The following is a 55279-nucleotide window of genomic DNA, read 5'->3' on the forward strand; positions in this document are numbered from 1 at the left end:
CACACGGGGGTGCATGACAGTACCGGCATAATTCAACCAATTGATAAAACAATCGGTATCAACAAACTTGGCACACTATTGAGTTCTCAAACAACAGACACTAACCGGCACCACCCACGCCCACCAAAGGGTCCAGGATCGCTCCGGAGCAACTTTTCAAACTTACCCGAACCAGCCGCACAAAGCAAACCAACCCAGGGCCTCCCCCACCACATCCGAAGCGCACAAAGCACTACCGAAACCGGTAATTTGAAGGGAGTCTGTCACCACTTTTTCCGCATCAGCGGCGGCGACTCAGATAACTTTACACGCGCCCAACCCCCGAACCAAATCCACCCCAACACCACCCAAAAACCCCGCAAACACCCGGAAAACACCCCCACCACTACCCAAAGAACCACCAAAACACCCCAAACCAACACCAGTGAAGCCCATCACACCAACCCGCAACCACCACCACTGACGCAGAACCACAACGCCACCCACCGCCGTCGAACACCAAGAACCTGAAAAAGCATCCGGCCCAAACCGCCGGGACCTGAGCGAGCATCCGCTTCAAACCGGCGGGACCTGAGCGAGCGTCCGCTTCAAACCGGCGGGACCTGAGCGAGCGTCGGAAGACGGGGGCGGTTATCCGGCAGCGCGCGTCCAAGGGAGGAACGACCGAGCGCGCCGAGGATCACCGCCTCCGTCGTCCCGGCACCAGCACCAGCACCAGCACCAGCACCAGCAAGCACGCTTAAACACAAAAAGGGCCGGCAACCATAACGGTTGCCGGCCCTTTCAGAGCTGGATTACTAAGCGGATCTAGGCCGGGACGTGAGAGAGCGTCGGCCTGAAGGGGCCGGGACGTGAGGGAGGGTCAGTGGCCCCCGTGGCCGGCGGCGCCTTCGGTCTTGCGCATCATGGCGCCGAGGACTACTGCGGCTATGGCTATGACGGTCGCGGCCAGGAAGGCTGCGTGCATGCCGGCCACCAGTCCGGACGATGCGGAAACCACCGAGTAGATCGAGACGAGCAGCGCCGTGCCGGCTGCACCCGAAACCTGCTGGGCCGTGCTGATGATCGCTGAGCCGTGGGAGTACAGGTGCGGGGGCAGTGGGTTCAGGCCAGTGGTGAACGCGGGCGTAAAGAGCAGTGCCAGGCCCAAGCTCAGGGTGACGTGGAGGGCAATGACCCACCCCAGGGCGCTGGCTTCATCCAGGCGGGAGAACTGCCAGAGGGTGAGGACCATGAGGATGGAACCTGAAAGGGTGAGGGGCAGGGGTCCGACTTTGTCGAAGATCCGCCCAATGACCGGGCCCAGCAAGCCCATGGCCAACCCGCCCGGCAGGAGCGCCAGCCCGGTTTCCAGTGGCTGCAGGTGAAGCGTGTTCTGCAGGTACAGCGGCAACAGGATCACGCCACCGAACAATGCCATCATCGCAACCACCATCAACAGCGTTGACACGGTGAACATGCGGAACTTGAAAGCACGGAGGTCCAGCAGAGGAGAGTCTGACTTCTGGAGCTTGAGCTGGCGGAAGACGAACAGCGCCAGGCAGAGAAGCCCGACCACCAAAGCGATGACAGGAACAACCCCCGCGTCTGCGCCACCGATCTGGCTCAGGCCGTACACCAAGCCACCGAAGGCAGGCACGGTGAGGATCACGGAGAAGACGTCCAGGGTGGTCTTTCCACGCTCGCCCACGTTAGTGAGGTACTTGGCACCGATCGCGAAGGCAGCCAAAGCGACCGGCAGCACGAACACGAACATGAAGCGCCACGAGAAGTTGTCCAGGATGATGCCGGAGACCGTGGGGCCCATGGCCGGGGCCACCGAGATGGCGATGCTGACGTTACCCATGACGGCACCACGCTTGGACATGGGGACCAGGGTCAGGATGGTGGTCATCAGCAGCGGCAACATGATGGCCGTTCCGCCTGCCTGGACGATTCGCGCCAGCAGGAGCACAAGGAATCCTGGCGCCAAAGCGGCCAGCAAGGTGCCTCCACTGAACAGACCCATGGCCAGCATGAACGCCCCACGCGTACTCATCCGCTGCAGGATGAAACCAGTAGTGGGAATGACTACGGCCATGGTCAGCATGAAGCCAGTGGCCAGCCACTGCACCGTGGAAGCGCTCACCTGGAGATCCGTCATGAGCCGCTGCAGGGCGACGTTCATGATGGTCTCGTTGAGGATCACGACGAACGTGGCCACCAGCAAGGTCACGATGACGGTGACCGACTCGCGGGACATCTTTCCAGACGCTGGGGCCTGGGCTTCAGGAGCCTGCTGGTGCGAAGCCTCCGTGGCGGTGACACCGCCGGAGGTGGGCGCGCCGGATTCGGGCTTGCCGTTGGCGTCGGACGAGACGTCGGTAGACATGAGGATTCCCCAAGGTGTGGTTTTTGGTGGCCGGCGATCGATGCCGGTGAAGACTAGAACAGTCTAAGCGCCCACCGAATTCCCGTCAGTAGGAAATTTCCAAACGCTAGGAAAACAATGGTGCGTTGTCGATAAGCCGCACCGGACCTACCTTGGCTGCGATGATCGCCAAACCCTCGCCCCGGAACGGGGTCTCTTTGCAATTCTCCGCCAGCGGTTCCAGCGTGGTGGGATCCACGACGTCGAAATAGTCCAGTTCCACCAGCGGCTGGGATTCGACAAGCTCGACGGCGGAGTCCAGGTCCAGTGGTTCGTGGGCGTTGGCGCGGGACTCGATAAGCCGCAGTGCCCGCGAAAGGACCAGGGCAGCTTCGCGCTCTTCATCCGAAAGGAACCGGTTCCGGCTCGACAACGCCAGGCCGTCCTCACTGCGAACGATGGGCACCGGGACGATCTCCACGGGGAAGTTCAGGTCCGCGACCATGCGCTTCACCAGCGCCAACTGCTGCGCGTCCTTCTGGCCAAAGTAAGCCCGGTAGGCCGCCGTCGTGCCGTCAGCTGAAGCACCTCCGGGAAGTCCGTAGTGCAGCAGTTTGGCCACCACGGTGAGGGCACCGTCGAAGTGGCCGGGGCGCGAGGCGCCCTCCCATTTGTCGCCGAGCGGGCCGGAAGTAACGCGTACCAATGGCTGGCCGCCCGGGTACACCTCGTCCACTGACGGCGCGAAGACCAGGTCAACGCCTTCCGCGTCAAGCAGGGCCATGTCGGCGTCGAGCGTGCGGGGGTAACGGTCCAGGTCAACGGCGTCACCGAACTGCAGCGGGTTCACGAAGATCGTGGCAACCACGACGTCGTTCTCGGCAACGGCGGTCCGGGCAAGAGCGGCGTGACCGGAGTGGAGGGCACCCATGGTGGGCACCAGTCCCTGCGAATTCCCGCCTTTGGCTGCCAGGAGCCTGGCACTTTCGGCGCGAAGCTGGGCCGCGGTGGTTACGAGTTTGATGGCCATGCTGTTCAGTTTCCTTCCAACGCCTCGGGCTCCTCGCCCAAAGCCTTGCTGATGTCGTTCAGTTGTTCCGGGCGCAGCAATCCGCGGTTCACTGCCCGGCGCGCGGTAGCCTGCGCCATGGCCTGGTAGGCGGCAAGGACATCGCCGCCGGCGCCGCCGTCGTATTCCTTCAACGCCTGGGCGTGCGCGGAAACGGTACCTACATCCCCACGCGCCACCGGACCGGTCAACGCCGATTCGCCGGAGGCGAGTGCGTTCTCCAGTGTCGCGCGCAGCAACGGGCCCAGCATGGACTCAGGGTTTTCGACGCCGATCTCCCGCAGCATCTGCGACGCCTGCGCCACCAACGTCACCATGTGGTTGGAGCTGTGCGCGAGGGAAGCGTGATAGAGCGTGCGGTCACCTTCGGCAATGACCACAGGCTCGGCACCCATCTCCACTACCAGCGCCTGGGCGATCGGCAGCATCGCAGCGTCCGCGGTCACACCAAACGTGCAATCCATGAGGCGGGTCAAGTCCAGGCTCATGCCCGTGAAGGTCATGGCGGGGTGGAGGGCCAGCGGAATCGCGCCGGCCGCGCGGACCGGGTTGAGGATTCCGACGCCGAACCGGCCCGAGGTGTGCGCCACCAGTTGGCCGGGCTGCCAGGCGCCGAGCTTGGCCAGTCCCCCAACCAGCTCACCCAGGGCATCGTCCGGGACGGCCAGCAGCACCAGCTCCGAGCGCTCCACGATGTCCTGGATTTCCAGGATCGGGACGCCGGGCAGCAGGTTTTCGGCCCGCTCGCGGCTCGCCTCGGACACCGCGGAAACCCCGACGACGGCGTGCTCGGCGGCGCGCAAGGCCGCACCCAGCACTGCGCCCACCTTCCCGGCGCCAATGATCCCGACTCCGAGTCGTCCTGGCCTAGCCATCCTGGCGGTCCTCCTGTTGTAGTGGCGATGGGAATTGCTCTGGTTGCCCCGGCTGTGGCTGTGCGGCGGCTGCGACTTCCGGGGCCTGCGGGGCTACCTGCGCCAGCCATTGTTCGCTGGTTTGCCGCTTCCGGGCCTCCCGGGCCCGCGCCGCCTGTTGGTCGAACAGTTCAACGGCTTGTTCTACCCCGGCTTGGAAAACCCTGGGCGAAACCGGTCCGGCCGTTGTGTGGAGCACAAGGTCGGCCACCCGGAAGCGCCGGGCCAAGGGGCCTTGATGCAGGGCCATCGACTGTGTCCGCTGATGCGGAACAACCACCAGCGTGCGCCACCAGCGGCCGGAGCGGATCAGCAGGGCAGTCCTGGTGGCGAAGAAACCGTTGCGTCGCCAACCCAGTGGTGCCAGCAAGCGTGCTCGGCGCGGGGTCACAACGAAGCCGTCGTCGCTTGGGGCAGCCGGACGGCCTCCCGCGGCGAGCCCCGTCAACCCCGCGGTGAACACCTTTTCGGGATCGTCCACGCCAGGATCAGGCAGCACCAACGACATCATCCGCATGACGTCGGGCTTCAGCCCAACGGGCAACAACATGGTCCGGGCAGCACCTTCGGTACCCGCGGCGCCGTAGCCTGCCACGTTGACGTGCATCCGGTACCAGCCGAAAATCCTCCAGATCGGGGGCTGTGCGACCATAACGGCCTGGATGCGACCGGGCGGGAGCGTCTGCGCCTGGGTGTCCAGCAGCCCGTATCGAAGCCGGATACCGTCCGGTGAGATCGCTGCAGTGAAGTTATAGCCCTTATTGAACGAACTCCAATACGCCGCTCCGATGCCCAGGATGGCAGGGATCAACGCCAGGAAAATTGCCTGGTTGTCCATGAGGACAGAAACACCCACCACGGCGGCCGCGCCCAGCAGGATACCCACGGTTTGCTCACTCAAAAGAAGGGAACCGATGAGCCGCCCCGGTGGTACCGACAACACCACATGCTCGGGCGCCTCAGGCACTTCCTCCCCGGCCGCTTCCGGGCCGCTGACCACGCCCGCCGCACGCGCGAGGATGGTTGCGCGAAGTTGCTTGGCCTGGTCAAGCGGAAGGTACGCCAGCCGCACAGCCGACTCTCCGGCGTCGGCCACTTCGAACTTGAGTTCAGCGAGGCCGAAGATCCGCGCCAGCAGCGGCTGGACAATGTCAATGGCCTGGACGCGGTCCAGGCGGGCCTGTCGTTGCTGCTTAAAAAGGAAGCCCGTGTTCACGCGGACATAGCCCTCAGCCACTTGATAGCGCGTGAAGTACCAACTGAGGATAAAACCGCCAACGGTCAGCAGCAGGAGCACAGCTCCACCGGCAAGCAGCCACGGGGCGCGGCTGTTGAGGTTGGGATCCACGAATTCCCGGCCCTGCAGGACGCGCTCGAAAGCGTCACGGCCAAAGAAGTATCCGACGGCGGCCAGCGCCACCCAGCCGCGAACGAACGGCGACGCCGGGTGGACCCGCCGCCAAACGCCGTCGACGGTTTCATCCCGGAGGCTCACAGCCGCGTTTCCCTCCGGGCTCACAGCCCGGCCAGCCGGGCTTCTCCGCGGGCCGACAGTTGCTCGCGGAGTCGCGCGCCTTCCTCCGCCGGAAGCCCCGGCAAGTGGGCGTTGGTCCCGGCAGAAGCGGTGTGAAGCTTCAACGTGCACAGCCCCAGGCTGCGCTCCACGGGCCCAACGGCGACGTCAACATATTGCATCCGGCCATAAGGGACCACCATGGTCCGCTGGAAGAAAATGCCGCGCCGAATAAGGAGGTCGTCGTCGCGTTCCGCATAGCCGATGGCACGCACCTGCCGCGGGATCAGCACCAAGCGCCAGAGTGCCAGGACCAGCACGACCGCTGGAACCGTGACGGCAAGCCACAACGGCGGCCAGCGCCACCACCCAAGAAGCACAAAAAGGAGCGGCAAGCTGAGGACCACCAACAACACCACATTGCCGATGGCCCACTCCACCAAGCGAACCGTGACGTACTTCGGGGAGACCCTGAGCCACTGGACGCCCGGAGGATCAATCGCCGCGGTAGGCATATTCGCCCTCACCCTTGGTCTCGCCGCGGCGCGTGTCAGGCCCGGGAGTTCCGCCCTCGAAGTCCTCCGGAGGTATCCGGCAGAACCGCTCAACCACGATCCCCACCACCACCATCGCCACTCCGCCGCCACCCATGAGCAAAGCGTTCCAGAGGATGCCCTCGCCACTTCGGAGGCTCACCCTGAGGAGGTCAATCGAAATACCTGCGTGCCAACCCAGGAGGAGTGTCCCGGCATACGCGCAAGCCTGGGCCAGGATCAACGTCCTCGCAGCCAGGATCGGGTTCAGCATGTTCTTCTTCTTGCCGTTCCGCCAGCGCAGCACCCGGATACCCATGATGAGGGTGAGCCCGGCGATGACGCCCATGGTGATCAGGGCAGATTCAGGAAGGACCGGCGTAGCCATGCTGAAACGGTTGGTGGCCATCGTAGCCAGCCAGGCAATGACGGCAGCGACAACGGCGATAAGCAGCAGGACGACGGGGCGCATTGCTTTCATGGCTACTCCAACGCGCCCGTGGCGGGCACGCCGGCGACGTCGCCGAAACCGTCAAAACGACGGATGTCCGGCATGTCGGCGGCGACGGCAGCCAGTTCAGCCACGCTCCGCCCCTCCAGTTGCGCATGGGGTTCCAACAGCGACCACGGGTACAGCACGAAAGCCCGCTCGGCTGCCCGCGGATGCGGGATGGTGAGGATGGGATCTTCGCTGGCAAGGTCGCCGAAGACAATAATGTCCACGTCAAGGGTCCTGGGACCCCACCGGACTTCACGGACACGGTGATGCTTCTGTTCCACGTCATGGCAATGCTTCAGGAGCTCCAACGGCGTGAGCGTCGTTTCGACCGCCATGACCATGTTCAGGAAATCGGGTTGGCCTTCCGGTCCGCCAACAGCCTTGGTCTGGACTACCGGAGACACCCCAAGCAACCTGACCTCGGGAGGATCCACGAGGTCCGCCACTGCGGTGGAGAGCGTGTCGTTCCGCTCGCCCAGGTTGCTGCCCAGCGCCAGGATGGCCTTGGTGTAGACAGACGTCATGATCGCTCCCTGTGGACGCTGACGGTGACGTCACCAAACGGCACCTCGATAGGCGCCTTGGGCTTGTGGACGGTGACATCGACGGCGGCCACGGCGTAGTTCGCCAGGATGCCCTCGGCGATCCTGACGGCCAGGGCCTCGATCAGGTTCAGTGGTTCACCCTCGATGTGCTTGGTGATCAGCTCGGCAACTTGGCCGTAATGCGCCGTGTACTGCAGGTCATCGGTCTCGGCGGCCTTGGTGAAATCCGTGTGCAGCACTGCATCCACCACGAACGGCTGGCCGTCACGGCGCTCGAAATCGAACACCCCGTGATAACCGACGGCGGTGACGCCGCTCAGCGTGATCCTGTCCACAGCGTTTTCCAATCAGCGGGCGATACGGGCGGCGACCTTGACGGCGTCAAGGCTGGGACCGACGTCGTGAACGCGGACAGCCCAGGCGCCCTTGGTGGCGCTCAAAGCGGTGATGGCCGCCGTGGCGGCGTCACGTTCAAGAGGCGCAGCCGACTTGCCGGAAACAGTCAGGAGCGAACCGAGGAACCGCTTGCGGGAAGCAGCCACCATCACCTTGTGGCCGAGGCCAAAAAGCTTGTCGAGGTTCTTGAGGATCTCCCAGTTCTGGTCCTCGTTCTTGGAAAAACCAACGCCCGGATCGATGATGATCTGCTCCGGCGCGACGCCCGCTGCGTACAACTTGTCCCGGACGCCGCTGAGTTCCGCCACGACATCGTCAACGACGTTGTCATAGTCCGTGAGGCTGTCCATGGTCAGGGCGTCCCCACGGCGGTGCGTGAGGATGTAGGGAACCTTGGTGCGGGCCACAAGTTCGGGCATGTCCGGCTCGATGGTCAGGCCGGAAACATCGTTGATGATCGCCGCGCCTGCCTCCACGGCTGCCGCGGCAGTGGACGTGTGCATCGTGTCGATACTGACCAGCGCGCCCGCTTTGACCAGCGCCTCAATGACCGGGATAACCCGGCGCTGTTCCTCTTCGGGGGAAACCGGTTCCGCACCGGAGCGCGTCGATTCGCCTCCGACGTCGATGATGTCCGCACCCGCGTAGAACATACGCAAACCGAGGGCGATGGCCGTATCCGGCGTCCGGTGGGTGCCGCCGTCGCTGAAGGAATCCGGGGTGACGTTCAGGATTCCCATGACGAGCGTGCGGTCCGTTGGCAGGTCCTCGAACCTGGCCGCGGGCCGCGGCTTACGGAGAACCGGCAGCGGGCTTGTGGCCGGGCCGGTTCCGGGTGCTGCAGCGAGGGAGTCCATAATGCTTACCTTCCGAGTATGAGGCTCATGGCCTCGGCGCGGGTGGCCGGGTCATGGAGCTGACCGCGCACCGCGCTGGTGACGGTCTTCGCGCCGGGCTTGCGAATGCCGCGCATGGACATGCACATATGCTCGCATTCGACGACGACAATCGCCCCGCGCGGGTTCAGGTGCGTTACAAGGGCCTCAACGATCTGCGTAGTGAGCCGCTCCTGCACCTGCGGCCGACGGGCATAGATATCCACCAGCCGCGCCAACTTGCTAAGCCCAGTGACCTTGCCGTCATGTGACGGAATATAACCGACATGCGCGACGCCGTGGAAAGGCACCAGATGGTGTTCGCACGTCGAGTAGAAGGGGATGTCCTTGACGAGGACAAGCTCTTCATGGTCGAGGTCGAAGGTAGTGGACAGCACCTCTTCCGGGTGCTGGTGAAGGCCCGCGAAGACCTCGGCGTAGGCCTTGGCCACGCGCTTTGGCGTGTCCTGGAGGCCCCCACGCTCGGGATCTTCCCCAATTGCAAGGAGAATCTCGCGAACCGCCGCTTCAATGCGCGGGCGATCCACTTTATGGCCGTGCTTGGAGCCCGCGGCAGAACCGTGGGCGGCGGCGAGGTCGTCGTCGTCGAAATGAGTCACAGCAGAAAGCTTAGCCGTGATGAGGGTTGTCAGGGCCGCCGTTGGGATTCGGCGCCTCGAAGGACTCCTGGCTGCTGACGCCCTGGGCGTGCGGGGCCACGACGTCCAACGGCTCGTCCAGGCGGGCCTTCTTGGCTTCTTCCTGGGCCTCACGTTCGGCCTTCTCGGCACGGCTTTCGACCGGCGGGATCGACTGGACCGGGCGGGATTCCTTGGACAGCCAGATCTCACGGAAATCACGTTTCCGAATGTCGTGGAAGATCTCTGCGATCTCAGCCTGGTTCAAGGTTTCCCGTTCCAGGAGTTCCAGGGCCAGACGATCCAGGACGTCGCGGTTTTCGGTGAGGATGGCGTAGGCCTCGTCGTGTGCCTGGTCGATCAGGCGACGAACTTCCTCATCCACCACGTAGGCGATCTGGTCCGAGAAGTTGCGCTCCTGTGCGGCGTCGCGGCCGAGGAACGGCTCGCCGCCGCCCTGGCCCAGCTTCACGGCACCAACGCGTTCGCTCATGCCGTACTGCGTGACCATTTTCCGGGCCGTGGATGTGGCCTTCTCAATGTCGTTGGAAGCACCCGTGGAGGGGTCGTGGAACACGATTTCCTCAGCAACACGGCCGCCCATGGCGTAGGCCATCTGGTCCAGCAGTTCGTTGCGGGTAACCGAGTACTTGTCGTCCTCGGGGATGACCATAGTGTAACCGAGGGCGCGACCACGGGGAAGGATGGTGATCTTGGTGACCGGGGCCGAGTTGCGCAATGCCGCAGCAACCAGCGCGTGGCCACCCTCGTGGTAAGCGGTGATCTTGCGCTCAAGTTCCTTCATGACACGGCTGCGCTTCTGCGGGCCGGCCATGACGCGGTCGATTGCCTCGTCCAGGGCTCGGTCGTCAATCAGGTTGGCGTTGGAACGCGCGGTCAGCAGTGCGGCCTCATTGAGCACGTTGGCCAAGTCAGCACCGGTGTAGCCGGGGGTCTTCTTGGCAACAGCCCGTAGATCGATGCCCTGTGCCATCGGCTTGCCCTTGGCGTGAACGTTGAGGATCTGTTCGCGGCCGATCATGTCCGGGGCTTCCACGGTGATCTGGCGGTCGAAACGGCCCGGGCGGAGCAATGCCGGGTCCAGGACGTCCGGACGGTTGGTGGCTGCGATGAGGATGACGTTGGTCTTGACGTCGAAGCCGTCCATCTCCACGAGGAGCTGGTTGAGCGTCTGCTCGCGCTCGTCGTTACCGCCGCCGATACCGGCGCCACGGTGGCGGCCCACAGCGTCGATTTCATCGACGAAGATGATGGCCGGAGAGCTTGCCTTGGCCTGCTCGAAAAGATCGCGGACACGGGAAGCACCCACACCGACGAACATTTCCACGAAGTCCGAGCCGGAAATGGAGAAGAAGGGAACACCGGCTTCACCAGCGACAGCACGGGCCAGCAGGGTCTTACCCGTACCTGGAGGGCCGTAGAGCAGCACACCCTTGGGGATCTTGGCGCCTACGGCCTGGAACTTAGCGGGTTCCTGGAGGAATTCCTTGATTTCCTGGAGCTCTTCCACGGCCTCGTCAGCGCCGGCAACGTCGGAGAAAGTCACCTGCGGCATGTCCTTGTTGACCAGTTTGGCCTTGGACTTGCCGAACTGCATTACCTTGGAACCGCCGCCCTGCATGCGAGAAAGCAAGAACCAGAACAGGACACCCAGCAGCAGCACCGGGATGAGAAGCGAGAAAAGGCCGGAGAACCAATTGTTCTCGACCGGCTGGTCCGTGAAGCCCTTATCCGGGTTGGCGTTGGTAACAGCCTTCACCACATCGGGACCGCGATCCGTGACGTAGAAGAACTGGACGTTCTTGCCCTTGTCCTGACCATCGAGGTTCAGGTTGTCCTTGAGTACCAGGTCAACACGATTCTCGGCGTCGAAAATCTTTGCCTGCTCAACCTTCCCGCTCTGGGAAAGGAGCTCGAGGCCTTCCTTGGTGTCAATGCGCGTGGAACCGCCCGGAGCAAGTGTCGCGAATGCCACCAGGAGCAAGCCAACGACGACAACAATCCAGATGCCCGGGCCCTTGAAGAAACTCTTAGCTTTCATCTGATCGGGGTTTTGCCCCGTCCCTCCTGGTAGTGCTGCAAGGCGCAACTTCTGCGCGCGAGTGGTGCTGCTTCAGTTTCAAGCTATACACCGTTCCCAGTAATTCACGCACCGGAAAGTCCAAAAGTTCCCTCTGGGCGTACACAGGATACTCGGGTCCGGGGCGACATGACAGGGTTTGTTGCTCACCAAACACGGGGTGCGCCCGGCGGTGCGCACCCTTTGACGCCCGCCGCACCCGTAACCTCGGGGGCGGCCGGCGGTAAAGGGCGCGACGCGAGCCACACACGGGGGCGTAGGGCGGGAAAGGACGCGTCGCCGGGCTCCTCTTGTTATCCACATAGAAGGTGTTTCCAGTCGTGGATCCTTTGCGCCGCTGAAAGTGTTGGCCTATGGCAGCCATCGAGTTGATTCTCTCTTCAGATACGGCGCGGATAGGACAGGATCCCCGTATCCTCGCTAAGCGCTGCAAGCGTGGCGAGTTGGTCCGTGTTCGTAGGGGCGCCTACGTTCCTGCGGACTACTGGGCCCATCTGAACGACCGCCAGCGCCATGGACTTCGGGCAGCAGCACTGGTCAACACAACATTGACGCCGCCCACCTTCAACCTGCAGACAGCCGCACTCCTCTGGGGGCTGGGTGTAGTAGGGACGCCCAGCCAACTACGTACCGTCACCTCGGACCCGAGAGGGGGACGATCGAAGCACGGCATCCAAAGAACCCTTGGAAGTTTGGATGTTGGGGTGACGCAGCTGGGCGGCTTTCGCGTCACGGACAAGCTACGGACAACCGTTGAACTGGCTTCAACATTGAACTTCGCCGAAGCGTTGGCCGTCGTGGACAGCAGCCTACGGAAACACGCGCCCGGCGAATCCGTGGATGCCGGCAGTTGGGACAAGGAGAAAGCGTGGGGTTCACCATCGAACGCAGGGGATTTGCGCGACGCCGCTTCCGCCCTTGGTCATCAGACAAGACAACGACGTGTCGCCCGGATTCTCGATCTATCGACAGACAAGTCCGAATCCGTGGGTGAATCCATCAGCCGGGCGCAGATGATTCTGCTCAACTTCCCGGAACCCAGGCTCCAAGGTTCGTTCACTTTAAGGAGCGGGCGAACTGCACGAACAGACTTTTGGTGGCCAGAGCTCGATCTCGTGGGCGAATTCGACGGTCAGGGAAAATACCTGCGCAACAAGCTGCGGGGCCAGCAAACCATTCAGCAAGCCGTGATGGCCGAGAAAGCCCGCGAGAACGGGCTGCGGGCCCTGGGGCTAACCGTCATCCGCTGGGACTGGGCGGAGATGATGAACCCGCGAACCTTCGCGCGGATCTTGAATGACGGAGGGCTGAAGTCCAGGCGTGCGGCCTGACTGGGGCCCTAACCATTGACAGCGGCCACCGGCAGGACCAGCAAGTAGCCTGCGGGCAACTGATTGCTCCACCGCCGTGGCTCGCGGACCACGAATTGGGTAGCCAACTGCCCGGGAGTGATCAGGCTGTTGGGTTCCGGCGATGGCCCCCACTGGCCACTCCCGTACGGATACAACGGATCCAGAACACGAACACCCGTGACGGAGAAGTCCGTGAATGCCCGAGGATCCCCCAAGGATTCGAACCCACTCATCACCCAGGCATGACGGCCACTCCACATCACCAAGCCCACGGGTCGGCCGGTTTCGGTGAGCGCCCGCGCCGCAGTTCGCAGTGAGTCGTCGTAATTGGCGACGCTCACTACTTTGTAGGGACCCATTCCAACCTCGTTGAGTACCTGCGCCCAGCCGAAGGGGTTTGCCCCGTTGAACGAATCCGAAGACCTCGCCCTGGCCATTTCCCACAACTCGCCTTGCTGCGCAGAAGCGGCCCAGGTTCCACCACCGGTGTCGTCCACCAGGTTGTGGGCCATCTGGATGCTCGCGGCAACGCACCAGTCAAACGTGTATTGCGGCACAAAGTCGCCTTCACGGAACAGGTTCAGCGCGAACGGCTGAGGCACCGGCGGCGGGGCCGGGGCTGTGGGCGCGGCCTGCGGCGGGGCGGTGGGCTGCGAATCGCCCGGGAGCGGCGACGACGGTGTGGGCGCGGCCTGCGGCGGGGTCACTGTGATGGATGCCTGCGGCTGAGCGGAGACGATTTCCCCGGCACCGGAAGATGGAGTGCATCCCGTAAGGAAGGTCGCCACGACGACGAGCCAAAGGAATGGACGGGCGGGGGCACCGGTCATATTCCAGTTTAGCGCCGGGCAGGGCCGCGATCCGAGGCCGGGGGCAGCCCAACCGGACCCCCGTCACCACAAGCGCACACGGTGCCGCCGGACGCACCCCTTAAGCGCACGCGCCGCACCCCTTCCCGCCCAGCGCACCAGTGATTGTGGGTGCGAAAAGCGTTAAGTGGTGCGGCGCTGCTTACTCGTGGACGTGCGGAGCCAAGGTGCCGACGGACGCACCCCTAAAGCGCACACTCCGCCCCCTTTCCCGCGCAGCGCAGCAGTGGTTGTGGGTGCGGAAAGCGGCAAGTGGTGCGGGGCTGTAACAGGTGCGGAGTGGTGCGGCGCTGCCTACTCGTAGACGTGCGGGGCCAAAGTGCCAGCGGACGCATCCCATAAGCGCACAAGGTGCCGCCGGACGCACCCCTTAAGCGCACGCGGTGCCGCCGGACGCACCCCTTAAGCGCACACGCCGCACCCTTTCCCGCCCAGCGCACCAGTGGTTGTGGGTGCGGAAAGCGGGAAGGGGTGCGGCGCTGTGAAAGAGGGGTGCGGCGCTGCCTACTCGTAGACGTGCGGAGCCAGGGTGCCGACGAAGTCCAGGTTGCGGTACTTTTCGGCGTAGTCGAGGCCGTAGCCCACGACGAATTCGTTGGGGATGTCGTAGCCGACGTACTTGACGTCGATTTCCACCTTGGCTGCGGTCGGCTTACGGAATGCCGTGCAGATCTCGACGCTGGCCGTGCCGCGGGATTCGAGGTTGGACTTGAGCCAGGAAAGGGTCAGGCCGGAATCGATGATGTCCTCGACGATCAGGACATCCTTGCCCATGAGGTCGGTGTCCAGGTCCTTGAGGATCCGGACAACACCTGACGATTGCGTTCCCGAACCGTACGAAGAGACTGCCATCCAGTCCATGCTGACGTGGCTGTGCAGCGCGCGTGCCAGGTCAGCCATGACCATCACCGCACCCTTGAGAACGCCGACGACAAGGATGTCGCGGCCCTCGTAGTCCTTGTCGATCTGCGCCGCGAGTTCCGCGATGCGTGTTTGGATCTGCTCTTTGGTGTAAAGAACGTGCTTGAGATCTGCCTGGACGTCGTTTGAATCCACCAATGGCTCCTGTTTTGATGCTCGGGTGCGGCTACTGTTGGGACGGTTTCTGATGCCGGAATACTAGCTTCCCACAGCGCGCGGCATCGCGGGGACCGACCCCGGCCGAATCCTGGCTTGCGGAGCCGGTTGCGGGCAAGGACGCAGCAGTCGCGGAACCTGGCAGGTCCCACCGCTGCTGTTCCAGATCGCTGAGGGATAAACGGAAAACGCTCACGTGCCCGGGGAGTTCCACCGGCCCGGCCGATCCCTGCCGCCGAAGCAGGGCTTCCGCGGCTTGGAGCCGCCCGTAGCCGGGCTGCTGGCCCCCGACGTCGGAGGCTGCCTTCGCAATGACGCGGAACCTCAGGGCCGCGGGCAGTTCCCGGACGGCGCCCTCGGGCAACCACGCGTCCCCATCCTCGCGCCGGACAAGTGAGAGATAGGTCTCGTTGGCAAGGTCCTCGAGGAAATCGGCGTCCTGCTGAAGGATGGCCGCGGTCCGGGCCAAAGACTCGGCCACTCCCGGCCCGAGCTTCTCTTCCAGGACAGGCATGACTTCCACCCGGGTCCGGGAGCGGGCAAAGGACGGATCGGCGTTGCTCGGATCATGCCAAGGATGCAGTTCTTCGACGTCGCAGATCTCCAACGTCTCTTCGCGCCGAAGACCGAGGAAGGGCCGGAGCAGGCGCCCGCGGGCGGGCCTCATGCCAGCCAGGGATCGCGTGCCGGAACCGCGGGCAAGCCCCAGAAGCACCTGTTCGGCTTGGTCGTCCAAGGTGTGGCCCAGGAGGATCGCCCCACAACCAAGGTCATCAGCGGCGGCGTCGAGGGCTGCGTGACGGGCGTCCCGGGCGGCGGCTTCGGGCCCAAACCCGGTGGCAGCAACGTCCACGGTGCGCACTTCCACCGGGGCGAGCCCCAACTCGCGCAACACCGATGCCGTCCGGGCAGCGACGTCAGCCGAGCCTGGCTGCAATTGGTGGTCAACCACCACCCCCGCTACTGACACCGGATGCCCATCCACGTGTCCACGCCTGGCAAAGTACGCGGCAACTGCTGCCAGGGCCAAGGAATCCGGGCCTCCACTGCAGGCCACAAGCACATGTGACGGATAGCCTGCAATGGCGAGGGCGTTTTGCAACTGCTTCCGTGCCTTGCCGACGACCGGCGCTAAACGCCCTGGCCGCCGTCGTCCCCTACCAGCGGTGGCTGCCGGGACAGGAGCGTCGCCCGCGGTATCAGCCGAAGCGCCCGCTTCATCGGAAAAACTCAAAGCCCCATCCGCTCCAGCCACAGTTTGGAGTTATGGATTTCCTCTTCTGTGGGGAGATGTTCGGCGGCGTCCCAAACCTTGTTGAAGCCTTCCATCCCGGCCACGGCAACAACTTCGCGGACGAACTTGGCGCCATCCGTGTATTGCCGCATCTTGGCGTCCAGGCCGAGGAGGTTGCGGATGAATTTCTCCACCACGCCCCGTTCCTTGCCGCGCTCGTTGAAGCGCTGGCGGATGGTACGCACGGACGGAACGATGCTGGCGTCCACGGCGTCCATCACCACGTTGGCGTGCCCCTCAAGGAGGCTCATCACGGCGGTGATGTGGGAGAGGGAGGCCTTTTCCTCGGGGTTCTGGAGCAGGTCCAGGATGGCCCCGCGGCCGGGCACCTTGTCTGAGGGATTGCGATCTCGCAGGGACTTGGCGATGGCGCCTGCCCGGTCAACCAAGGAATCCATGTTGCCCAGCAGGTTGCCGCTGAGCTTTTCGATCTCGTCCAGCATGTGATGCCGGAGCCACGGCGCCGCGGCAAACTGCACACGGTGGGTTTGCTCATGGAGGCAGACCCAGAGCCGGAAATCGTCGGGGTGGACGTTGAGTTCGCGCTCCACGGAGATGATGTTGGGCGCCACCAGGAGGAGCCTGCCGCCCGGAGGGACGTTGGCGCCCGGGGCAAGGGCCGCGAAGGGGTCGTACTGACCCAGGACCTTGCTGGAGAGGAAGGCGAGGACGGCCCCGAGCTGGGTGCCGGTGATGGCACCGCTGGCGGCTGCGGCTGCGGGGGTCATGGCCACACTGCTGCGGCTCTCCACCATTTTCTGCAGCGCGGGTTGGAGCATCACGGCGAAGCTCTGCGTGTTGGCCTTGGACCAGGAGGCACGGTCCACCACCAGGACATGGGAGTCACGCAGGTCCCTCGCGGCATCCAGGCCCGTGATGTCGTGCACGTGGGGGACGGAGATGTCCGCGTTGAACCGCAGGTTATCCACCGCCTTGCCGATCTCCCCTGCGCTGAGCTCAGGACCTGGAGGGGCAAGCCGGGCAGCCGTAGAGGCGGCCAGGTCCCAATTGATCAGGGACGGGGCCCCTGCTGACGATTCGCGGGCAGATGACACCATACGGACCATCACACCACACGTGACTGACAATGAGCCGTTAAGTTCGCTAGACGCGGAGCTTCAACTGCGGCAGCCGCACGAGGCCAGACCTGACGCTGTCCGGTCCATAGCTGCCTTGTTTCCGGCGGCACCGGGTTCGAGTCCATTGCCGATGAACGAGAACACCAGCAGCCGGCCATCGGCGTCAACCACATAGCCGCTCAGTGCGATCACTGAATTCAACGTCCCGGTCTTGGCGCGGACAAGCCCAGCGCCTTCGGCCGTGCTGGCATCCACGTACCTGTTATCCAGGGTGCCGGTCAGTCCAGCTACCGGGAAACCGTCCAGTGCCGTGCGGAGGGAAAGGTCCGGGCCGCTGGTGATTGCACGGACAACCTCGACGAACTGCCGGGCGCTGACCTGGTTTTCCAGGGCAAGGCCCGATACGTCGGCCAACTGCATCGAATCCGTGGCGATCCCCAACTCCGCCAGCCGTTGCCGCACGGCCGCAGTGGCGCCGTCGTACGTGGCTTCCTTCCCGGACGCGGCTGCGGTCATCCGGCCCAGGGCCTCGGCGAGGAAGTTATCGGAGGTCTCCAGCATAAGGTCGACCTGTTCGCTGACGGTGGCCGACTCAGCTGCGGCCAGCACCTTGGTGGGGAGGCCCTTGCCGCGTTCGACGCCGGGACTCACCGCTACGCCGGCAGCCGCCAACTGCTCGGCGAACGCCTGGGCGGTGGTGACCGCGGAGTCCTGGGGCCTGGGCCCGCTCATCACGGTCGGCGAGTATCGGCCCGAATTTAACGCCAGCGAAAACAGGGGTGCTGTCTCGCCGGCGGCGACGTCGTCCAGGCTCCAGGCCGGGTTGAGGGGCGCGCCGCTGAACAGGGTGTCGTCCACCTGGACGGTGACTGGGCCTTTAACTCCAGCGGCCGTCAACGCGGTGGCCGTATCTGCGGCCAAGGACGCCAGGCCTGCCCTGCCCATGACGGCGTTGGGATCGGAGGGGGAAGCACCCACCAGCACGTCCCCTCCCCCGGTCAGTACAACCGTGGAGGGATTGTCGGATCCCAGCACGCGGGTGGTGAAGCGCGTGTCCGGCCCCAGGGCTTTCAGGGCTGCGACGGCGGTCAGCAGTTTCATGTTCGACGCCGGGATCCGGTTGGCCGAGGCGTCGCGGTCAAAGAGGACTTTGCCGGTGGAAGCGTCCATGACGACGCCGCTGATGCTGCCCGCACCGTCCGGTTTCAACGTGGCATCGAGGAGTGCCGTGACCTCCGCGGACGCCGGGAGCGGGGCGTTTGCGTCCAGGGGAAGGACCCCGCGCGCGTTGGAAAGGTGGTGGGGTTCCTGCTGCCAGGCGGGCGTAGAAGGCGTCGGCTTGGGGAGTGAAAGCAGCCCGGGCATCATCCCGGCCACCACTACGGCACCGAGGCACAGCAGGACGGACGCCAACAGCACCGGCCATTTCAAGCGCCCCCACGCCGCGGATAACCCTGAGCGGGCATCCCCGTTTTTAACGCCCATCATGGAAGTTGCTTGATCCTGTCAGTCCTGAAATGTCCCCGCCGGTTCAAGAAACCCGGGCCTCTCGCTATATCCTCAATAGTAGTCGGCGGCACCGGCTGCTATTTTTGCCTGCCGCCAGCCCCGGGCTGAGCAGCCTGCCTGAGGCACCGTCACCCGTGACGGCCGCTTCGGCGGAGCGACGCCCCACCCACACCCGTCAAGGAGCATTCCATGAAGCACGACGTGACCATCGAGATCCCCAAGGGATCGCGCGTCAAGTACGAAGTTGACCACGAAACCGGCCGTGTCCGCCTGGACCGCGTCCTGTTCACCTCCATGCAGTACCCCACGCACTACGGTTTCTTCGAGAACACGCTGGGCGAAGACGGCGATCCCTTGGACGCACTGGTGCTCCTCCAGGACTTCGACCTCCACCCGGGCGTCATCGTTGAATCCCGCCCCATCGGCGTCTTCAACATGACCGACGACGGCGGCGGAGACGCCAAGGTCCTCTGCGTTCCTGTTGACGCACGTTTCGACCACATCCAGGAAGTCAGCGACGTCAGCGAGTTCCTGATCAAGGAAATCGAGCACTTCTTCACGCGTTACAAGGACCTGGAGCCCGGCAAGTGGGTCAAGGCTGAGGGCTGGGGCGACCGCGCCGCCGCCGAAGCCGAGCTGGAAGCTTCCATCAAGCGCTACGTTCCGGCTGCGGGACACTGATTTAACGCTCGACGGCGGCTGGTGCGGTTCCCCGTGAACCCCACCAGCCGCCGTCGTTCTTTAAGCAATGATGGGCAGCGCTCCCCATCGCGACATGCCGCTGGTCCCCCTAGGCTGGGACGAGACTTTTCAATGCATGTACACAGGGGGTTCAACATGGCTGGGTTCTACGGCGCAGACATCGCGCAGCTTCGCAGTCTGGCGGGCGTCATGGGCAAAGCCGCCGACGCCATCAGCCTGCAGGGCACGCAATTGTCCAACGCCATCAACTCCACGACGGCGTGGCAGGGCAGGGACGCCACAGTGTTCAAGGGCGACTGGAACACCCAGCACCGGCAGAGCCTGATAAAGGCCGCGAACATGCTGCGGGAAAATGCGAGCCAGCTGAAGAAGCACGCCAACCAGCAGGAATTCGCCAGCCACAACGACGGCTCGGGCACGTCGGTTGGAGTCCTGAAGGACGTCTACGACAGCGGCATGGGCGTCAAGGACCTGGCAGCGCAGCTCTGGACTGCCTACAAGTACGGCAAGTTGGGCCACGCGGAATGGGTCAAGACCCGCGAAGTCCTCACCAACTGGCGCGCGGGCGGAACCGTGGTCCGCGACGCTCTGACCGCGCTGCGCAACGGCGAGAAGGTCACCGATGTCCTCACTGACCTGAAGGCCAACATCCCTTACAGCCAGGCGTTCCAGGATGCGAGCAAGTTCTCCAAGGGCCTCCGCGTCGCGGGCGCGTTGGCCGCCCCGCTGAACATCGTGGGCGGCATCAGCGACATGATCAACCCGGAGCACGACGGCTGGCGCGGTACGGGTGACCGGGTGGCCGGCGGCCTGTCCGTGGTGGGCGGCGTGGGCAGCATCATGCTCATGACCGCCGGTGGCGCGGCACTGCTGGGACCCATCGGTGCACCCATCGTCATCGGCGCAGGCATTGTTGCCGGAGCCTGGGCGCTGGGCAACCTCGTGGCGGACAACTGGGACTCCATCTCCAACTTCGCGCGGAACCCGGGCAGCTATATCGCCGACGGCGCCAAGGAAGTGGCCGGTTTCGCCAAGGACGTAGGCAGTAAGGTGGCAGACGGGGTCGGTAATGCCGCCAAGTCAGTTGGAAACTTTGTCGGAGGGATATTCGGATGACCACCAGCACCATGAAATGGACCCAGCGGGACATAGAGGCCGCAGCCAAGGTACTGGCATCAGCCAGCGCCACAGGAACGGCACTGCCCACGTTGACCGACGAAGAAGTGGTGGCCCTGGACGGCGTCCAACATGAGCAACTGGTGGCGACACCCTGGCTTTCGGCCCAGGATGCCAGCAAAGAACTGATGTGTGCCGTCGCCTTGCGGGGCCTGCTCGCCAAGGAGCTCGTGTACCCGGTGGTCTTCGAGGGCGAAACGGAGCCCTCCCGCCTCCATGCAACCGAGGACATCACCGGCGCCCTGACCCTGCGGCGCAGCGGCAGCAGCGTGATCTCCATTGAGCGCACGGTATCCACCGGCAAGCGCTGGTTGTACGGGTACCTCCACGACGACGGCGTCCTGCTCGAAGAAGTGGACGAGGGCGGGCTGCACGGCTTCACCGCCGTGACGCGCGACCAGTTGGTGCCCCGGCTGGCCGAATTCGTGGACCCGGAAAAGGCAGCCAACCGCGACACCGACGCTACCGTGTACACGGAACCCCAGTTCGAGGAACACGCGGCCACAGCACTCGCGGACACCCAGGCTGCCAGCAACGTCGTTGCATTCAATGCCGACACGGACGAGTTCCCCACCGTCACCGTCTATACCGGCCCGTCGGGCGTCCACGTCCTGACGCCCCGGGTGACCGGCGAGACCGTCACCCTTGAGCTTAAGGAAACGTCCCAGGCATCCTTGGCCAGCGTCCTGGGCGGACTCGCCGGACTGGCCTGACCTTCCGCACCCGCGCTGCACACCGCCGTCGAGCCTGAAAGCCCCTCATGAGCAATCCGAAGTCCACCACCGCCACCGGACTGGTTGACGCCGCCAACGGCCGCGCCGTCCGCCGCCACACCGACACCGGGGCGTACTTCGTCAAAGCCTCTGGAACCGCGCACTTCTGGGGCCGGGTCCTGGACGCGATCGTTTTCCTCGCCGGCTACGTGGTCCTGGCCGTGATCCTCGCAGTGGTGCGCGAATCCATGATGAACAGCGGCTCGGCCCTGGGATACAACAACGGCCTGTGGCTGACCCTGTATGTTGCCCTCTGGTTTGTTGGCCTGTTCGTGTACGGCATGATCTGGGGCACCGTGGGAAGCGTCGGCGACGCCGCTGCGGGCATGCGCTCCGCGCGGATCAAGGATGGCACGACGGCGGGTGCCTGGTTGGGTGGTTGGCGGGCCATTTGCTGGTCCTTCTTCCCTTTCTTCGTGGTGATGGTCATCGCCGCGGCCTTCAGTGGCGGATCCGGCGACACGTGGGACCCCAAGTTCGCCGCCGTGGACCGCCGTTCGGGCCTGACCCAGGGCATGCCGCCGGTTACTGATCCCAAAGCTGCCGCTGCCCAAAAAGCCGCCGCCGCGGAGCAGGAAAACCTCCCCAACCTTTACGGCCAGCGCCCGGATGCGAGGCCTTAACTGGCTGGTCCGCCGGGTTGAGCGGCGGCTGGAACCCCAGCTTGGGCAGCTCCGCTACGTGGCTGCTTCCCGGCGCATCTTCTGGAAGATGCTGGTCCCTTGCCTGGTGGTGGGGTTCGCGTTCGGGACCATCGCCGAGTTCGTCAGCCCCATCCGCTCGACGCGCGAAGCCGGCCACTTTAACGATCCCCTCTTCTTTGTCCTGACCAGCATCCTCACAGGGCTGGTGCTGTGGTCCATGACCTTCCTTGGCAGCTTCCGGAAGCTGCTGGTGTTCGACGGCGGGATGGTTGCCAGATACTCGCAGAAACACACCCTGCTGGTGTTCCCGTGGGCTGATATCGCTCCCGCGTCCCTCAAAGTGGTGACCACTATGGACGGCACTGACCCGGACCGGCGCCTGGTGGCGAAACAGAAGGTGGCGCTGGGAGCAGGCGGAGTCAACGCACTGGTGTTCCGGGCACGCGAAACCTTCTGGGTGTTCGCCACGAACGAAGACCTGGAAGCCATGGTGGGAGCTGTCCACACCTCCTTGCGCCACGCCGGGATACCCGGCGCCGACCTTGCGGCGGCAGGCGCGCTGCCCGCCGTCGTGCTGACCGAACGCACCGCACTGGGCTAGCCGGAAGCGCCACTCCGGACAAAGTAACAGGCAGATTTTCCCCTTGCAGAGGCGCTACCAGCCGGTAGCATGTGATCCACTATGTTCACTCTCACCATCAACCAACGCGACAGCCGCCGCGACGGCGACCTTGTGCCCCAGTTGCTCAAGGACCTTCGCCACATTCCAGCGCGGTTGGATTTCGACCGTTCGGTGGAGGATGAAGTGCAGGGCATTGTCGAGTCCAGCCATCAGGCCGTGGAGACGGCGTTGATCGCCCTTCGGTCCAGCCAGTGGTATGTGGGGATCGGGGTGGGGCCGATCAACGAACCGCTGCCCAACCTGGTCCGGGATGCTTCCGGCCATGGACTCGTCTATGCCCGCCGGGCTGTGGACCGTTTGCGCAACGGCAAAGAGCGGATTCCGGTGGCGGTGGACGGCCCCCTGACGGCGCTGGCGTCAGAAGCCGAGGCTGTATTGCGGCTCCTCGGACACATCGTGCAGCACCGAAGCGCCGCGGAATGGCGCGTACTGGACCTGTTGACGCCCGGGGTGCGCGGCCAGCAGAAGACCGTGGCGCAGGAACTGGGCATCTCCACCCAGGCTGTCAGCAAGACACTGGCCCGTGCGCAGTGGGCCGAAGAGCATGCCGCCCGCCCGGCCGCCGCACGCCTGCTGCAAATGATCCTGGAAGTGCGCTGACGCGCCGGCTTAGAACAGTCACACCGCTTTAAAACAGTAATGAGTGACAGCTAACGCCCTTCAGAACGGTCAGAAGGGCGTTTGCTGTCACTCGGATACGTGGGCTTGCAGGTTACTGGTTGCTGATGTTGTCCTTGGCTGCGCCGGCGCGGTCCTGAACATCGGCGGCTGCGGCCTGACCTTCGTCCTTGACGTTGGCCGCCGCCTCCGTGGCGGAGTCCTTGACGTTCTGCATCGCGTCCTGGGCGGGTTCTTTGAGGTGCTCAGCGACTTCCTGCGCAGCGTGGCTCAGCTCGTCGGTCAGCGGCTGCGCCGCGTCCTTGAGGGCGTGGGCGGCTTCGCGTTCCTTCTCCGACGGCGGGAAGAGCGCGGACACCAGGAGGCCTGCGCCGAAGGCGATGAGCCCCGCGGCGATCGGGCTGCCCTGGGCCTTGCTCTTCAACACCTGCGGTGCGTCGCCCAGATCCGAGACGGCACCGGACACGTTGCTGGCTACGCCGGAGACAGCGTCCCCGGCGCGGTTGGCTACGTCACCGGCACGGTCCTGGACGTCGTCGCGGGCACCGAACACGGCCGTCTTCATCCTGTCCACCCGGCGGTTGACGATGTGGGACGGGGTGACCTTGTCCGCCACGGCGTCAACGTTGGTGCTCAGCCGCCGGCGAGTTTCTTCGATATCGGCGCGCAGGGCGTCGGGGTTCTGCGTCATCGTGTCTCCTCAGTGTTCGGTTTCAAAGCGGGGGGTATTTCCTTGACGGTTTCGGCCGTACGCGGCATGCCGTTGATGGTCTTCAGTTCCTTGCGGCCCATGGAGGCCAGCACGGCAGCGACGATTCCCCAGATGACCGCCACAACAACGGCGGACCATCCAAGGCCAATGAGCTGGCCCAAAGCCCACCAGAGGGCAATGGACAGGAACAGCACGGTGATGTGGCCGGCGTAAGCTGCACCGCCCAGCATTCCCGCGCCCTTGCCAGCCTTGGTGGCGGACTCCTTGAGTTCCGCCTTGGCCAGCTCCACTTCCTGGCGCATCAACGTGGAAACGTCGCGCGTCAGGTCGCTCAACAGCTCGCCCAGGGGAAGGGTTTCAGCCTTCTCGTGCGCAGTTGTTGTGGGAGGCAGGTCGGCAGGACTACTCATCGGTGACCTCCGTACTGGGGATCGTCGGGGCGCTCGAGTCCGTCGGGATCAAGGGGGCCGGCCAGCGGGTCGCCCTGCGCCTTGACGCCGCCGGCGTCGGTCTCCGGGTAGGGAAGCGTGGATCCGTCGTAGCCGCCAGTGGTTCCGGCGTCGTAACCGGTGTTTCCGGCGTCGTATCCGGTGGTGGTGGCTGAACCGTATCCCGCGGTGGTGGCGGTGGGTCCCGGCAGGTCAACGGCCGGTGGAGTCACGGCGCCGCCCTGGGTGGGGTAGTACACAGCGCGCGGCGTCCCGGTAGCAGCAGTACCGCTTGTCGAGGCGGATTCGGTGGCGTCGCCTGCCATGCCACGGCCCAGGCGACCGGCGAGGACACCGGCTCCGGCGGCCAGCAACAGGAACGTTCCCGGCTTGCGGCGCGCGAAGCCCTTGACTTCATCCAGCAGCGAACCGGGATCCCGGCTCTCCAGCCAATGGGCGATCGAGGATGAACGCTGTGCTGCCTGCTGGACCAGGTCCGTGGCGACACCACCGTTATCCGTCGAATTGGCCATGGTGGACAGCTCGTCGGAGATGGAGCGCAGGCCTTCGGCAACACGCTGCTGCTGGGCCTGTGCTTGGTCGGACAACTCGCCCTTGGTCTGGGTGAGCAGTTGCCGGGCGTTCACCTTGACCTCCTGGGCCACGTGCCCAGCCTCGGTCTTGGCGGTATCGACCACTCCGCCGGCAGCGTCACCGACGGCGCCGGCCACTCCTGCGGCTTCGTGCTTTGCGGCGTCAACCTTGCCGGAGCTGTCACTTCCGGTGCCCGAGGGGCTGGTGGTGGTGCCTGCGGTGTCGAATTCTACGTCCGGCGAGTCCAGGTAGCTTCCGGTGAACGGTTCGGTACCCGCGGTGCCGCCGTTCCTTGGTGCCGCGAAGCTTCCGTCCTGCGGCGATTGGCTCTCAGTCATTGTCGCTCTCTTTCCACAGTTGGCAGGCTGCGGACAGCAGCCGGGATAGTAAGTATCGTTACTATCAATGGTTGTGTACCCGCTTGCCACTGTTCTAATCGCGCAATTTTGAAAAGATGGTCGCATCACATGCAGCACAGTCCCGCTCGACACTTCCAGGAATACCTGCGAACGTTGGATCGATGAGCCACATGCCCTTCAGGCGGCGGCTGATTCCCGCGCTTCGGAAAACCATCACCAGACACCGGATCCTCTTTGCCGCCAAAACAGCGGTTGCAGCAGGTCTTGCCTGGTGGCTTGCCCCCTACATGCCCGGTCCTGCCGCGGCCTACCCCTATTACGCGCCGCTGGGCGCACTGGTCAGCATGCATCCCACCGTGGCGGACTCCGCCAAGCACGGGTTGCAAAGCCTCGCCGGGCTGGTCCTCGGCATCGGCATGGCCTTCGTTGTCACCTCCTTTGCCGACCCCAACTCCTTCTCCGTGGCGCTGGTGGTTGGGCTGGGAGTGCTGATCGGCGGCCTTCCACGCCTTGGATCGGGTTCGGACTGGATCCCCATGGCTGCACTGTTCGTGCTGGTGCTGGGCGGCTCGAACGCAGAGGGCTTCTCCTTCGGGTACGTCCTCCAAATGGCCCTGGGAGTGACGGTGGGATTCGCCGTGAACTGGTTGGTGATTCCCCCGCTGCACCTGGACGACATCGATCCCGCCATCAGCGGCCACCAGGGCGCACTCTCCCGGCAACTCAAGGACATGGCACGGGCCATGGAGGAATCGTGGCCCCCCAACCATGAAGCCTGGGCCAGCAGGAGCGACGAACTTTCCCTGACGGCCGCCGGCGTCCGGACTGCTGTCCACCAAGCCGAACTGAGCGCCAAGGCGAACCCCCGGTCCCGCCGCCTGGCAACCCGTTTGCCTGGCGACCTGGCTGGTTTACGGACGTTGGAACGGCTCACATTCCACGTCCAGGACATCACCGACGTCCTGGCGAGCGCCATCTGGGAGAGGGACGCGGGGACGGTCATCCCCGACGCCTTGGTGGGCTACCTTTCGGACGCGTTGGAGTCCACGGCCCTGGTCATTGACCATTGGCGGGACGGCGAATCGAATGATCTCGGCACCCTGTTGACGGAGGCGAAGGACTCGATATCCGCGCTGAGCGATGCAGTGGCCGAGGCCGCCGCGGGACAGTCCCCAGTGAACGCGCCGGCGTCGGTGGCCATGAGCCTGCGGCGGATCCTCACCGTGGTGTTGTCCGCCGAGTAAGCTAGCGGGGCTTGAGCGGCGGTGATGCTTTCCGGCCCTTCCCCGTCCCCAGCCCGTCCAGCATTTCGGCCAGGGATTCCAGCGATGAATGCTTCGGCGACCAACCCAGCAGCCTGCGTGCGCGTCCCGTGTCCATGATGGGCGCGTTGGCGGCCATGTCTACCCAGCCGCCGTCGGTCGCCTGGAGGCGGAGCCGCCAACTGACCTCGACGACGGCGCGCAGCACCGGAAGCGGGAATGGCAGCAGCCGTCGGGTATTGAAGGTCCATGCCAGGGCATTGGGGTCGATGACAGGCTCGGCCGCTATGTTGAAAGCGCCCTCCGCCTTGCGCTCGAGGACGCGCCAGTAGGCGTCGGCGACGTCGGACGCGTGCACCGCCTGGAACACCATCTCCTTGGGCAGGGCGAGCAGCGGGAACCACGGCTTAGGCGGCACCAGCCGGGGCAGGAGGCGGCCCAGGAAGTACCGCCCCACCTCACTCCCGGCTCCTGCGCTGAACGTCAATGCCGGACGAAGCCGCGCCACTACAATGTCCGGGTTGTCCTTCGCGAAATCGTCCAGGAGCCGCTCCTGCGCGGCCTTATCCACGCTGTAGTGCGACTTCGGGATCCCGGCTGCGGGCCAGCCTTCCTGGGTTCGCTGGTCCTTCGGCGCGGGGGAATACGCACCCACCGAGGACGCACACACGATGTGCCGAACCCCGGCTTTCCGTGCCGCAGCCAAGACATTGGCCGTTCCTGCCACGTTGGTTTGCCGGAGCATTTCCCGGTGGTGGTTCGGCTGGATCAACCAGGCAAGGTGCACCACGGCATCCGCCCCGGACAACGCGGCCTCCAAGGCCGGCTGGTCCACCTTGGCGCCGATGTCCAAGGTGCGCCAGTCCACGCCCCGGTAGGGGGCGACGTCCTGGTCGGGGTGGCGGCGGACCACGCCTACCAGTTCAAGGTCGGCGCCTTCCTCTGAGCGGGCCGCCTGAAGCCGCTTCAGGACCTCCGTCCCGACGTGTCCGGTGGCTCCAGTGATCACAATGCGCATGGCGGAATTCCTCAGGGTTGCGGGTTGTCGCCCGTCGAGCGGATACGTTCCAGTACGGCCGTGGTGGAATGCTCGGGCACGTAGTCCAGGATGGTCACGGTGCCGCCGCAGCGTTCCACAGCCACGGTTTCTGCCAACATTTCCGGCGTGTAGTCGCCGCCTTTGGCATAGACGTCAGGCCGGAGAAGCTCGATCAACGGTATGGGTGTTGGAGTGTCGAAGACCGTTACGTGGTCCACGCAACTGAGGGCAGCAATCACGGCGGCCCGGTCGGCCTCGTGGTTGACGGGCCGGTCCGGTCCCTTGAGCTGCCGCACCGACGAGTCACTGTTCAGGGCCACCACCAGAACATCACCCAGTTGCTTGGCCTGGTTGAGGTAGCGGGTGTGGCCGCGGTGCAGGACGTCGAAGCATCCGTTGGTCAGCACTATCCTGCGGCCCTCACGGCGGTGCTCTTCGACCTGCCGCGCCAACTCCGCTGCGGTCAGTGCCGTATCCGCGAACCCACTCAGGTGCCGCGTCAGTTCCTCGGTAGTGCACACCGACGTGCCTGGTCGGTGAACCACGACGTCGGCAGCGGCCTGGGCGAGGTCGACGCTGGTGGTCAGCGGCAGGCCGGCAGCGCGGGCCAGGGTCAAGGCAGCCACGAAGGTATCGCCCGCGCCAGAGGCCTGCTTCTCGGCTTGCGGACGGGCCCAGGTGCGGTGGGTGGCTACCTCGCCGGTGTCGGTGCTGGACTTCAACGTCAGCGTTCCTTCCCGGTCCAGCGTTACGACGACGGCGGCCGCACCGGAGGCGCGGACGAGCTGCTCCGCGTGGGCCTCCACGAAGGGGCAGCGCGCGGCACCTCCCGGGAATTCGACGCCAAGCAAGCGTGAGGCTTCCTGCGCGTTCGGGGTGGCGAGATCGGGCTTCAACTGTGACCAGCCGCCGGGATCGTGGGCATCAACCACCACCAGCCTGTCCTTGCGCTTCGCGGGAGCCAGGAGGTCGAGGAGTGCCGAGCGGACGGGCCCTCCCAGGGCACCCGTACCGTAATCGCACAGCACCACCGCAGCAGCGCCCTCAATGGCTTCCGGTACGAACGCGGCCATCACTTCGAGTCCCTCAGCCGGCAACTCAGTGGCTGCGTCATCCAGGCGCAGCATCACTTGTCCCCCGCTGCTGACCCTGTATTTGGTGGTGGTGACCATCCCCGGATGGGATACGACGTGGGAGACGTCCACGCCGGCGTCCTCGAGCCGTTCAAGGAGCTGCAGGCCCGCGGAGTCTTCGCCCACAACGGAGACGAACCGTACATCCGCTCCCATCGCAGCCAGGTTCATGGCTGTGTTGGCTGCCCCTCCGGGCGCGAAGTCGCGGCGCTGCACTTGGACCACGGGGGCAGGCGCTTCGCGGCAGAACCGCTCAATAATTCCATCCCACCAGCCGTCCAGGATGGAATCGCCGATGACCGTCACAACAGGACGTTCCTCGGCCAAGCGACCTGGCAACCAGTCGGCCAAGCCTTCTTGATTGGATAGGCGTGCCATGGGGTACCTTCCGGTTGGCGGCATGTTCCTGTTCCCGACAGGTACCCCGCGGTGCGCGCTTCACACGCCGGGCCGGGCAGTTTCCGCCAGTGAAAAGCCGTTGAAGAGCCATTGGAGAAGGGAAGCGACCATGGACGTTCCTGCTGGCCCCGGCATAGGTCCCGTACTGGAAAAGTTCGGCGGCGTGAAACGGATCGCAGTCCTCAGGGGTGGCGGTTTGGGAGACCTGATCTACACCTACCCGGCTCTGCATGCCTTGAAGGTCGCCTACCCGGATGCCACCATCACGCTCTTGGGAACGCCCGTCCATGCGGCAGTGGCGGAAGCAACCATGGGGCCTGTCGACGACGTCGTGATGTTGCCCGTGGCGCGCGGCGTCCACGATGGCCCCCGCAACGGCGAGCGTTTCGACGACGACGCTGAGGACGTTGCTGCCCAGCAGGAATTCTTCGAGGCGATGCGCGCGGAAGCGTTTGACCTGGCCGTCCAGATGCACGGAGGTGGACGATTTTCCAATCCCTTCCTCCTCAAGCTGGGGGCGCGGCACACCGTGGGAACGCGCACCAAGGATGCCCGGCCTTTGGAACGGAACCTCGACTACGTCTATTACCAGAACGAACCGGACCGGTGGCTGGAAGTGGCGGGCCTCGCCGGGGCACCCACTGTGGTGTCGCCGCCGCTGCGGCCACGCGCTGACCACCGGCAGGACGTTGCCGGCCTGCGGGACCAAACCCGGAATTCCTTGGTGGTCATCCACCCGGGTGCCACCGATCCCCGACGTCGTTGGCCGGCGTCGAACTTTGCCGAGGCGGCTGCCTCCTTGGCGGCCGAAGGTGCGCAGGTGCTGGTGGTGGGCGATCGATCCGAGAAGGCCTTGGCCCAGGAAGTAGCGGAGTTGGCGGTTCGCCAACTCCCAGCCACGGACCGGCAGGCGGTGCGATCAGTCGCGGGCGAATTGGACATCGGCGGGTTGGCGGCACTCCTGGCCGAAGCCACCGTGATGCTTGCCAGCGACAGCGGGCCCCGGCATTTGGCGCAGGCCGTTGGCACCGCTACAGTCGGCATCTATTGGGTGGGCAATGCGTTCAATGCCGCACCGCGTGGACGAAGCGTGCACCGCGTCCACATGTCCTGGGTGACTCACTGCCCACGCTGCGGGTCCGATGTGACGCAGGTGGGTTGGACCGCTCCGCACTGCGGCCACGACGACACCCTGATCAAGGGCATCGCCGTGGCCGACGTTGTTCAGGACGTGCTGGACCTTACGGCCACGAGCCTTCTTCTGCGGGGGTGATGAGGAGTTCGCGCACCTCGCTGCCGAACGGCTGGGAGAGGGCGAACACCACGGCCTGGGCCACATTGGCGGGGTCGTTGAGTTTGGAGTCGTCCTGCGGCTTGTACTGCTCGTCGCGGTCGTCGAAGAAGTGGGTCTTCATGCCGCCCGGGATGATGGTGGTGACGCCGATGACTCCTCCGGTCTCCGCTGCGAGGGCACGGCTGAAACCGATCACGCCGAACTTCGAGGCGCAGTAGGCGGTGGCGTCCGGCAGGGCGCGGAGACCCAGCGTGGACGCGATGGTGATTGCGCGGCCGCGGGATCCCTTGAGGTATGGGAGCGCGGCGCGGATCACGGAGACCGTGCCGAGGAGGTTCACTCCAATGACCTTCTCCCACTCCTCCGCGGGAACGTCGCCGAGCTTTCCGCAGCGGTCGATCCCGGCCGCGGTGACCACCGCGTCCAGGCCGCCCAGGCTGTCCGCGGCTTCCTTGACGGCAGCTTCCACTGCTTCGCGGTTGGAAACGTCCACTTCCAGGGCCTTGGCACCCGAGACGTTGCTGACGTCCCGGTCGAAGACGAACGGCGTACCGCCGGCGTCCCGGATGGCTTCCACGATTGCTGCTCCAAGGCCGGAGCCGCCTCCAGTGACGATGACGCGGCCAGGTGATTGCGTGTTCATGCGGTTCCTTTCGTTGATTTCCAACTCGTCGGTCAGCTGACTTTGGCCAGTGCTGCAGCCAGGCCGCTGGTGGAGCGTGCCGGGTGGAAGGGCACTGTGACGCATCGCCCTCCCCAGCCCGCAACGAGGCGGGCTTCCGGCAGTTCATCGGGTTCGTAATCCCCGCCCTTGACCCAGATATCGGGCCGGATCCCGGTGAGGCAGGCCTCGGGAGTGTCCTCGTCGAAGATCACCACGGCGTCGACGCATTCGAGTGCCAGGAGCAGCTCCGCACGGTCCTCGACGCTGACAATGGGGCGGTGTGCGCCCTTGAGCCGCCTGACGGATTCGTCAGAGTTGAGGCACACCACCAGGCAATCGCCCATGCTGCGTGCCGCTGCCAGGGTTCGGGCGTGGCCGGCGTGGAGGAGGTCGAAGCAACCCCCGGTTGCCACCACCGTTCCGCCTGCGTCGCGGATGGTTTGGGCGAGTTGGACGCCGTCGTGGATGTGGCTTTGAGCGCGGATGGGTTCACGGTTATTAAGTTCGACGGCGGGACTCACCGCCGGTGCTTCCGGCAGCGCCGCCGCGCCGCCCCTGGCGAGGAAGGCCGAAGCATCCTCCACGGCCCTCGCTGCGGCTTCGGGCAGTTCAAGCCCAAGGCCCAGGTACACGGCCAGGCTCCCTGCGAGCCGGTCCCCGGCGCCGCACGGATCGCTCACGGACGTCCTGGGCGCGGGAATGGCCACTGTTCCGCCGGATACTTCGAACAAGACCGCCCCGTCCTCGCCCCTGGTGACCAACACGGCGTCGCTCTGCCACTTTTCCCTCAGGTGTTGGGCGGCTTCCCCGGCACCGGTCCGGGCTGGGTCGAGTCCGCCCGCTTTGGCGGAGGCTAGGGCTTCGGCCAGGTTGGGGGTCACGACGGCGACTCCGGGCACGGGTTCGGAACCGGCAGGATGCGGGTCCCACACCACCGGGGTGCGGCCAACAACCTCGGCCAGGGTGGCGCGGATCGCTGTGTTGGCGGTGATTCCGCGGCCATAGTCGGCCACGACCACAGCCTCGGCGGAGGTGATCGCCGCAAGCATCGCAGGAGTGCTGGACGGAACGGGCCCCGGTGCGCACCCTTCGTCGAACCGGACCATCGGGTGGGTCCCGATCCGTACGCGGGTCTTGGTGGGGGTTGGGGCGAGCGGGTCGCCGGCGAGCACCGACACACCGGCCAGTGCGCGCCTGAGGTGGCTTGCGCCGTCGTCGTCCGATAGTGCGGTAACCAGCGTGACGTCGTGGCCGTCCTGGGCAAGGACGGTGGCCACCAGGCCGGCTCCACCTGCTCGGCGGCGGATGCCTGCGACGTCCACCACGGGCACCGGGGCGTCAGGGCTGAGGCGGGTGGCGGCGCCGTTGATATCCACGTCGAGGAGGACGTCGCCCACCACCGTGATCCTCATGGCTGCCCGCCGGCGTAAGGGCCGGTCCGTCGTGCCACCTCGGCGTCGAAGGCGCGGCAGACGGCGTGGACCGCGATGAGGTGGCCTTCCTGGGCGTTGGCGGCGATGGCGTCCACGGTGATGGCTTGGTCGCAGGCGTCGGCCAGTGGGTTGGGGCCGGATCCAGTGAGGGCCCAGGTGGTGATGCCGCGTTCGCGGGCAGCGCGAACCGCTTTGAGCAGGTTGGGGCTGCGGCCACTGGTGGACAGGAGAACCAGGATGTCACCCGCGCGGCCGTGGGCCCTGACCTGGCGGGCGAACACTTCCTCGTAGCCGTAGTCGTTGGAGAGCGCGGTAACGGCGGAGGACTCCGCGTGGAGTGAGATGGCCGAGAAGGGGGCCCGTTCGTCGTCGAACCTGCCCACAAGCTCAGCTGTGAGGTGCTGCGCTTCGGCTGCCGATCCGCCGTTGCCCGCAGCCAGTAGCCGCTGCCCCGACAGCAGCCGGTTGGCGAGTTCAGTCCCCCACTCGCACAACCGTCCGGATTGCGAGCGCAGGGACTCGAGCGCGGGCAGGACGTTGTCCAGGTGCGTTGTCACAGCCTTCTGGTGGGTGGGCCCGTTGGTGTCGGGAGTCCACCGGGGCAGGGCGGTGGGGGGCAGTGTTGCTTCGCTGGCCACATGGCTGTTGATGGTCACAGTGCCGTTCCTTCCAGTGATTCCACTCCATCGCCTGCTTGCCGGGAGAGGCCGGCAGCCAGGACGGATCGGTAGGCTTTCTCGGTGTCCGCGGCGATCCTGTCCCAGGTGTAGCGCGAGCGGGCACGGCGTGCGCCGGCTCGGCCCATTTCGGCCCGCAGGGCGGGATCGGCGAGTAGCTTCCCCACCGCCTCGGCTATCGCTTCCGGGTCCCGAGGCGGGACGTGCAGGCCCGTTTTCTGGTCGACGACGGTCTCCCGGAGTCCGCCCACGGCGGCCGCCACTACGGGCACCCCGCAGGCCATGGCCTCGAGCGGCACGATCCCGAACGGCTCATACCAGGGGGTGCACACCACGGCGTCGGCGCTGCGGAAAATGCCCGGCATCGCATCCCTGGGAACCTGTCCGCGCAGGGTCACCTTGTCTTCGACGCCGAGTTCCTTGGCCAGGGCATGAAGGCGCTGCGCTTCGGGGTCTTCCTCAAGGGTGAGCGCGTCACCGGAACCGCCCACAATCAGCAACTCCACATCGTTGAAGCCTGCGTCCGCCAGGAGCGGGAGCGCGCGGATGATCAGGTCCACCCCTTTGCGTTGCACGAGGCGTCCCACGCTCAGGATCCGATGCGTGCGCGAGGTGGGTTCGGCGTCGGACGTTCCGGGGAACAGCGTCAGGTCCACACCGCAGGGGGCAATGGAGATTTTGGATCGGCTGATGCCCAGGGCCTTGAGTTCGAAGACTTCATCGGGGCAGGTGGCGATGACCCAATCTGCGGTGCGGCCCACCCACGGCTCCAACCAGGCCCGGGCGGGTGGGCTGGTGTCCGCGGAGCCCTGGTGGCGGCGCTTGACCGAACCAAGGGCGTGGAAGGTCTGGACCACGGACACGGGGTCGGCGGCTCCGGCACGTTTGGAGGCCTGGATCGCTGCCAGCCCGGACATCCAGAAATGCGCGTGCACAACATCCGGGAGGTCCTCGCCCCAGTCCGCGCAGATCCCGTCCGCCAACTCGCCCATGAACGGCAGGAGATCGTCTTTGGGGATGTGCCGGGCCGGACCCGCGTCGATGTGCACCACAGTCAGTCCTGGGCCCACCTGCACCTTTGCCGGCAGATCGGGGTCGTCGCGCCGCGTGTAGACCGTGACTTGGTGGCCGCGCCCGGCCAGGCTGGAAGAGAGCGCCGCTACGTGGACGTTCTGTCCACCGGCGTCGACGCCTCCCAGGGCGGCCAGCGGACTGGCGTGTTCGGAGACCATGGAGATTTTCATGGGTGCATCCTCTCGGTGTCATGGCTGGCCTGGGTGTGGTGGCTGACGGGTGCATGCCCGGATTGCGGGCGGTGTCCATGCTTGGCGGGGAGATCGGCGAGGAGCTCGTCCCAGGCCCGGAGGAATTTGCCCAAGCCGTACCGTTCTAGTGCTGCCTGCCGGGCCCTCATGCCGATCGCGTAGGCGTCATCGGGATCGTCCAGGAGGCGCCGCGCGAACCTTTGGAGATCGTCGACGTCGTTGGACACCAGGCCGGTACCGTGCGGGACTGCCCGGGCTGCTTCGGTAGTGGCGAGCGCAACGACAGGCATGCCAAGGTGCATCGCCTCCAACAGGGCAAGTCCCAGCGAGGTCCAGCGCAGCGGGTGCAGGTAGAGACGGCATCTGGCCAGTTCCCGGTGGAGACGGACGGCTGGAACGTCGCCCGCGATCCGGAGTCGATCCCCGCCCAGGCCGTGGCTGCCGAGGTCCAAAGCCGACGGCAGAGCTTCCGTGCCCATCCCGAACACCCGCAAGGGTCCGACCCGGGCGAATCCGGGAAGCAAGTCCGTCCCGGTGACCCGTCCACGCCGGACGGGCTCGTTGACCACCACGCCCAGCTCCTCCTGAACACCGGTGTAGAGGTGCCCTGGATCCGGAATCCCGTGCTCGATCACGGCCGTGGGGGCCGAGCCCGTATCCCAGAAGAGCTGGTTGAAATGGGTCACGTGGACCACCGGGATGCTGCCCTGGTCGGCAAGCGGATGGAGCGAAAAAGGGACATCGCCCTTGGGGGTGTTGTGTTCCAGATAGACCGCCGGAACGTCCACTCCGGGGCGGCGGCCCAAGGCCTTGGCGACTGTCGCGATTTCCTCCGGCCGTTGCAGGACCACGGCGTCCACACTGTCCGGATCCAGCGTGGCCAGGTCTACTTCCTGGGCGGTGAGCGGCCAGTCACGTCCACCGCGCCCCAAACCCCACGGGCCGCCGTCGGGCAGTGTGGGCAGGAGGTATTCGTGCCGGCCCCGGACGAACGCTTCCATCCATCCGCCATGGACGTGCCACACCAGGATCCTCATGGTTTCCAGACCTTCCGTCGGGTGGAGAGCGAGGACACGCCGCCCAGCAACCGTTCGACAGCCTCCAGGACCTGCTCCGGGGTGACCGAGCTCAAGCACGGATGCCCCGGCACGGGACAGGTCCGGGCCCTGGTGTTCTTGCACGCCGCTTCCTGGTCGCCCAGCAACTCCATGGGAACGCCGTACGGCGCCCAGCGGATGGCCGGAACCACCGGCGCGAACAGGCAGACCACAGGGGTTCCCACCGCGGCGGCCAGATGGGCGGGGCCGGTATTGCCGGTAACAACGACGGCGGCGCCCGCGAGTACCGTTGCGAGCGTGCGCAGGTTGGTTCCGCCCCCAAGGTTCCTGGCCGAAGGACCCGCAACCGTTGCCGTGAGCGATGTTTCGCCGGGCCCCCCGGTGACCACTACCCGGTGCCCGTAAGCTTCCAGGAGTTCCACGGTTGCTGCGTTGTGCAGGGCAGGCCAGGCCCGGGCAGGGGCCGTCGCGCCGGGGTGGACCACGATGTACGGGCCTTCGTCGGCCAGTTCCTGGGCCACGTCGTCCGGGTCCGGGTTGGGCGTGATGCGCAGTTTGCCGTCGTCGCCGTTGGGCAGGACATACCCTCCGGCGTCCGCGAGCGCCAGGGCCCGGACTGCTTCGGGCTGGTCTTCGGGGAAGTCCTCGCCTGGTTTGAGCCGGACGTCCAGCAGCGAACCGGCGTAGTCCGTGGAAGCCCCCGTGATCTTTCCGACCCCGGCCAACCGGAGCAACAACGCCAGTGGCAGCGGCGATTGGTGGAAAGACGTGAGGATCAGGGCTTCCTCAATGCGGGAACTGCGGACGAACTCGATCAGGGTGTTGGTCATGTCTTCCGTGGCCGGGGGCGCAGGATTCACGATCCATGGGCAGGCCCACGTGTGTACCTGGGTCACGCCGGGCAGCATCTCGGCCGCGCTTGCGCCTTCAGGTCCGCAGAGCAGGACCACATCATTGGGGCGGCTACCATCGGGCCGGCTTCCGTTCGCCACAGCGCGCAGGGCAGGTCCGGAGAGGAGGACATCGCCCATGCTGTCCAGCCGGGCCACCAGGACCCGGCTCATGCAGGAGCATCCTCTCTGGACGTGGCTGAACGTTCCCCTTGGAGAAGCAGTTCAACCGCGTGGGCCAGGTCCCCTGCGACAACCGCGGCGGCATCGATCTCCGCCTGGAGGGTCACGGACGTTGGCACCAGCACGGCGCGCGCGCCAGCCGCCGTCGCCGCGTCCATATCGGCGCCGATATCACCCACGTAGGCTGCCTCCGACGGTTCTATGCCCAGATCGAAGCACGCAGCGAGGATCATCCCGGGGGCGGGCTTACGGCACGGACAGCCGTCCTCGGGCCCGTGCGGGCAAATCTGCCACACATCGAACGGGCCCAGGAGTTGCTCCACCCGCTGGTTGACTGCGTCCACCTGGGCACGTCCCACCAGTCCACGGGCAATGCCCGACTGGTTGCTCACAACGCCCGTAGCCAGTCCTTCCCGGCGCACTCTTTCGAGGGCCGATCGGGCACTTTCCATGGGCCGCACCAGCTGCGGGTCGCCGTTGTATGGCACGTCAACGACGAGCGTTCCATCGCGGTCAAACAGGACCGCCTTCAACGTTCCGGTTCCTCCCATACCCGCAACGTTCCCCAGTTCTCCGGACGCTAAACAGTGCGGCCGTGAGAAGTTTCATGGGGCTAGACTCCTAGCGGGAGGCCTCCATGGACACTGTCGATAGCACCGAACAACCCTTGCTGCTCGCCCTGCGCGCCCTGAAGCTTGGCGACCTCCTGGTCGCGGTTCCGGCACTTCGGGGACTACGGCGGGCGTTCCCCGAACACCGGATCCTGTACGCCGCGCCGGCCTGGATCGCTGAAGCTTTGGAACTGGTTGGGGGCATCCACCATCTGCCGACACCGGGCCTCGACGATCCGCTGACGGTCCCCCGCGGCGCGGTCGACATCGCGGTCAACCTGCACGGAAACGGGGCGGAGAGCCGCCTGCGGATCGACGAGCTGCAGGCCAAGCGGGTGATTGCCCATGAGTCGCCCGGGCTTGCCGGACCTCCCTGGTCCACCGGCTTGCCCGAGCGGGAGCGGTGGACCAGGCTGCTGACCTGGCACGGGATCGATGCCGATCCCCTGGACTTCCGGCTGAACCGCCCCGCCGTTCCCTCGCCTAGTCCCGGTGCCACAGTGATCCACGTGGGCGCGGCTTACGGCAGCAGGTTGTGGCCGGTGGAGCGGTTCGCCGACGTCGCAGTGGAACTCGCTGCGGAAGGGCACCGGATTGTCCTGACGGGCGGCGCGTCGGAGCGGGGGCGCGCCGAGGAGACGGCCGCCCTGGCCAAGCTCAAGGGAGCAAACCTCGACGACGGCCTGCTGGCCGGGCGGCAGGGTCTCGCCGAGTTTGCGGCCACCATCGCTGAGGCGCGGCTGGTGGTCTCAGCTGACACTGGCGCTGCACATCTGGCGTCCGCCTATGAGCGGCCGTCCGTCGTTTTGTTTGGTCCCGCACCCGCCGAGGAATGGGGTCCGCCGCCGGGCCCGCACGTGGTGCTTACCGCCGTCGAACTTCGCCGCGGCGACGTCTTCTCAGCCGACCCCGACCCCGCACTCCTCGCGGTGAGCGTGCGCGATGTCCTGGACGCCGTGGAGCGCCTGGGCTGCTAGCTCATGGTGGTTTGGCTAAGGGGCGGTTCCGTCCTGAAGCTGGGCTTCGTCGTCCAGCAGTCTGGTTTGGAGCGAGACGAGGATCTTGGAAAGCTTGCGTGAAACCTGCATCTGCGACATTCCCAGGGCCTCGGCGATCGTGGACTGCGTCTCCTCGCGGTAGTAGCGCCTGTACAGCAGGTGGCGGTCCTCCGCACTCAGCCCCCGAATGGCGTTCCGGAGAGCCAGCACGTCCTCCAAGCGGTCAGTGGGGCAGCCAAAAGCGGACAGGGAACCCTGCAAGCCTTCACGGCCCTCTGATGCGGGAGCGTCCAGGGAATCCGGGCGCTTGCTGGTGCCCGCCATCAGCGCTTCACGCACTTGGCAGGGTTCCAGCCGGAGGTCCTCTGCGACTTCCTCCGGGGAGGGGGTCCGTTGCAGCACCTGGGTCATTTCCTCCGTCCGGGCCAGCACCTGGCGCCGAACGTCCTGGATGGTGCGGGGCGGCCTGACAACCCAGCAATGGTCACGGAGGTACCGCTTGACCTCACCGGCAATGGTGGGGGCAGCATAGGCAGGAAAACTGACGCCCTTGGACTCGTCATAGCCGCGGGAGGCCTTGATGAGGCCCATGTAGGCGACCTGCCTGACGTCGTCCAGGTCGTGGGTATGGGCGGAATACCGGGCCGCAATGGATTTGGCCAGATTGAGGTGGTCCAGGACCAGGCTGTCCTGAAAGCTTTGGCGGATGCTTCCTTCAGGTGCAGCCGGAGGCCTGGTACTGACATCGAAAGGTCGGGTTTGACGCATGGGCTTCAATCCTTTGACCGGATAAGGGGAGAGCCCACGGCAAGACTCCTTAAAAAGAGAAGCACACTTACTATTAGCTTTCAACGGGTACAGGGGGTTAGTCTCGAAAGGTAGCCACATCCACGGATCGGAGATCCACATGGAAGACCCACAGCTCGTCGAGTCGAGTTCCGTGGTGGCTGATATTCAGGACCTGCTGCTCGCCACTCCTGACGTCGAGGCCTTTCTTGATGAGCTGGCCCGTCACTCAGCTGCCATGTTCAGCACACCCGAAAGGGACGTGTATTGCGGCATCACCCTCATGCGGCAGCGCAACGCCGGCACCGTCGCCAGCAGCAGTGAACGTGCCCGGCTGCTCGACGAAATCCAGTACGCCTACGCCGACGGTCCCTGCCTGCACGCCTGCCGCGAGGCGAGTCAGGTCTACATCCCGGACTTCGAGAAGGACAACACCTGGCCCGAGTACAACAAGGCCATCACCGACCACGGCGTCCGCTCCGTCCTGGCCGTACCCTTCCCTTTGTCCGACAACATCGCCATGGCCGGCCTGAACCTGTACGCCGACCGCCCCAACGCTTTCGACCAGGCCGCAGTGCAGCGCGCCAACGACTACGTCCAACAGGCATCCAAGGGCCTTCAACTCGCGGTACTGATTGCGCAACACAGCCAAACCGCCGCCAACCTGAGGGCCGCCATGGAATCCCGGACGGTGATCGACGTGGCAACGGGCATCATCATCGCCCAGAACCGCTGCACACAGGTCGAAGCCATGGAACTCATCAAGAAGGCCTCCAGCAACCGGAACGTCAAGCTCCGCGTAGTGGCCCAGGCGATCGTCGATTCAGCCGGCGGCGGTCCGATCCAGACCGTGTTTAAGTAGGCCGCAGGCCGGGTGGGTTAATCGCAAGCCCTCGGTCCAGGCGCGGGTTCCACCTGCCAACCTCCCAGTGGGTGGAGGCCTACCTGGGCTTGTGCGCCACAAAGATCAGCTCGCCCTGGGCGCTTCCCACACCTTCCCCGTCCCAACCGCCCAGAGTCGTCTCCACCGAGAATCCTGCCTCGCCCAGGTCCGCGCGCAGTTTTTCCTCGCTGCGGAACGCAAGGGTGGAGATTCGGGGCTCGTGCGCGTCGCCCGCGAGTATCCGGTGCTCGGTCAGCACAACCAGACCCGCTATCTCAGGGCTGCATTCGATCCAGGTTTCCACGATGGCACCGCCCGGAAGGACGTGGAGGTCCCGGGTTTCTTCGCGGGTCCAATGCTCCCAGGCGCGGGCTCCAAGATCACGGGAATCGAACGCCATCAATCCGCCAGGTACGAGTGCCCTGTACACGTCAGCAAGGGTGCGCGACCATTCCGAGTCGTCGCTGATCGCTTGGGCAACATGGGCAGTCATGACCACCACATCGAAGGCTGCTCCCTCTGGGATCTGGGCCGAGGTCCCATGCACCCAGGTCACGTGCTCTGCGCCGGGTTTGCGGCGCGCCGCTTCCAGCGACGGCGTATGGGGGTCGATGCCAACAACTGCGTGTCCCGCAGCTGCAGCAGCAAGGCTGAATCGCCCGGTACCGCAGCCCAAGTCGAGGAGCCGGCTGTTTGGCCGTTGGTTGGCGAACGCCAGAAAAAAGTCGTCGTCGGCCGCCCAGATGTTCTCTGCGTCGTAGAGGGCGGCCTCCTGGGATTCCGTCAGTCTCGAAGGCATCCGCCTACCCTACAGCCGCCGGCGGATATTCGTAGTCGGATATTCGTACAAGGGCGGGATCCGCAGCCTGAAACGAAAAGCAGGGCACAAAAAAGGAAGGGAAATGTTCCCTTCCATATTCAATGTATAACCCACATGGGGGCTTGCGGCAAGGCCCCCTGCTTGCCGAACAATTGACCCACGAACCCCATCACCAAAGAACAAGGGAGTCGTGGGATGCCCGAAACCAGTCCTCTGAAATCTGCCGTATTCGCCCTGCCCGGGCACCTTTCCCGAAAAGCCAACCCCGAGCTGATCGGCGGCGATGAGCAGCATTTCGCGGCCATCGCTGAGACCCTCACAGAGTCCATCGCTGAGCTGTCGGAACGACTTCAGGAAACCCGCAAACAACCGGCGGGTCGAGGCCAACGGGCATTGGATCGCGACCAGGAGATCCACCGACTGACTTCCCGGCTCAGGGCATTGCGCCGCTTCGGCTTGGATCTCTGCCTGGGCCGAATGGTCAGCGCGGACAACCCCGAGCCCGTCTACGTGGGCCGTTTGGGCCTCACTGACAGGGAGGGCCGCAGGCTGTTGGTGGACTGGCGTTCCCCGGCCGCTGAGCCCTTCTTTGGCGCAACCCACGCCAACCCCATGAATCTGCTGAGCCGCCGCAGGTACCGCTGGACCCGGGGCCGGATCAGTGACTATTGGGACGAAGTCTTCACCGCAGAGGGCCTGCAGGGAAACGATGCCCTGGACGACCAGTCTGCCTTCATTGCCAGTCTGGGCAGCAGCCGCTCCCCACGGATGCGGGATGTGCTGGGGACCATCCAGACCGATCAGGACGCGATCATCCGGGCCGGCTCACGGGGTGCCCTGGTAGTTGACGGAGGTCCGGGCACCGGCAAGACCGTGGTTGCCCTGCACCGCGCGGCCTACCTGTTGTATGCGGACCCCCGGCTGGGGCACCGCAGCAACCATCGCAGGAGTGACGTCCTGCTCGTCGGCCCCCACCGGGCCTACCTGGCGTACGTGGCCGACGTCCTCCCCAGCCTGGGTGAAGAGGGCGTCCAGGCGTGCACGCTGCGGGACCTCGTGCCGGAGGGCGCCATAGCTACGCCGGAACGGGACCCGGAGGTGGCGCGCCTCAAGTCATCCGTGGGCATGGTCAAGGCGATTGAGTCAGCAGTCCGCTTCCATGAGCAGCCGCCGTCGAAAGGAATGCAGGTGGAAACGCCCTTTGCGGACGTTTGGCTAGGCGCAGACGACTGGGCTGAGGCCTTCGACGCGGCGGAACCCGGCACCCCGCACAACGAATCCCGGGACGATATCTGGGAGGCTTTGATGGCCATCCTCGTGGACAAGCTGGACCAGCACGGTGTTCCGGAGGGCATGCTCCACAGCTCCTTATCGGACAACGCGGAACTGCGGGCGGCCTTCAACCGGGCGTGGCCCCTGCTTGATTACCGGGGTTTGGTGGCGGACCTCTGGAGCGTCCCGGCCTACCTTCGTTTTTCGGCGCCGTGGCTGGGGGCCGAGGACGTCGCTGCGCTGCAGCGCCCCGAGCCCGCAGCGTGGACGGTACCGGACCTGCCCCTGTTGGATGCGGCCAGGCAGCGGCTCGGCGACCCGGAGGCGGCGCAACGACGACGACGTCGGAAAGTCACCTTGGCCGCCGAACGGGAACTGATGGACCGGGTTGTCGAAGACCTTATTGCAGCTGACGACTCCGAAAACATGGAGATGTACATGCTGCGCGGCGATGACATGCGGGACAAACTAGTGGACGAGGACGGCCTGGAGTCGGGCGATCCGGATGTCCTCATGGGGCCGTTCGCGCACATTGTGGTGGATGAGGCCCAGGAGCTGAGCGATGCGGAGTGGCGGATGCTGCTTCTTCGCTGCCCGTCACGGAGCTTCACCGTGGTGGGAGACCGGGCCCAGGCACGTCATGGGTTCACGGAATCGTGGGAGGAGCGGCTGGAACGCGTGGGATTGGGCAGCGTGACGTTGGCTGGGCTGAGCATCAACTACCGAACCCCGGAAGAAGTCATGACCGAGGCTGCCTCAGTGATCAGGGCGGTCCTCCCTGACGCGAACGTGCCGGTTTCAGTCCGCAGCACCGGCATTCCCGTCACCCACCAACACGCGGACACGCTCCATTCGGTCCTGGACACCTGGCTCGCTGCCAACGCGGAAGGAACTGCCTGCGTCATCAGTAAGCAAGGACGCTCCGACGCCGGTCTTGAGGAAAGCCGCGTCCGCTGGTTGACCCCCGAAGTGTCGAAAGGGCTGGAGTTCGACCTCGTCGTTTTGATCGATCCCGAAACCTTCGGCGAGGGAACCGTAGGCGCCGGAATCGAAAGCGCAGTGGACCGTTATGTGGCAATGACCAGGGCAACCAGCCAGCTCGTCATCCTGCACAGCGGCTCCAACTCCGCTGGATGACTGTTCACGCTCCGTTAATCCCCCGCTGTGGCGCCGGTCCTAGTTCAGTGTCGGAGGTGTCTGCTGTACTGGAAGCATGACTATTTTGACTGATACTCCAGTTGCTGGCATCGATGACCAGCCCAGCAACAACAACAACAAGCTCATGGTTGCCTTGGATGTCGACGGCACGCTCGTCGACCATGACGGCCACATGTCCCCCGGCGTCCGCTCCGCCGCCCAGGCCGTTGTGGCCAGTGGCCACGACGTCATGATCGCTACCGGCCGCTCGCTCAATGCCACGCTTCCCATCATTGAACAGATCGGCCTGGAACGCGGCTACGCAGTGTGCTGCAACGGTGGCGTGACCCTCCGGCTGGACCCCGCGTTGGAGTCCGGGTACGAGATCATCCACAAGGCCACCTTCGATCCCGCTCCTGCCCTGAAGGCGCTGCGGGAGCGGCTGCCCAACGCCAAATACGCCTTGGAGGACGAGGACGGCAACTTCCTTTCCACCGAACGCTTCCAGGACGCCAGCTTCGGCGTGGAATCCATCGGCGTCGATTTCCAGACCATGCTCGATGCCACAGCCGTCCGTGTTGTGGTCTTCAGCAGCGAGAACACCTCGGACGAGTTCAACGAGGCCATCCGCCACATCGGACTTTCGGGCGTGACCTACTCGGTGGGCTGGACCGCGTGGCTGGACATCGCCGCTGAGGGCGTCACCAAGGCCAGCGCCTTGGAGGCCCTGCGCCAGAAGCTAGGCACGGACGTGTCCAACACAGTCGCTGTGGGCGACGGCCGGAATGACATCGAAATGCTCACTTGGGCAGGCCGCGGTGTCGCCATGGGCCAGGCCCCCGACGAAGTGATTGCCGTCGCGGATGAAGTCACCGCGTCAGTGCTCGACGACGGCGCCGCCCTGGTATTGCGCGGCCTGCTGTAACCGCAACCGGAAACCCTAGAGAACCGGCAGGACTTCAAGCCCGCCAAGGTACTTCTGCAGTGCCTTGGGAACATTGACCGAGCCGTCGGGGTTCTGGTGGTGCTCGAGGATGGCCACGATCCAACGGGTGGTAGCCAACGTACCGTTCAACGTGGCCACGGCACGGGTGCCCTTGGCGACACCTTCGTCGTTGATCACGCGTTCACGGATGTTGAGGCGGCGTGCCTGGAACGTGGTGCAGTTGGACGTCGAGGTGAGCTCGCGGTAGGCGTTCTGCGTGGGAACCCAGGCTTCGCAGTCGAACTTGCGGGCTGCGGACATGCCCAGGTCACCGGCGGCGGTGTCGATCACGCGGTACGGGAGCTCGCACTTGGCCAGCATCTCCTCTTCCCAGGCCAGCAGGCGCTCATGCTCGGCGGCAGCCTCTTCGACGGTGGTGTAGATGAACATCTCCACCTTGTTGAACTGGTGCACGCGGATGATGCCGCGGGTGTCCTTGCCGTGCGAACCAGCCTCGCGGCGGTAGCAGGAGCTTTGGCCTGCGTAGCGGATGGGACCTGCGGAGAGGTCCAGGATCTCGTCCGCGTGGTAGCCGGCGAGGGCCACCTCCGAGGTTCCCACAAGGTAAAGGTCGTCTTCAGCGAGACGGTAGATCTCGGCGTCGTGCTTTACATCAAAACCGGTGCCCTGCATGGTCTCGGGACGCACCAAAGTGGGGGTGATCATGGGGACGAAGCCGGCGTCGATTGCCTGTTCCATGGCCATCTGCAGCAACGCCATTTCCAGCCGGGCGCCAACGCCGCGGAGGAAGTAGAAGCGTGAGCCGGAAACCTTGGCACCGCGTTCCATGTCGATCGCGCCGATGAGTTCGCCGATTTCCAGGTGGTCCTTCGGCTCGAAATCGGTGAATTCACGGGGAGTGCCAACGGTCTTGACCACCACGTAGTCGTCTTCGCCGCCCTCGGGCACGCCGTCCACCACCAGGTTGGGGATCACCCGCAGGAGCTCCTCCTGCTTTGCCTGGGCGGCGGCGGCTTCAGCGGAAGCGGCCTTGACCGAGTTGGCGAGCTCCTTGACCTCGGCCAGCAGGGCCTGCTTTTCCTCACCCTTGGCCTGGGCCACCTTCTTGCCGAAAGCATTCTGCTCGGCGCGGAGGGTTTCGTGGCGGATCAGCGCAGCACGGCGGTCGGCGTCAGCGGAGATGATCGCGTCCACAACGGACTCGTCGGCGCCACGGGCGCGCTGGCTGGCCCGGAACTTGTCCGGATTTTCGCTGAGGTCTTTTACGTCGATCACCACACAAGAGTATCGAACCACCCGCGATTTCCCGGTGCGCCGGCGTCCAAACGCCGGACAGACCACGTTCCGGCAAAACGGGGCAGCGCAGCGGGATAGTGTTGGAGCACCATGAGCGACTGGATCCTGTACGCGATTCTGGCTGGGGGCGTGGCGTTTGCCGTCTCCAGTTGGTGGGGTGTGCGCCGATTGAAAGCCCGCCACATCAGGAGCGCCGTTCGGGAGGATGCGCACAAGCCGAACCCCGGCGACCAGAAGGTCGCCGTCATCCTGAACCCGGTGAAGAACAACGCCGAGGTTGCCCGCAAGGCCATCATCGACGCGTGCGAGCTCGCTGGCTGGGACGCGCCCCGCTTCTATGAAACTACGGTGGAAGACCCCGGTTACGGCCAGTCGCGGCAAGCGTTGGCCCACGGGGCCGACGTCGTCCTGGCGTGCGGCGGCGACGGAACCGTCCGCGTGGTGGCCGAGTGCCTGGCCCACAAGAATGTGGCGATGGGCCTCATCCCCGTAGGCACCGGAAACCTGCTGGCGCGCAATGTCGACTTGGACGTCACGGACATGGAGGACTGCATCCAGACGGCGCTGTTCGGCCACCAGCGCTACATCGACACCGCCACCATGGCCATCAGCAACAGCATCACCGGCCACGCATCCACGCACACGTTCCTGGTGATCGCGGGCATGGGCCTGGACGCCGAGGTCGTTGGAGATACCAGGGAAGACCTCAAGAAGACCGTCGGCTGGCTTGCCTACACCGAAGCCGGCGTCCGCCACCTGCCGGGGCGGCGGAAGCGCGTCAGCATCACCATGGATGACGAGCCCGAACAGGCACGCAAGATCCGCAGCGTGCTCTTCGCCAACTGCGGACTGATCCCTGGCGGCATCGACTTCATTCCGCAGGCCATGATTGACGACGGCATGCTGGACATTGTGGTGATGAGCCCGCGCAGCGCGTTTGGTTGGCTGGCCATGTACACAAAGATCCTGTTCAAGCACAAACACAACCTCCCCATGATGAGCTTCTACCGCTCGGGCAAGGTGACCATCCGCAGCCAGGAACCGATGGCCACACAGCTCGACGGCGATCCCTCAGGTGAAGCCACGAAGGTCACCGTGCAGGTTGAACCAGCGTCCCTGCTGGTGCGTGTACCGAAGGCGAAGACCGCCTAGATAGCCCCGGCGTCAGGCTGGGCCGCGTTCCTCTCGGCTTCTTCGGCCGCTGCCTTCGCGGCAGCCCGGGCTTCGGACTGCTCCTTGATCATGGCCTGTTCTTCTTCAAAACGCAGGCGATCCGCACGATCAGCTTCGTCGCCGTCCCAGTCATCATTGTTCTCACTTGAGGGCTTGGGATTGACGATCATGCCCTGGCCGTCTTTGTCATCGCTGTGGACAGTCATGACCGCTCCCTTCGTTAGTAATTCATCCACCGTTTATGGATCAGGCAAGCATACGCACACTTCCATCACTGCGAAAGGGCAACGCTTGTTGCCCTGTGGACAGCGCCTACGAGCCCCTGAGCAGCGAGTCCACCCACGCATGGGCGGAGGCAAAAGCCGCGTCTGAGGTGTGCGGAGCCACGACGGCCGGTTGCCGGTCCGCCCGGGCATAGGAGCCCAGGAAACGGGTTGCCGGGCTGATTCTGTGCAGGCCTGCCAACGCATCGGCTACCCGGGAATCCGAGGCGTGGCCATCGGCGTCGATACTGAAGAAGTAGTGGCCCAGGTACTGGCCTGTGGGACGCGATTCGATCCGGCTGAGGTTCACGCCGCGGGACGCGAACTGGTCCAGGATGTCCATGAGGGCGCCTGGATGGTCCTGGGGAAGCGGCACCACCACAGTGGTCTTGTCGGCCCCGGTCCGTCCCGGAAGCGGGCCGGGGCGGCTCACCAGGATGAAGCGGGTGACGGCGTCCGGGTTATCGCCGATGTTCCCGGCCAGGACGTTCAGGCCTGGTTGTTCGGACGCAATCAGCGGGGCGCAAATCGCCGCTTCGTAGGGCGCATTGTCCGCCAGCAGGCCCATGGCGGCGGCCGCCGTCGAGGAACCGGGAACGTAGTCCGCGTTCGGAAGGTGTTCGTCCACCCAGAGACGGCATTGGGCCCAGGCGTGGCCGTGCGTCGAGATCCGCTTGATGTCGGAAAGCGCGACGCCGGGCCTCGCCACCAGCACGAAGGTGATGGGAACAAGCGCCTCACGGACGATCCGAAGCTCCTGGCCCGTGGCGATCGCATCCAGGGTTGCAGTGACCCCGCCTTCCACCGAGTTCTCGATGGGGACCATGGCCGCGTCGGCTTCGCCTGCCCGGACCCTGTCCAGGGCGGTATTCACGTTGGTGCATGGAATGCGGGTGGCATCAGCAGCGCCTGGCACCTGCATGAGGGCGGCCTCGGTGAAGGTGCCCTCGGGGCCGAGGAACGTGTAGGTGACTGCTGACATCGAATATTCCTTGCTGGTTATATGCGCTGGTTTACAGAACGACCGGCTTGAGCCCGTTGTCGGAGACCATCGGCTTACCGGCTTCCAGCCACATGTCCATCCCGCCGGCAACATTCACCGCCGAGTAACCCTGGCCTACCAGCCACTGAACCGCCCGGAAGGAACGGCCGCCCGTGCGGCAGATGACGAAGAGGTCATCGTCCGGGTCAAGCTCGTCCAGGCGCGCCGGCAACTGGTCCATGGGGATGTGGCGTGCGCCCTCGGCGTGCCCTGCCACCCACTCGTAGTCTTCGCGGACGTCCAGGATGCTGGCATCAGCCGGAATGTCGCCAACAGGCACAGTGTCGAAGTCGCTCATTGCGGTCCCTTCCCATCGATTAAGTCCAGCATCCAGCCTAGTCCTCGCAGCCCTGAGCAGTAACTTGGACCCGCAGGCGGTTGCTTACCGGAGCGCGGGCGTTAAGACTGGACCCGAAGCAATCCACCGAAAAACTGCTGTGAGGAGCACCCCGTGCCTGCTGGGCAACCCACCATCCTGGCGACGTCCGGCGGATACAAGCCGGGCGAACGCACCAGGATCGAGTTCAACCACCTGATGCACTACGCCGTGGAACTCTCCGGCGTGACGGGCCGCGCGCCACGGGTGACGCACATCGGCACAGCGTCCGGCGACCAACGCTGGTGGGCCGCCGAGATGGACCAGGCCGCGAGGATTGCGGGTTTTGATTTCAGCCACCTCAACCTTTTCACCATGCCGAACATCGATGACCCGGAAGCGCATCTACTGGAGCAGGACGTGGTGTGGGTCAACGGAGGCTCGGTGGTGAACCTGCTGGCGGTGTGGCGCGCGCATGGCCTGGACCGGGCCTTGCGGAAGGCTTGGGAAGGTGGCGTTGTGCTTGCAGGTGTTTCGGCCGGTTCGATCTGCTGGTACCAAGGCGGCGTGACCGACTCCTTCGGTCCGGAACTGCGCCCCGTCACAGACTCCCTCGGCTTCCTGCCCTACGCCAGCGGCGTGCACTACGATTCCGAACCCCGCCGCGCACCGGCCATCCATGCGTTGGTGGCCAACGGCACGCTGGGTGAAACCCACTGCACAGACGACGGCGTCGGGCTGGTTTACCGGGGCACGGAACTGGTGGAGGTGGTCTCCGAGGTGAAGAACAAGGCAGCCTTCCGGGTGACGGCCGGTGCGGGCGAGAGCGTGGACGCCGTGGCAGTGGAGGAACGGTTGGAGTCACGTTTCCTTGGCTGATCCTTCGTCGCAGGACCTGTCCGGACTGACCGCCGTAGGACTCCGTGATGCCTTGGCCTCCGGGGATCTCTCCGCCCGCGAGGCCACCGGACACTTCCTCTCCGTGATCGAAGCGCGGAACAAGCAGCTCGGTGCGTTCATCACGGTCATCCAGGAACAAGCCCTGGCCGCAGCCCACACCGCCGATCAGCTGCATGCCCGCCTCTCCCGCCAAGGCCGACTGGATGAACTTCCCCTGCTTCACGGGATGCCCACGGCATTCAAGGACCTCACCGACGTCGCCGGAGTTCCCACCACCCACGGCAGCGCGGCCTTGGATCACAAGCCCGCGCCCGAGGATGGCGCTTTGGCGGCGCACCTGAGGCGCCAAGGAGTCATCCCGCTGGGCAAGACGCAGGTTCCGGAGTTTGGACTGACGGCCTACAGCGAGAACCGCGTGGCACCGCCTTCGCGCAATCCGCATTCGGCGGGGCGAAGCTCCGGCGGCTCGTCGGGCGGCAGCGCTGCCGCGGTGGCCGCGGGCTTGGTGCCGTTCGCGCCGGGGACCGACGGCGGCGGGTCCATCCGGATTCCCGCCGGCGCCTGCGGACTGGTGGGCCTGAAGCCCGGGCGGGGTGCCGTACCGGTGGGGACCAGCCCGGGAGATGCCGCGCAGTTGGTGGCCACCGGGCCACTCGCCCGGACAGCCGCCGACGCTGCTTTGCTCATGGACGCCCTGGTCCCCCGCGAGCAAGCGCCCGACGACGGATACCTCGCCAGCGTGGGTCGGGCGCCGGAGCCCCTGAAGATCGGCGTGAGCCTGGATAGTCCATGGGCCGGGATCTACCCGTTCGACATTGAACCTGAAGCGATGGAGGCCCTGGCGAAGGGCTGCGAACTGCTGGAAAAGGCAGGGCACAGCGTCAGCGAGGCGGAGATCCGGTACGACAACCGCTATCCGGAAGCGTTTACCGCAGCCTGGACCGCCGGCGTCGGGAGCGCCCGGATAGCACCCCGACGGGAGGCGCTGCTGACCCCGCTGACCCAGACGTTCCGGCGTCGGGCGCAACAGCGGAGCGCCTCCAAGGTCAACGAAGCGCTGGGTTTCCTCCGGCAGTTCCAGCACGACACGATCGCGCAGTACGCTGCGTGGGACCTGATCCTCATGCCCACCCTGGCGCAGACGCCGCGCCCCATAGGCTGGTTTACCGGCGGTGGGCACAGCGGCGAGCGCTGGCCGAGCGAGTGGTCCGGCGACGCCGACGATGACTACAGAAGGCAGTGCGAATACGCGCCGTGGTCCTCCATGGTGAACGTGTGCGGGCTGCCGGCCATCAGCATCCCGGTCCATACAACTGCGGGTGGCTTGCCGATGGGGATCCAGCTCATTGGCCGGATGGGTTCTGAGCTGCAGCTTCTCCAACTGGCGGCTTCCCTGGAGGCGCATTCCTGACCGCAGGCAAGCGTGTCTAGCATATGGAAAGTGGTTGCCTTGGGCATTTATCGATGTGACAATGCCCGCGGTCAGTGCCAGCATTAAGAAAATGAGCACATCTCAAACCACGGCTGAGCCTGCCAAGGCTTCGGGCGATACGTCATTCTTCGGCCACCCCAAGATGCTGGCCAGCCTCTTCTCCGTGGAGATGTGGGAGCGATTCTCCTTCTACGGCATGCAGGGCATCCTGCTCTACTACATGTACTTCACCGCCGAGCAGGGCGGCCTCTCCATTGACCAGGGACTCGCAGCCAGCCTGGTGGGCGCCTACGGTGGAGGCGTTTACCTGTCGACGATCCTTGGCGCGTGGCTCGCCGACCGCCTCTTCGGCTCAGAAAAGGTCCTTTTCGGCTCCGCCATCATGATCATGGGCGGCCACATCGCCCTGGCACTGATCCCGGGGATTCCGGGCCTCATTGCCGGCTTGGTACTGGTGGGCGTCGGCTCCGGTGGCCTGAAAGCCAATGCCACGGCACTGGTTGGCACCTTGTACGGCGAGAAGGACGAACGCCGCGATGCAGGTTTCTCCATCTTCTACATGGGCATCAACATCGGGGGCCTCATCGGCCCGCTGGTCACCGGCTGGCTGCAGACCAGCTTCGGCTTCCATGTCGGTTTCGGTGCCGCAGCCGTGGGCATGGCAATCGGCCTGGTCATTTATGCACTCGGCCGCAAGCGCCTTCCCGACGAAGCACACCGCGTACCCAACCCGCTCCCGTCGAAGGACCGCACAAAGTATGGACTGATCTTCGTGGGCATCCTGGTGGTGATAGGCGTCCTGTTGGGTACGGGCTTGGTCAACGCCAACAACCTGGCCCGCAGCATGGCCTACGCCGCCATTGCAGCTTCGGTGATCTACCTGGTCCTGATCTTCCGCAGCCCCCTGGTCTCCGGGCTGGAGCGCAAGCGCGTGGTCGCCTTCATCCCCCTGTACATCGCATCTGCCGCGTTCTGGGCACTGTTCCAGCAGCAGTTCACGTTCATCGCCGTCTACTCGCAGGAGAAGCTGGACCGCAACCTGTTCGGCTGGGAAATGCCCGCCGCGTGGGTCCAGTCCATCAACCCGGTATTCATCATCATCTTCGCCGGCGTCATGGCTGCCCTCTGGACCAAGCTGGGCCCCAAGCAGCCGAGTTCACCGTTGAAGTTCTCCGCGGGCCTGTTCATCATGGGCGTTGCCTTCCTTGCCTTCATCCCGCTGGCGGGCGACGGCAAGACCCCGCTGCTGGCACTTGTGGGCATCCTCTTCCTGTTCACGCTGGCGGAGCTGTTCCTCTCCCCCATCGGCCTGTCCGTGAGCACCAAGCTCGCCCCGAAGGCGTTCCACACCCAGATGGTGGCACTGTTCTTCCTGTCGGTTTCCCTCGGCACCACCTTGGCCGGGATCCTGGCTGGCCTCTACAACCCCGACAACGAACTCCCGTACTTCCTGGGCATCGGCGGCGTGGCAGTAGTGCTCGCCGTAGGCTTGGCTGCGGCAACTCCTGCGATCAAGAAATTGATGGGCGGAGTACGGTAGGCAACTCGGGCCACCGGCTGAATACACGCAAATAACGACGGCGGCCCTTGCGTTGGGTGGGATTCCCACCTGACGCAAGGGCCGCCGTCGTCGGCTTTGTTGTACAGCTGTTGCCGCTAGCGGCGCGCATCAGCTGTACGAAAACTCAATAGTTGTAGCTGCTCCTGGACGTTGCAATGGCAGCGAAGAAAATGATGCCGAAGATCAACGTCAGGGCCACGCCGATGTATCCCATCACCAGGCCGGCAATTGCCATGCCCTTGCCCGCGGGTTCGCGCTTGAGGGCAAGGTGGCCAAGGATAACCGCGGCGATCTGCGGCAGGATGAAGAAGCCGAAGCCCACAAAGATGGCGATGCCGCAGCACATGCTGGCGATGCTCAGGCCTTTGGGCTCAGCCTGCATGGCGTAGTACGCGGGCTGACCGTAGGGGCTGGGTTGGCCGTAGGGCTGCTGGCCAAATGCCTGCTGCTGGTACGGGCTGGGCGGTTGGCCGTACGGGGACTGCGGCTGCTGGCTGTAGTCGCCCGGCGAATACGCGCCCTGGCTTGGGGGCTGCGGCTGGGTGTAGAAGTCGTTCTGGCCCTGGGCGTTCTGCGTATTCGCGCTCTGCTCGTGCGGCGGGATCGGCTGGGTGGCGTTGGCGCCCTGATCCGGTGCGCTGTAATCCGGTGCGCTGTAATCCGGCGTGGCGGGCTGCGGCGAGCTGGCCTCCGGTGCGCTGAACTGTGCGGGCGGAACGTACTGCGGCGGTTGGTAGCCCGCAGGCTTGTCCTCGTTGTCCTTGGACGGCTGGTCTGACATAGGAATCCCCCTGCTATCTGGTCTTTGATCCCAACACTACCGCCGTCCGGGGCAGTGCATAAGTAGGACACCTGTGACGGGATTCATGCAAATGCATGGAATATGGAGGCGATGGACGGGGTTGACCCTAATAGCGACGTAAGCAGCGCTAACTACGAAATCTGCGGGATTCGTCCCGCGAAGGAGGAATCATGGGTAACTTCGAAGGCAAGACCGCACTCGTCACCGGCGGCGGTTCAGGGCTCGGAGAAGCGATCAGCAAGGACCTCGCGAAGAACGGCGTCAACGTGGTTGTCACGGACGTCAACCTCGACGCCGCCACACGGGTAGCAAATGAGATCACTGCCGCAGGCGGGAAGGCCGTACCCTTCCAGGGCAACACAGCTGTTGCCGAGGACAGCAAGAAAGCCGTCGACTTCGCCGTCGAGACCTATGGTGCCCTCAACTACGCGGTCAACAACGCCGGAATCGGCGGAGCCAACGCCCCCGTTGGCGAAGTCGACATCGCCGACTGGGACCGGGTCATCGGCATTAACCTGAGCGGTGTCCTGTATGGAATGCGCTACCAGGTCCCGGCCATCCTCGCAGCGGGCGCTTCCGAAGGCGCAATCGTCAACATGGCATCGATCCACGGTGCCGTCGCCGCACCCGGCAACGCCGCCTACACCGCAGCCAAGCACGGCGTCGTCGGCCTGACCAAGAACGCAGCCGCCGAATACGGTGCACAGGGCCTGCGCGTCAACGCCATCGGCCCGGGCTACATCGACACCCCGCTCCTGGCCAACGCCCCGAAGGAAGTTATCGACGGGCTCGAAGCCAAGCACTCGCTGGGCCGTCTGGGCAAGGCAGAAGAGATCGCGAACGTCACCACGTTCCTCCTCTCTGACAAGGCCAGCTTCATGACCGGTTCGTACGTACTCGTCGACGGCGGCTACACGGCCGTCTAACGGCGCCTCCTCAGTGACACCCTCGCTCCGCCCGGTTCCTTGGACCTGGGCGGAGCGTTCTTTTTGGCTGGCAACCATTCCTGAACAAGAGGTGAATCTTCGTCCCACTGCGGGAGCCGGGGGCGCCATTCGGCGTCACAGGGGCCGGATCCCGGACATTTCCTGTCAGCAGGCCCCGAGGTCTGGCATGCTGGACCCCATGGCTAGCCGAGCGGGCACAGTTGCCCTTCCCCAAGACCTTGTAGACATCACAGCCCTTCTGGACGCGTACTTCGACGTCGCTCCCGACCTGGGTGATCCCGCGCAGCGTGTGGCGTTTGGAACGTCTGGACACCGCGGATCCAGCTTGAAGGCGTCTTTCAACGAACCGCACATCCTCGCGATTACGCAGGCAATAGTCGAGTACCGCGGGCGCCAGGGCATCACTGGGCCGCTGTTCATAGGACGCGACACCCACGCCCTCAGCGAGCCTGCGCAGAACTCCGCGCTGGAAGTTTTGGCCGCCAACGGGGTCACCGTGCTGGTTGACGCACGCCACGCCTACACGCCCACCCCGGCGCTGAGCCACGCCATCCTGAAGTACAACCGCGAAGCCGCCCCGGGCACGCCCCAGGCCGACGGCATCGTGGTCACCCCCAGCCACAACCCGCCCGGTGATGGCGGCTTCAAATACAACCCTCCGCATGGTGGCCCGGCTGACACCGACGCAACGGGCTGGATCGCCGATCGCGCCAACCAACTGCTGGAGAACGGCCTCCGTGGCGTAAAGCGCATGCCGCTGAACGATGCCTTGAACGCGGAAACCACCGGCAAGTTCGACTTCCTCAGCAGCTACGTGGACGACCTCCCGTCGGTGCTCAACCTCGACGCGATCCGCAACGCCGGCGTCCGTATCGGCGCAGATCCCATGGGCGGAGCGTCCGTGGACTACTGGGGTGAAATCGGCGAGCGCCACCAGTTGAACCTCACAGTGGTGAACCCGACAGTCGATCCCCAGTGGGCGTTCATGACCCTCGACTGGGATGAGAAGATCCGCATGGATTGCTCCTCGCCGTCGGCCATGGCCTCCCTGATCCAGCGAATGTCTTTGGGCGCGGACGGCACAGCCGCCTACGACGTCGCCACCGGTAACGACGCCGACGCTGACCGGCACGGCATCGTCACCCCTGACGGCGGCCTCATGAACCCTAACCACTACCTCGCCGTCGCCATCGACTACCTTTACCGGAACCGCAGTGGCTGGAACCCGGAGTCAGTGGTGGGCAAAACACTGGTTTCGTCCTCGATCATCGATCGCGTTGCCGGTGGGCTCGGACGCAAGCTGGTCGAGGTGCCCGTCGGCTTCAAGTGGTTCGTGCCTGGCCTGCTCTCCGGCGAAGGCGCATTCGGCGGCGAGGAATCAGCCGGAGCATCCTTCAACAAGCTCGACGGCAGCGTGTGGACCACGGACAAGGACGGCATCTTGCTGGCCCTGCTCGCTTCGGAAATCACGGCAGTAACCGGGTCCTCCCCTTCGC

55 protein-coding genes (1 of these 55 cut by a window edge) are annotated in these 55279 nt (G+C 65.1%); 20 read left to right on the forward strand and 35 right to left on the reverse strand.

The features are described 5' to 3' along the window. The coding region (locus tag AC5RU9_RS15500) for a hypothetical protein (protein ID WP_494017145.1) at nt 1–510 on the forward strand (510 nt) is incomplete at its 5' end. Nucleotides 511–862: 352 nt separating this feature from the next. On the opposite strand, the gene AC5RU9_RS15505 is transcribed toward AC5RU9_RS15500, so the two are convergent. The 11 genes from AC5RU9_RS15505 to ftsH all read right to left on the reverse strand — a co-directional run bounded on the left by AC5RU9_RS15505 (nt 863) and on the right by ftsH (nt 11394). Further along, nucleotides 863–2371: a DHA2 family efflux MFS transporter permease subunit gene (locus tag AC5RU9_RS15505; RefSeq protein ID WP_494017146.1), complete on the reverse strand. Its 1509-nt coding sequence runs from the start codon at nt 2369–2371 to the stop codon at nt 863–865. Between the two features lie 106 nt (nt 2372–2477). Next, nucleotides 2478–3380, reverse strand: a complete 903-nt coding sequence (gene panC / locus AC5RU9_RS15510; protein ID WP_494017147.1) for a pantoate--beta-alanine ligase — start codon at nt 3378–3380, stop codon at nt 2478–2480. Nucleotides 3381–3385: 5 nt separating this feature from the next. Continuing rightward, nucleotides 3386–4294: a Rossmann-like and DUF2520 domain-containing protein gene (locus AC5RU9_RS15515; protein ID WP_494017148.1), complete on the reverse strand. Its 909-nt coding sequence runs from the start codon at nt 4292–4294 to the stop codon at nt 3386–3388. Continuing rightward, nucleotides 4287–5852, reverse strand: coding sequence for a PH domain-containing protein (locus AC5RU9_RS15520; RefSeq protein ID WP_494017149.1), 1566 nt, complete (start codon nt 5850–5852; stop codon nt 4287–4289). The genes AC5RU9_RS15515 and AC5RU9_RS15520 overlap by 8 nt, the downstream gene beginning before the upstream one ends. Further along, nucleotides 5849–6361: a PH domain-containing protein gene (locus AC5RU9_RS15525; protein ID WP_494017150.1), complete on the reverse strand. Its 513-nt coding sequence runs from the start codon at nt 6359–6361 to the stop codon at nt 5849–5851. The genes AC5RU9_RS15520 and AC5RU9_RS15525 overlap by 4 nt, the downstream gene beginning before the upstream one ends. Then, on the reverse strand, nt 6342–6860 hold the full coding sequence (locus AC5RU9_RS15530) for a DUF3180 domain-containing protein (protein WP_211710444.1): 519 nt from the start codon (nt 6858–6860) through the stop codon (nt 6342–6344). Before AC5RU9_RS15530 ends, AC5RU9_RS15525 begins: the two co-directional genes overlap by 20 nt. 2 nt (nt 6861–6862) lie before the next feature. Then, complete coding sequence (folK, locus tag AC5RU9_RS15535; RefSeq protein WP_494017151.1) at nt 6863–7402, reverse strand: 2-amino-4-hydroxy-6-hydroxymethyldihydropteridine diphosphokinase; 540 nt, start codon at nt 7400–7402, stop codon at nt 6863–6865. Next, nucleotides 7399–7758 (reverse strand): dihydroneopterin aldolase, encoded by a 360-nt coding sequence (folB, locus tag AC5RU9_RS15540; protein ID WP_494017152.1) that lies wholly within the window; start codon nt 7756–7758, stop codon nt 7399–7401. The genes folK and folB overlap by 4 nt, the downstream gene beginning before the upstream one ends. 12 nt (nt 7759–7770) lie before the next feature. Further along, on the reverse strand, nt 7771–8676 hold the full coding sequence (gene folP / locus AC5RU9_RS15545) for a dihydropteroate synthase (protein ID WP_494017153.1): 906 nt from the start codon (nt 8674–8676) through the stop codon (nt 7771–7773). 5 nt (nt 8677–8681) lie between these two features. After that, the gene (gene folE, locus AC5RU9_RS15550; protein ID WP_211710440.1) at nt 8682–9314 is read right to left on the reverse strand and encodes a GTP cyclohydrolase I FolE; all 633 of its coding nucleotides are present in this window, start codon (nt 9312–9314) and stop codon (nt 8682–8684) included. A gap of 10 nt (nt 9315–9324) precedes the next feature. Continuing rightward, nucleotides 9325–11394 carry an ATP-dependent zinc metalloprotease FtsH gene (gene ftsH / locus AC5RU9_RS15555; protein ID WP_211710439.1) on the reverse strand — a complete coding sequence of 690 codons (2070 nt, stop codon included), beginning with the start codon at nt 11392–11394 and terminating at the stop codon, nt 9325–9327. Nucleotides 11395–11786: 392 nt separating this feature from the next. Between ftsH and AC5RU9_RS15560 the strand changes: the two genes are divergently transcribed. Beyond that, complete coding sequence (locus AC5RU9_RS15560) at nt 11787–12764, forward strand: hypothetical protein (protein WP_494017154.1); 978 nt, start codon at nt 11787–11789, stop codon at nt 12762–12764. An 8-nt stretch (nt 12765–12772) separates the two neighbouring features. Here the strand turns inward: AC5RU9_RS15560 and AC5RU9_RS15565 are convergent, their stop codons facing one another. From AC5RU9_RS15565 to dacB, 5 genes are all read right to left on the reverse strand, one after another. Then, complete coding sequence (locus AC5RU9_RS15565; RefSeq protein WP_494017155.1) at nt 12773–13615, reverse strand: hypothetical protein; 843 nt, start codon at nt 13613–13615, stop codon at nt 12773–12775. Nucleotides 13616–14158: 543 nt separating this feature from the next. Further along, the gene (gene hpt / locus AC5RU9_RS15570; protein WP_026540856.1) at nt 14159–14710 is read right to left on the reverse strand and encodes a hypoxanthine phosphoribosyltransferase; all 552 of its coding nucleotides are present in this window, start codon (nt 14708–14710) and stop codon (nt 14159–14161) included. 31 nt (nt 14711–14741) lie between these two features. Next, entirely contained in the window at nt 14742–15833 is a 1092-nt protein-coding gene (tilS, locus tag AC5RU9_RS15575; RefSeq protein ID WP_494017530.1) for a tRNA lysidine(34) synthetase TilS, read from the reverse strand. A gap of 128 nt (nt 15834–15961) precedes the next feature. Further along, a complete protein-coding gene (locus AC5RU9_RS15580) occupies nt 15962–17083 on the reverse strand; it encodes a zinc-dependent metalloprotease (protein ID WP_494017156.1) in 1122 nt (373 codons plus the stop codon). Nucleotides 17084–17143: 60 nt separating this feature from the next. After that, entirely contained in the window at nt 17144–18589 is a 1446-nt protein-coding gene (gene dacB, locus AC5RU9_RS15585; protein ID WP_494017531.1) for a D-alanyl-D-alanine carboxypeptidase/D-alanyl-D-alanine endopeptidase, read from the reverse strand. Between the two features lie 213 nt (nt 18590–18802). Here dacB and AC5RU9_RS15590 point away from each other — a divergent pair, with 213 nt between their 5' ends. The 6 genes from AC5RU9_RS15590 (at nt 18803) to AC5RU9_RS15615 (ending at nt 23190) form a co-directional block, all read left to right on the forward strand. After that, nucleotides 18803–19294, forward strand: a complete 492-nt coding sequence (locus AC5RU9_RS15590; RefSeq protein WP_039239147.1) for an inorganic diphosphatase — start codon at nt 18803–18805, stop codon at nt 19292–19294. A 156-nt stretch (nt 19295–19450) separates the two neighbouring features. Beyond that, nucleotides 19451–20431, forward strand: a complete 981-nt coding sequence (locus AC5RU9_RS15595; protein ID WP_494017157.1) for a hypothetical protein — start codon at nt 19451–19453, stop codon at nt 20429–20431. Then, entirely contained in the window at nt 20428–21204 is a 777-nt protein-coding gene (locus AC5RU9_RS15600) for a hypothetical protein (RefSeq protein ID WP_494017158.1), read from the forward strand. Before AC5RU9_RS15595 ends, AC5RU9_RS15600 begins: the two co-directional genes overlap by 4 nt. Nucleotides 21205–21251: 47 nt before the next feature. Further along, nucleotides 21252–21887: a hypothetical protein gene (locus AC5RU9_RS15605; protein WP_494017159.1), complete on the forward strand. Its 636-nt coding sequence runs from the start codon at nt 21252–21254 to the stop codon at nt 21885–21887. After that, a complete protein-coding gene (locus AC5RU9_RS15610; protein ID WP_494017160.1) occupies nt 21874–22509 on the forward strand; it encodes a hypothetical protein in 636 nt (211 codons plus the stop codon). The genes AC5RU9_RS15605 and AC5RU9_RS15610 overlap by 14 nt, the downstream gene beginning before the upstream one ends. Nucleotides 22510–22590: 81 nt before the next feature. Then, nucleotides 22591–23190: a hypothetical protein gene (locus AC5RU9_RS15615; protein ID WP_211710431.1), complete on the forward strand. Its 600-nt coding sequence runs from the start codon at nt 22591–22593 to the stop codon at nt 23188–23190. 112 nt (nt 23191–23302) lie between these two features. Here AC5RU9_RS15615 and AC5RU9_RS15620 read toward each other — a convergent pair whose 3' ends face one another. The 3 genes from AC5RU9_RS15620 to AC5RU9_RS15630 are packed head-to-tail and all read right to left on the reverse strand — an operon-like array spanning nt 23303 to nt 25280. Further along, on the reverse strand, nt 23303–23899 hold the full coding sequence (locus tag AC5RU9_RS15620) for a DUF3618 domain-containing protein (RefSeq protein ID WP_211710430.1): 597 nt from the start codon (nt 23897–23899) through the stop codon (nt 23303–23305). Then, entirely contained in the window at nt 23896–24330 is a 435-nt protein-coding gene (locus AC5RU9_RS15625; protein ID WP_257370053.1) for a phage holin family protein, read from the reverse strand. Before AC5RU9_RS15625 ends, AC5RU9_RS15620 begins: the two co-directional genes overlap by 4 nt. Further along, complete coding sequence (locus tag AC5RU9_RS15630) at nt 24327–25280, reverse strand: hypothetical protein (RefSeq protein ID WP_494017161.1); 954 nt, start codon at nt 25278–25280, stop codon at nt 24327–24329. Before AC5RU9_RS15630 ends, AC5RU9_RS15625 begins: the two co-directional genes overlap by 4 nt. 182 nt (nt 25281–25462) lie before the next feature. Here AC5RU9_RS15630 and AC5RU9_RS15635 point away from each other — a divergent pair, with 182 nt between their 5' ends. After that, on the forward strand, nt 25463–26545 hold the full coding sequence (locus AC5RU9_RS15635) for an FUSC family protein (RefSeq protein ID WP_494017162.1): 1083 nt from the start codon (nt 25463–25465) through the stop codon (nt 26543–26545). A 1-nt stretch (nt 26546) separates the two neighbouring features. Here AC5RU9_RS15635 and AC5RU9_RS15640 read toward each other — a convergent pair whose 3' ends face one another. Together AC5RU9_RS15640 and rfaE2 are read right to left on the reverse strand one after the other, a co-directional pair. Further along, nucleotides 26547–27581, reverse strand: a complete 1035-nt coding sequence (locus AC5RU9_RS15640; RefSeq protein ID WP_494017163.1) for an NAD-dependent epimerase/dehydratase family protein — start codon at nt 27579–27581, stop codon at nt 26547–26549. An 11-nt stretch (nt 27582–27592) separates the two neighbouring features. After that, the gene (gene rfaE2, locus AC5RU9_RS15645) at nt 27593–29113 is read right to left on the reverse strand and encodes a D-glycero-beta-D-manno-heptose 1-phosphate adenylyltransferase (RefSeq protein ID WP_494017164.1); all 1521 of its coding nucleotides are present in this window, start codon (nt 29111–29113) and stop codon (nt 27593–27595) included. Between the two features lie 130 nt (nt 29114–29243). Between rfaE2 and AC5RU9_RS15650 the strand changes: the two genes are divergently transcribed. Continuing rightward, on the forward strand, nt 29244–30407 hold the full coding sequence (locus AC5RU9_RS15650) for a glycosyltransferase family 9 protein (protein ID WP_494017165.1): 1164 nt from the start codon (nt 29244–29246) through the stop codon (nt 30405–30407). Here the strand turns inward: AC5RU9_RS15650 and AC5RU9_RS15655 are convergent. Genes AC5RU9_RS15655 through AC5RU9_RS15685 form a run of 7 tightly spaced genes read right to left on the reverse strand, consistent with a single transcriptional unit; the run spans nt 30376 to nt 37149 of the window. Continuing rightward, nucleotides 30376–31071, reverse strand: a complete 696-nt coding sequence (locus AC5RU9_RS15655) for an SDR family oxidoreductase (protein WP_494017166.1) — start codon at nt 31069–31071, stop codon at nt 30376–30378. The genes AC5RU9_RS15650 and AC5RU9_RS15655 overlap by 32 nt on opposite strands. Nucleotides 31072–31103: 32 nt before the next feature. Next, nucleotides 31104–32504: a PfkB family carbohydrate kinase gene (locus AC5RU9_RS15660; RefSeq protein WP_494017167.1), complete on the reverse strand. Its 1401-nt coding sequence runs from the start codon at nt 32502–32504 to the stop codon at nt 31104–31106. Further along, on the reverse strand, nt 32501–33181 hold the full coding sequence (locus AC5RU9_RS15665; protein ID WP_494017168.1) for a D-sedoheptulose-7-phosphate isomerase: 681 nt from the start codon (nt 33179–33181) through the stop codon (nt 32501–32503). Before AC5RU9_RS15665 ends, AC5RU9_RS15660 begins: the two co-directional genes overlap by 4 nt. Then, the gene (locus tag AC5RU9_RS15670) at nt 33178–34446 is read right to left on the reverse strand and encodes a glycosyltransferase (RefSeq protein ID WP_494017169.1); all 1269 of its coding nucleotides are present in this window, start codon (nt 34444–34446) and stop codon (nt 33178–33180) included. Before AC5RU9_RS15670 ends, AC5RU9_RS15665 begins: the two co-directional genes overlap by 4 nt. Next, the gene (locus tag AC5RU9_RS15675) at nt 34443–35504 is read right to left on the reverse strand and encodes a glycosyltransferase (RefSeq protein WP_494017170.1); all 1062 of its coding nucleotides are present in this window, start codon (nt 35502–35504) and stop codon (nt 34443–34445) included. Before AC5RU9_RS15675 ends, AC5RU9_RS15670 begins: the two co-directional genes overlap by 4 nt. Further along, nucleotides 35501–36589: a glycosyltransferase family 9 protein gene (locus tag AC5RU9_RS15680; protein ID WP_494017171.1), complete on the reverse strand. Its 1089-nt coding sequence runs from the start codon at nt 36587–36589 to the stop codon at nt 35501–35503. The genes AC5RU9_RS15675 and AC5RU9_RS15680 overlap by 4 nt, the downstream gene beginning before the upstream one ends. Next, nucleotides 36586–37149, reverse strand: coding sequence for a D-glycero-alpha-D-manno-heptose-1,7-bisphosphate 7-phosphatase (locus AC5RU9_RS15685; RefSeq protein WP_494017172.1), 564 nt, complete (start codon nt 37147–37149; stop codon nt 36586–36588). The genes AC5RU9_RS15680 and AC5RU9_RS15685 overlap by 4 nt, the downstream gene beginning before the upstream one ends. Before the next feature lie 86 nt (nt 37150–37235). On the opposite strand from AC5RU9_RS15685, the gene AC5RU9_RS15690 reads away from it, so the two are divergent. Next, on the forward strand, nt 37236–38186 hold the full coding sequence (locus AC5RU9_RS15690) for a glycosyltransferase family 9 protein (protein WP_494017173.1): 951 nt from the start codon (nt 37236–37238) through the stop codon (nt 38184–38186). A 15-nt stretch (nt 38187–38201) separates the two neighbouring features. Here AC5RU9_RS15690 and AC5RU9_RS15695 read toward each other — a convergent pair whose 3' ends face one another. Further along, a complete protein-coding gene (locus AC5RU9_RS15695) occupies nt 38202–38975 on the reverse strand; it encodes a sigma-70 family RNA polymerase sigma factor (RefSeq protein WP_211710416.1) in 774 nt (257 codons plus the stop codon). A 139-nt stretch (nt 38976–39114) separates the two neighbouring features. Here AC5RU9_RS15695 and AC5RU9_RS15700 point away from each other — a divergent pair, with 139 nt between their 5' ends. Then, a complete protein-coding gene (locus AC5RU9_RS15700; RefSeq protein WP_494017174.1) occupies nt 39115–39855 on the forward strand; it encodes a GAF and ANTAR domain-containing protein in 741 nt (246 codons plus the stop codon). Between the two features lie 79 nt (nt 39856–39934). Here the strand turns inward: AC5RU9_RS15700 and AC5RU9_RS15705 are convergent, their stop codons facing one another. Then, complete coding sequence (locus AC5RU9_RS15705) at nt 39935–40675, reverse strand: class I SAM-dependent methyltransferase (protein WP_494017175.1); 741 nt, start codon at nt 40673–40675, stop codon at nt 39935–39937. Between the two features lie 216 nt (nt 40676–40891). Between AC5RU9_RS15705 and helR the strand changes: the two genes are divergently transcribed. After that, entirely contained in the window at nt 40892–43105 is a 2214-nt protein-coding gene (gene helR / locus AC5RU9_RS15710) for an RNA polymerase recycling motor ATPase HelR (RefSeq protein WP_494017176.1), read from the forward strand. 76 nt (nt 43106–43181) lie between these two features. Beyond that, the gene (locus AC5RU9_RS15715) at nt 43182–44030 is read left to right on the forward strand and encodes an HAD family hydrolase (protein ID WP_494017177.1); all 849 of its coding nucleotides are present in this window, start codon (nt 43182–43184) and stop codon (nt 44028–44030) included. 15 nt (nt 44031–44045) lie between these two features. Here the strand turns inward: AC5RU9_RS15715 and serS are convergent, their stop codons facing one another. Beyond that, entirely contained in the window at nt 44046–45326 is a 1281-nt protein-coding gene (serS, locus tag AC5RU9_RS15720; protein ID WP_211710411.1) for a serine--tRNA ligase, read from the reverse strand. Nucleotides 45327–45437: 111 nt separating this feature from the next. Here serS and AC5RU9_RS15725 point away from each other — a divergent pair, with 111 nt between their 5' ends. Continuing rightward, nucleotides 45438–46499: a diacylglycerol/lipid kinase family protein gene (locus AC5RU9_RS15725; RefSeq protein WP_494017178.1), complete on the forward strand. Its 1062-nt coding sequence runs from the start codon at nt 45438–45440 to the stop codon at nt 46497–46499. Here the strand turns inward: AC5RU9_RS15725 and AC5RU9_RS15730 are convergent. The 3 genes from AC5RU9_RS15730 to AC5RU9_RS15740 form a co-directional block, all read right to left on the reverse strand. Then, nucleotides 46496–46726 carry a hypothetical protein gene (locus AC5RU9_RS15730; RefSeq protein ID WP_211710409.1) on the reverse strand — a complete coding sequence of 77 codons (231 nt, stop codon included), beginning with the start codon at nt 46724–46726 and terminating at the stop codon, nt 46496–46498. The genes AC5RU9_RS15725 and AC5RU9_RS15730 overlap by 4 nt on opposite strands. Nucleotides 46727–46832: 106 nt before the next feature. Further along, complete coding sequence (gene pheA, locus AC5RU9_RS15735; protein WP_494017179.1) at nt 46833–47765, reverse strand: prephenate dehydratase; 933 nt, start codon at nt 47763–47765, stop codon at nt 46833–46835. 31 nt (nt 47766–47796) lie between these two features. Beyond that, on the reverse strand, nt 47797–48123 hold the full coding sequence (locus AC5RU9_RS15740) for a rhodanese-like domain-containing protein (protein WP_235518011.1): 327 nt from the start codon (nt 48121–48123) through the stop codon (nt 47797–47799). Between the two features lie 153 nt (nt 48124–48276). Between AC5RU9_RS15740 and AC5RU9_RS15745 the strand changes: the two genes are divergently transcribed. From AC5RU9_RS15745 to AC5RU9_RS15755, 3 genes are all read left to right on the forward strand, one after another. Further along, nucleotides 48277–49020 carry a Type 1 glutamine amidotransferase-like domain-containing protein gene (locus tag AC5RU9_RS15745; RefSeq protein WP_494017180.1) on the forward strand — a complete coding sequence of 248 codons (744 nt, stop codon included), beginning with the start codon at nt 48277–48279 and terminating at the stop codon, nt 49018–49020. Then, nucleotides 49013–50452 carry an amidase gene (locus tag AC5RU9_RS15750; RefSeq protein WP_494017181.1) on the forward strand — a complete coding sequence of 480 codons (1440 nt, stop codon included), beginning with the start codon at nt 49013–49015 and terminating at the stop codon, nt 50450–50452. Before AC5RU9_RS15745 ends, AC5RU9_RS15750 begins: the two co-directional genes overlap by 8 nt. Before the next feature lie 61 nt (nt 50453–50513). Beyond that, complete coding sequence (locus tag AC5RU9_RS15755) at nt 50514–52013, forward strand: peptide MFS transporter (protein WP_494017182.1); 1500 nt, start codon at nt 50514–50516, stop codon at nt 52011–52013. A 145-nt stretch (nt 52014–52158) separates the two neighbouring features. Here the strand turns inward: AC5RU9_RS15755 and AC5RU9_RS15760 are convergent, their stop codons facing one another. Further along, the gene (locus tag AC5RU9_RS15760) at nt 52159–52815 is read right to left on the reverse strand and encodes a DUF4190 domain-containing protein (protein WP_494017183.1); all 657 of its coding nucleotides are present in this window, start codon (nt 52813–52815) and stop codon (nt 52159–52161) included. 191 nt (nt 52816–53006) lie between these two features. Between AC5RU9_RS15760 and AC5RU9_RS15765 the strand changes: the two genes are divergently transcribed. Both AC5RU9_RS15765 and pgm read left to right on the forward strand, forming a co-directional pair. Continuing rightward, nucleotides 53007–53762, forward strand: a complete 756-nt coding sequence (locus AC5RU9_RS15765; protein ID WP_309993538.1) for an SDR family NAD(P)-dependent oxidoreductase — start codon at nt 53007–53009, stop codon at nt 53760–53762. 199 nt (nt 53763–53961) lie between these two features. Beyond that, nucleotides 53962–55279, forward strand: the 5' portion of a protein-coding gene (gene pgm / locus AC5RU9_RS15770) for a phosphoglucomutase (alpha-D-glucose-1,6-bisphosphate-dependent) (protein ID WP_494017184.1). It continues 344 nt past the right edge of the window; 1318 of the gene's 1662 nt are visible here — the first part of the coding sequence; its start codon is at nt 53962–53964; its stop codon lies beyond the right edge, outside the window.

It is taken from the genome of Arthrobacter sp. B0316-5-4, from assembly GCF_059090325.1.

What these genes read in the sequence shown, in the direction of transcription:
- dacB (WP_494017531.1), bottom strand. Translation starts at nt 18,589, where the DNA reads ATGGGCGTTAAAAACGGGGATGCCCGCTCAGGGTTATCCGCGGCGTGG.
- ftsH (WP_211710439.1), bottom strand. Translation starts at nt 11,394, where the DNA reads ATGAAAGCTAAGAGTTTCTTCAAGGGCCCGGGCATCTGGATTGTTGTC.
- AC5RU9_RS15650 (WP_494017165.1), top strand. Translation starts at nt 29,244, where the DNA reads ATGGACGTTCCTGCTGGCCCCGGCATAGGTCCCGTACTGGAAAAGTTC.
- AC5RU9_RS15565 (WP_494017155.1), bottom strand. Translation starts at nt 13,615, where the DNA reads ATGACCGGTGCCCCCGCCCGTCCATTCCTTTGGCTCGTCGTCGTGGCG.
- AC5RU9_RS15615 (WP_211710431.1), top strand. Translation starts at nt 22,591, where the DNA reads ATGTTCACTCTCACCATCAACCAACGCGACAGCCGCCGCGACGGCGAC.
- helR (WP_494017176.1), top strand. Translation starts at nt 40,892, where the DNA reads ATGCCCGAAACCAGTCCTCTGAAATCTGCCGTATTCGCCCTGCCCGGG.
- AC5RU9_RS15600 (WP_494017158.1), top strand. Translation starts at nt 20,428, where the DNA reads ATGACCACCAGCACCATGAAATGGACCCAGCGGGACATAGAGGCCGCA.
- AC5RU9_RS15700 (WP_494017174.1), top strand. Translation starts at nt 39,115, where the DNA reads ATGGAAGACCCACAGCTCGTCGAGTCGAGTTCCGTGGTGGCTGATATT.
- AC5RU9_RS15560 (WP_494017154.1), top strand. Translation starts at nt 11,787, where the DNA reads ATGGCAGCCATCGAGTTGATTCTCTCTTCAGATACGGCGCGGATAGGA.
- AC5RU9_RS15690 (WP_494017173.1), top strand. Translation starts at nt 37,236, where the DNA reads ATGGACACTGTCGATAGCACCGAACAACCCTTGCTGCTCGCCCTGCGC.
- AC5RU9_RS15760 (WP_494017183.1), bottom strand. Translation starts at nt 52,815, where the DNA reads ATGTCAGACCAGCCGTCCAAGGACAACGAGGACAAGCCTGCGGGCTAC.
- AC5RU9_RS15640 (WP_494017163.1), bottom strand. Translation starts at nt 27,581, where the DNA reads ATGCGCATTGTGATCACTGGAGCCACCGGACACGTCGGGACGGAGGTC.
- AC5RU9_RS15695 (WP_211710416.1), bottom strand. Translation starts at nt 38,975, where the DNA reads ATGCGTCAAACCCGACCTTTCGATGTCAGTACCAGGCCTCCGGCTGCA.
- AC5RU9_RS15675 (WP_494017170.1), bottom strand. Translation starts at nt 35,504, where the DNA reads ATGAGGATCCTGGTGTGGCACGTCCATGGCGGATGGATGGAAGCGTTC.
- AC5RU9_RS15755 (WP_494017182.1), top strand. Translation starts at nt 50,514, where the DNA reads ATGCCCGCGGTCAGTGCCAGCATTAAGAAAATGAGCACATCTCAAACC.
- AC5RU9_RS15635 (WP_494017162.1), top strand. Translation starts at nt 25,463, where the DNA reads ATGAGCCACATGCCCTTCAGGCGGCGGCTGATTCCCGCGCTTCGGAAA.
- AC5RU9_RS15685 (WP_494017172.1), bottom strand. Translation starts at nt 37,149, where the DNA reads ATGGGAGGAACCGGAACGTTGAAGGCGGTCCTGTTTGACCGCGATGGA.
- AC5RU9_RS15610 (WP_494017160.1), top strand. Translation starts at nt 21,874, where the DNA reads ATGCGAGGCCTTAACTGGCTGGTCCGCCGGGTTGAGCGGCGGCTGGAA.
- pheA (WP_494017179.1), bottom strand. Translation starts at nt 47,765, where the DNA reads ATGTCAGCAGTCACCTACACGTTCCTCGGCCCCGAGGGCACCTTCACC.
- AC5RU9_RS15705 (WP_494017175.1), bottom strand. Translation starts at nt 40,675, where the DNA reads ATGCCTTCGAGACTGACGGAATCCCAGGAGGCCGCCCTCTACGACGCA.
- AC5RU9_RS15620 (WP_211710430.1), bottom strand. Translation starts at nt 23,899, where the DNA reads ATGACGCAGAACCCCGACGCCCTGCGCGCCGATATCGAAGAAACTCGC.
- folK (WP_494017151.1), bottom strand. Translation starts at nt 7,402, where the DNA reads ATGACGTCTGTCTACACCAAGGCCATCCTGGCGCTGGGCAGCAACCTG.
- AC5RU9_RS15530 (WP_211710444.1), bottom strand. Translation starts at nt 6,860, where the DNA reads ATGAAAGCAATGCGCCCCGTCGTCCTGCTGCTTATCGCCGTTGTCGCT.
- AC5RU9_RS15680 (WP_494017171.1), bottom strand. Translation starts at nt 36,589, where the DNA reads ATGAGCCGGGTCCTGGTGGCCCGGCTGGACAGCATGGGCGATGTCCTC.
- AC5RU9_RS15590 (WP_039239147.1), top strand. Translation starts at nt 18,803, where the DNA reads ATGAAGCACGACGTGACCATCGAGATCCCCAAGGGATCGCGCGTCAAG.
- AC5RU9_RS15505 (WP_494017146.1), bottom strand. Translation starts at nt 2,371, where the DNA reads ATGTCTACCGACGTCTCGTCCGACGCCAACGGCAAGCCCGAATCCGGC.
- AC5RU9_RS15725 (WP_494017178.1), top strand. Translation starts at nt 45,438, where the DNA reads ATGAGCGACTGGATCCTGTACGCGATTCTGGCTGGGGGCGTGGCGTTT.
- AC5RU9_RS15525 (WP_494017150.1), bottom strand. Translation starts at nt 6,361, where the DNA reads ATGCCTACCGCGGCGATTGATCCTCCGGGCGTCCAGTGGCTCAGGGTC.
- AC5RU9_RS15765 (WP_309993538.1), top strand. Translation starts at nt 53,007, where the DNA reads ATGGGTAACTTCGAAGGCAAGACCGCACTCGTCACCGGCGGCGGTTCA.
- AC5RU9_RS15730 (WP_211710409.1), bottom strand. Translation starts at nt 46,726, where the DNA reads ATGACTGTCCACAGCGATGACAAAGACGGCCAGGGCATGATCGTCAAT.
- rfaE2 (WP_494017164.1), bottom strand. Translation starts at nt 29,113, where the DNA reads ATGGCACGCCTATCCAATCAAGAAGGCTTGGCCGACTGGTTGCCAGGT.
- AC5RU9_RS15660 (WP_494017167.1), bottom strand. Translation starts at nt 32,504, where the DNA reads ATGAGGATCACGGTGGTGGGCGACGTCCTCCTCGACGTGGATATCAAC.
- AC5RU9_RS15580 (WP_494017156.1), bottom strand. Translation starts at nt 17,083, where the DNA reads ATGGTGTCATCTGCCCGCGAATCGTCAGCAGGGGCCCCGTCCCTGATC.
- AC5RU9_RS15595 (WP_494017157.1), top strand. Translation starts at nt 19,451, where the DNA reads ATGGCTGGGTTCTACGGCGCAGACATCGCGCAGCTTCGCAGTCTGGCG.
- AC5RU9_RS15715 (WP_494017177.1), top strand. Translation starts at nt 43,182, where the DNA reads ATGACTATTTTGACTGATACTCCAGTTGCTGGCATCGATGACCAGCCC.
- AC5RU9_RS15740 (WP_235518011.1), bottom strand. Translation starts at nt 48,123, where the DNA reads ATGAGCGACTTCGACACTGTGCCTGTTGGCGACATTCCGGCTGATGCC.
- AC5RU9_RS15605 (WP_494017159.1), top strand. Translation starts at nt 21,252, where the DNA reads ATGAGCAATCCGAAGTCCACCACCGCCACCGGACTGGTTGACGCCGCC.
- AC5RU9_RS15625 (WP_257370053.1), bottom strand. Translation starts at nt 24,330, where the DNA reads ATGAGTAGTCCTGCCGACCTGCCTCCCACAACAACTGCGCACGAGAAG.
- AC5RU9_RS15515 (WP_494017148.1), bottom strand. Translation starts at nt 4,294, where the DNA reads ATGGCTAGGCCAGGACGACTCGGAGTCGGGATCATTGGCGCCGGGAAG.
- panC (WP_494017147.1), bottom strand. Translation starts at nt 3,380, where the DNA reads ATGGCCATCAAACTCGTAACCACCGCGGCCCAGCTTCGCGCCGAAAGT.
- AC5RU9_RS15630 (WP_494017161.1), bottom strand. Translation starts at nt 25,280, where the DNA reads ATGACTGAGAGCCAATCGCCGCAGGACGGAAGCTTCGCGGCACCAAGG.
- AC5RU9_RS15655 (WP_494017166.1), bottom strand. Translation starts at nt 31,071, where the DNA reads ATGAACACGCAATCACCTGGCCGCGTCATCGTCACTGGAGGCGGCTCC.
- folP (WP_494017153.1), bottom strand. Translation starts at nt 8,676, where the DNA reads ATGGACTCCCTCGCTGCAGCACCCGGAACCGGCCCGGCCACAAGCCCG.
- AC5RU9_RS15670 (WP_494017169.1), bottom strand. Translation starts at nt 34,446, where the DNA reads ATGAAAATCTCCATGGTCTCCGAACACGCCAGTCCGCTGGCCGCCCTG.